The organism is Pseudobutyrivibrio ruminis AD2017, assembly GCF_000424305.1.
GTDB lineage: Bacteria > Bacillota > Clostridia > Lachnospirales > Lachnospiraceae > Pseudobutyrivibrio > Pseudobutyrivibrio ruminis_B.
Genome location: NZ_AUJQ01000005.1, coordinates 1 through 57,671 on the forward strand (window position 1 = coordinate 1; position 57,671 = coordinate 57,671).

At 39.7% G+C, this 57,671-nt stretch carries 55 protein-coding genes (1 of these 55 running past the window's edge); 48 read left to right on the forward strand and 7 right to left on the reverse strand.

Annotation, left to right across the window (positions count from 1 at the left end):
- The 4 genes from G611_RS13740 to G611_RS0103540 form a co-directional block, all read left to right on the forward strand.
- A partial coding sequence (locus tag G611_RS13740) for a transposase (protein ID WP_036948037.1) occupies positions 1-238 on the forward strand: 238 nt, incomplete at its 5' end.
- A 731-nt stretch (positions 239-969) separates the two neighbouring features.
- Positions 970-1,845 carry a helix-turn-helix domain-containing protein gene (locus G611_RS15135; protein ID WP_051195040.1) on the forward strand — a complete coding sequence of 292 codons (876 nt, stop codon included), beginning with the start codon at positions 970-972 and terminating at the stop codon, positions 1,843-1,845.
- A gap of 88 nt (positions 1,846-1,933) precedes the next feature.
- The gene (locus G611_RS0103535) at positions 1,934-2,305 is read left to right on the forward strand and encodes a desulfoferrodoxin family protein (protein ID WP_028242452.1); all 372 of its coding nucleotides are present in this window, start codon (positions 1,934-1,936) and stop codon (positions 2,303-2,305) included.
- 93 nt (positions 2,306-2,398) lie between these two features.
- Complete coding sequence (locus G611_RS0103540; protein ID WP_196801532.1) at positions 2,399-2,893, forward strand: shikimate kinase; 495 nt, start codon at positions 2,399-2,401, stop codon at positions 2,891-2,893.
- Positions 2,894-3,011: 118 nt separating this feature from the next.
- Here G611_RS0103540 and G611_RS0103545 read toward each other — a convergent pair whose 3' ends face one another.
- Positions 3,012-3,716 carry a hypothetical protein gene (locus G611_RS0103545; protein ID WP_028242454.1) on the reverse strand — a complete coding sequence of 235 codons (705 nt, stop codon included), beginning with the start codon at positions 3,714-3,716 and terminating at the stop codon, positions 3,012-3,014.
- Positions 3,717-3,894: 178 nt separating this feature from the next.
- On the opposite strand from G611_RS0103545, the gene G611_RS15825 reads away from it, so the two are divergent.
- The 4 genes from G611_RS15825 to G611_RS0103565 are packed head-to-tail and all read left to right on the forward strand — an operon-like array spanning position 3,895 to position 7,690.
- Positions 3,895-5,112: a DUF6273 domain-containing protein gene (locus G611_RS15825; RefSeq protein WP_028242455.1), complete on the forward strand. Its 1,218-nt coding sequence runs from the start codon at positions 3,895-3,897 to the stop codon at positions 5,110-5,112.
- A gap of 9 nt (positions 5,113-5,121) precedes the next feature.
- Positions 5,122-5,877: a GNAT family N-acetyltransferase gene (locus G611_RS13750; RefSeq protein WP_051195041.1), complete on the forward strand. Its 756-nt coding sequence runs from the start codon at positions 5,122-5,124 to the stop codon at positions 5,875-5,877.
- Positions 5,878-5,879: 2 nt separating this feature from the next.
- Complete coding sequence (locus G611_RS0103560; protein ID WP_028242456.1) at positions 5,880-6,713, forward strand: AraC family transcriptional regulator; 834 nt, start codon at positions 5,880-5,882, stop codon at positions 6,711-6,713.
- Positions 6,713-7,690, forward strand: coding sequence for an RNase H1/viroplasmin domain-containing protein (locus G611_RS0103565; protein WP_028242457.1), 978 nt, complete (start codon positions 6,713-6,715; stop codon positions 7,688-7,690). The genes G611_RS0103560 and G611_RS0103565 overlap by 1 nt, the downstream gene beginning before the upstream one ends.
- A 9-nt stretch (positions 7,691-7,699) precedes the next feature.
- Here G611_RS0103565 and G611_RS0103570 read toward each other — a convergent pair whose 3' ends face one another.
- Positions 7,700-8,737: an aldo/keto reductase gene (locus G611_RS0103570; RefSeq protein ID WP_028242458.1), complete on the reverse strand. Its 1,038-nt coding sequence runs from the start codon at positions 8,735-8,737 to the stop codon at positions 7,700-7,702.
- Positions 8,738-9,003: 266 nt separating this feature from the next.
- On the opposite strand from G611_RS0103570, the gene G611_RS0103575 reads away from it, so the two are divergent.
- The 9 genes from G611_RS0103575 to glgD all read left to right on the forward strand — a co-directional run bounded on the left by G611_RS0103575 (position 9,004) and on the right by glgD (position 20,985).
- On the forward strand, positions 9,004-10,488 hold the full coding sequence (locus tag G611_RS0103575) for an L-fucose/L-arabinose isomerase family protein (protein WP_028242459.1): 1,485 nt from the start codon (positions 9,004-9,006) through the stop codon (positions 10,486-10,488).
- Positions 10,489-10,627: 139 nt separating this feature from the next.
- A complete protein-coding gene (gene xylB, locus G611_RS0103580) occupies positions 10,628-12,085 on the forward strand; it encodes a xylulokinase (protein ID WP_028242460.1) in 1,458 nt (485 codons plus the stop codon).
- A 426-nt stretch (positions 12,086-12,511) separates the two neighbouring features.
- Positions 12,512-13,729, forward strand: coding sequence for an ROK family transcriptional regulator (locus tag G611_RS0103585; protein WP_051195042.1), 1,218 nt, complete (start codon positions 12,512-12,514; stop codon positions 13,727-13,729).
- Positions 13,730-13,767: 38 nt separating this feature from the next.
- The gene (gene mmsA / locus G611_RS0103590; RefSeq protein WP_028242462.1) at positions 13,768-15,306 is read left to right on the forward strand and encodes a multiple monosaccharide ABC transporter ATP-binding protein; all 1,539 of its coding nucleotides are present in this window, start codon (positions 13,768-13,770) and stop codon (positions 15,304-15,306) included.
- A gap of 51 nt (positions 15,307-15,357) precedes the next feature.
- Positions 15,358-16,560, forward strand: a complete 1,203-nt coding sequence (locus tag G611_RS13755) for a sugar ABC transporter permease (protein ID WP_036948042.1) — start codon at positions 15,358-15,360, stop codon at positions 16,558-16,560.
- A 22-nt stretch (positions 16,561-16,582) separates the two neighbouring features.
- Entirely contained in the window at positions 16,583-17,722 is a 1,140-nt protein-coding gene (locus G611_RS0103600; protein WP_028242463.1) for a sugar-binding protein, read from the forward strand.
- Positions 17,723-17,800: 78 nt separating this feature from the next.
- Positions 17,801-18,601, forward strand: a complete 801-nt coding sequence (locus G611_RS0103605; protein WP_028242464.1) for a Cof-type HAD-IIB family hydrolase — start codon at positions 17,801-17,803, stop codon at positions 18,599-18,601.
- A 122-nt stretch (positions 18,602-18,723) separates the two neighbouring features.
- A complete protein-coding gene (locus tag G611_RS0103610) occupies positions 18,724-19,863 on the forward strand; it encodes a glucose-1-phosphate adenylyltransferase (protein WP_028242465.1) in 1,140 nt (379 codons plus the stop codon).
- 3 nt (positions 19,864-19,866) lie between these two features.
- Positions 19,867-20,985, forward strand: coding sequence for a glucose-1-phosphate adenylyltransferase subunit GlgD (glgD, locus tag G611_RS0103615; protein ID WP_028242466.1), 1,119 nt, complete (start codon positions 19,867-19,869; stop codon positions 20,983-20,985).
- Positions 20,986-21,058: 73 nt separating this feature from the next.
- Here glgD and G611_RS0103620 read toward each other — a convergent pair whose 3' ends face one another.
- Entirely contained in the window at positions 21,059-21,742 is a 684-nt protein-coding gene (locus G611_RS0103620; protein ID WP_028242467.1) for an N-acetylmuramoyl-L-alanine amidase family protein, read from the reverse strand.
- Between the two features lie 226 nt (positions 21,743-21,968).
- On the opposite strand from G611_RS0103620, the gene G611_RS0103625 reads away from it, so the two are divergent.
- The 3 genes from G611_RS0103625 to G611_RS0103635 are packed head-to-tail and all read left to right on the forward strand — an operon-like array spanning position 21,969 to position 24,104.
- Positions 21,969-22,307 (forward strand): PadR family transcriptional regulator, encoded by a 339-nt coding sequence (locus G611_RS0103625; RefSeq protein WP_028242468.1) that lies wholly within the window; start codon positions 21,969-21,971, stop codon positions 22,305-22,307.
- A gap of 23 nt (positions 22,308-22,330) precedes the next feature.
- A complete protein-coding gene (locus G611_RS0103630) occupies positions 22,331-23,305 on the forward strand; it encodes a permease prefix domain 1-containing protein (RefSeq protein ID WP_028242469.1) in 975 nt (324 codons plus the stop codon).
- Between the two features lie 4 nt (positions 23,306-23,309).
- The gene (locus tag G611_RS0103635) at positions 23,310-24,104 is read left to right on the forward strand and encodes a DUF4097 family beta strand repeat-containing protein (protein WP_028242470.1); all 795 of its coding nucleotides are present in this window, start codon (positions 23,310-23,312) and stop codon (positions 24,102-24,104) included.
- Positions 24,105-24,179: 75 nt separating this feature from the next.
- Here the strand turns inward: G611_RS0103635 and G611_RS0103640 are convergent, their stop codons facing one another.
- A complete protein-coding gene (locus G611_RS0103640; RefSeq protein WP_028242471.1) occupies positions 24,180-24,824 on the reverse strand; it encodes an orotate phosphoribosyltransferase in 645 nt (214 codons plus the stop codon).
- 309 nt (positions 24,825-25,133) lie between these two features.
- On the opposite strand from G611_RS0103640, the gene G611_RS0103645 reads away from it, so the two are divergent.
- The 6 genes from G611_RS0103645 (at position 25,134) to G611_RS15895 (ending at position 33,821) form a co-directional block, all read left to right on the forward strand.
- Positions 25,134-25,355 (forward strand): hypothetical protein, encoded by a 222-nt coding sequence (locus G611_RS0103645; protein WP_028242472.1) that lies wholly within the window; start codon positions 25,134-25,136, stop codon positions 25,353-25,355.
- Positions 25,356-25,552: 197 nt separating this feature from the next.
- Entirely contained in the window at positions 25,553-26,221 is a 669-nt protein-coding gene (locus tag G611_RS0103650; RefSeq protein WP_028242473.1) for a response regulator transcription factor, read from the forward strand.
- A 243-nt stretch (positions 26,222-26,464) separates the two neighbouring features.
- A complete protein-coding gene (locus G611_RS15140; protein ID WP_051195043.1) occupies positions 26,465-30,361 on the forward strand; it encodes a starch-binding protein in 3,897 nt (1,298 codons plus the stop codon).
- 578 nt (positions 30,362-30,939) lie between these two features.
- The gene (locus G611_RS0103660; protein ID WP_051195044.1) at positions 30,940-31,599 is read left to right on the forward strand and encodes an HAD family hydrolase; all 660 of its coding nucleotides are present in this window, start codon (positions 30,940-30,942) and stop codon (positions 31,597-31,599) included.
- A gap of 150 nt (positions 31,600-31,749) precedes the next feature.
- A complete protein-coding gene (locus G611_RS0103665) occupies positions 31,750-32,844 on the forward strand; it encodes an FIST N-terminal domain-containing protein (protein WP_028242475.1) in 1,095 nt (364 codons plus the stop codon).
- Between the two features lie 17 nt (positions 32,845-32,861).
- A complete protein-coding gene (locus tag G611_RS15895) occupies positions 32,862-33,821 on the forward strand; it encodes a methyl-accepting chemotaxis protein (protein WP_028242476.1) in 960 nt (319 codons plus the stop codon).
- Between the two features lie 35 nt (positions 33,822-33,856).
- Here the strand turns inward: G611_RS15895 and G611_RS0103675 are convergent, their stop codons facing one another.
- Positions 33,857-34,939, reverse strand: a complete 1,083-nt coding sequence (locus tag G611_RS0103675) for a PTS transporter subunit IIC (protein ID WP_036948046.1) — start codon at positions 34,937-34,939, stop codon at positions 33,857-33,859.
- Positions 34,940-35,038: 99 nt separating this feature from the next.
- Here G611_RS0103675 and G611_RS0103680 point away from each other — a divergent pair, with 99 nt between their 5' ends.
- Positions 35,039-35,215, forward strand: coding sequence for a DUF4250 domain-containing protein (locus G611_RS0103680; protein WP_028242478.1), 177 nt, complete (start codon positions 35,039-35,041; stop codon positions 35,213-35,215).
- 9 nt (positions 35,216-35,224) lie between these two features.
- The gene (locus G611_RS0103685; protein ID WP_028242479.1) at positions 35,225-36,355 is read left to right on the forward strand and encodes a CapA family protein; all 1,131 of its coding nucleotides are present in this window, start codon (positions 35,225-35,227) and stop codon (positions 36,353-36,355) included.
- A 31-nt stretch (positions 36,356-36,386) separates the two neighbouring features.
- On the opposite strand, the gene fliB is transcribed toward G611_RS0103685, so the two are convergent.
- A complete protein-coding gene (gene fliB, locus G611_RS0103690) occupies positions 36,387-37,436 on the reverse strand; it encodes a flagellin lysine-N-methylase (protein WP_028242480.1) in 1,050 nt (349 codons plus the stop codon).
- 232 nt (positions 37,437-37,668) lie between these two features.
- On the opposite strand from fliB, the gene pta reads away from it, so the two are divergent.
- From pta to G611_RS0103750, 12 genes are all read left to right on the forward strand, one after another.
- Positions 37,669-38,652 carry a phosphate acetyltransferase gene (gene pta / locus G611_RS0103695; RefSeq protein WP_028242481.1) on the forward strand — a complete coding sequence of 328 codons (984 nt, stop codon included), beginning with the start codon at positions 37,669-37,671 and terminating at the stop codon, positions 38,650-38,652.
- 62 nt (positions 38,653-38,714) lie between these two features.
- Positions 38,715-40,481 carry a single-stranded-DNA-specific exonuclease RecJ gene (recJ, locus tag G611_RS0103700; protein WP_028242482.1) on the forward strand — a complete coding sequence of 589 codons (1,767 nt, stop codon included), beginning with the start codon at positions 38,715-38,717 and terminating at the stop codon, positions 40,479-40,481.
- Positions 40,482-40,559: 78 nt separating this feature from the next.
- Positions 40,560-41,504, forward strand: coding sequence for an alpha/beta fold hydrolase (locus G611_RS0103705; protein WP_028242483.1), 945 nt, complete (start codon positions 40,560-40,562; stop codon positions 41,502-41,504).
- Positions 41,505-41,514: 10 nt separating this feature from the next.
- Positions 41,515-42,558 (forward strand): DUF6709 family protein, encoded by a 1,044-nt coding sequence (locus G611_RS0103710; protein ID WP_196801533.1) that lies wholly within the window; start codon positions 41,515-41,517, stop codon positions 42,556-42,558.
- Entirely contained in the window at positions 42,559-43,302 is a 744-nt protein-coding gene (locus G611_RS0103715) for a class I SAM-dependent DNA methyltransferase (RefSeq protein WP_028242485.1), read from the forward strand.
- Complete coding sequence (hslO, locus tag G611_RS0103720; RefSeq protein WP_028242486.1) at positions 43,302-44,171, forward strand: Hsp33 family molecular chaperone HslO; 870 nt, start codon at positions 43,302-43,304, stop codon at positions 44,169-44,171. Before G611_RS0103715 ends, hslO begins: the two co-directional genes overlap by 1 nt.
- 110 nt (positions 44,172-44,281) lie before the next feature.
- Positions 44,282-45,982, forward strand: a complete 1,701-nt coding sequence (locus tag G611_RS0103725; protein ID WP_028242487.1) for a L,D-transpeptidase family protein — start codon at positions 44,282-44,284, stop codon at positions 45,980-45,982.
- A gap of 24 nt (positions 45,983-46,006) precedes the next feature.
- Positions 46,007-47,068 (forward strand): histidinol-phosphate transaminase, encoded by a 1,062-nt coding sequence (gene hisC, locus G611_RS0103730; protein WP_028242488.1) that lies wholly within the window; start codon positions 46,007-46,009, stop codon positions 47,066-47,068.
- A 5-nt stretch (positions 47,069-47,073) separates the two neighbouring features.
- Positions 47,074-47,544, forward strand: coding sequence for a COG2426 family protein (locus tag G611_RS0103735; protein ID WP_196801534.1), 471 nt, complete (start codon positions 47,074-47,076; stop codon positions 47,542-47,544).
- Positions 47,545-47,556: 12 nt separating this feature from the next.
- Positions 47,557-47,742, forward strand: a complete 186-nt coding sequence (locus G611_RS0103740) for a hypothetical protein (RefSeq protein ID WP_028242490.1) — start codon at positions 47,557-47,559, stop codon at positions 47,740-47,742.
- Complete coding sequence (locus tag G611_RS0103745) at positions 47,721-47,927, forward strand: DUF6472 family protein (protein ID WP_028242491.1); 207 nt, start codon at positions 47,721-47,723, stop codon at positions 47,925-47,927. Before G611_RS0103740 ends, G611_RS0103745 begins: the two co-directional genes overlap by 22 nt.
- A gap of 87 nt (positions 47,928-48,014) precedes the next feature.
- Positions 48,015-49,652 carry a GH25 family lysozyme gene (locus G611_RS0103750; protein ID WP_028242492.1) on the forward strand — a complete coding sequence of 546 codons (1,638 nt, stop codon included), beginning with the start codon at positions 48,015-48,017 and terminating at the stop codon, positions 49,650-49,652.
- Here G611_RS0103750 and G611_RS0103755 read toward each other — a convergent pair.
- Positions 49,599-50,195 (reverse strand): ECF transporter S component, encoded by a 597-nt coding sequence (locus G611_RS0103755; RefSeq protein ID WP_051195045.1) that lies wholly within the window; start codon positions 50,193-50,195, stop codon positions 49,599-49,601. The two genes, G611_RS0103750 and G611_RS0103755, sit on opposite strands and share 54 nt — an antisense overlap.
- Before the next feature lie 127 nt (positions 50,196-50,322).
- Here G611_RS0103755 and G611_RS0103760 point away from each other — a divergent pair, with 127 nt between their 5' ends.
- The 8 genes from G611_RS0103760 to G611_RS0103795 all read left to right on the forward strand — a co-directional run.
- Complete coding sequence (locus G611_RS0103760; RefSeq protein ID WP_036948051.1) at positions 50,323-51,606, forward strand: PLP-dependent aminotransferase family protein; 1,284 nt, start codon at positions 50,323-50,325, stop codon at positions 51,604-51,606.
- Between the two features lie 97 nt (positions 51,607-51,703).
- The gene (locus G611_RS0103765) at positions 51,704-52,483 is read left to right on the forward strand and encodes a transporter substrate-binding domain-containing protein (RefSeq protein WP_028242495.1); all 780 of its coding nucleotides are present in this window, start codon (positions 51,704-51,706) and stop codon (positions 52,481-52,483) included.
- Positions 52,484-52,504: 21 nt separating this feature from the next.
- Positions 52,505-53,161, forward strand: coding sequence for an amino acid ABC transporter permease (locus tag G611_RS0103770; RefSeq protein ID WP_028242496.1), 657 nt, complete (start codon positions 52,505-52,507; stop codon positions 53,159-53,161).
- Between the two features lie 29 nt (positions 53,162-53,190).
- Positions 53,191-53,946: an amino acid ABC transporter ATP-binding protein gene (locus G611_RS0103775; protein WP_028242497.1), complete on the forward strand. Its 756-nt coding sequence runs from the start codon at positions 53,191-53,193 to the stop codon at positions 53,944-53,946.
- Between the two features lie 20 nt (positions 53,947-53,966).
- Positions 53,967-55,478 (forward strand): sodium/proline symporter, encoded by a 1,512-nt coding sequence (locus G611_RS0103780; protein WP_036948055.1) that lies wholly within the window; start codon positions 53,967-53,969, stop codon positions 55,476-55,478.
- A 134-nt stretch (positions 55,479-55,612) separates the two neighbouring features.
- The gene (nifS, locus tag G611_RS0103785) at positions 55,613-56,818 is read left to right on the forward strand and encodes a cysteine desulfurase NifS (RefSeq protein WP_028242499.1); all 1,206 of its coding nucleotides are present in this window, start codon (positions 55,613-55,615) and stop codon (positions 56,816-56,818) included.
- Positions 56,819-56,847: 29 nt separating this feature from the next.
- Entirely contained in the window at positions 56,848-57,285 is a 438-nt protein-coding gene (gene nifU / locus G611_RS0103790) for a Fe-S cluster assembly scaffold protein NifU (RefSeq protein ID WP_028242500.1), read from the forward strand.
- Between the two features lie 65 nt (positions 57,286-57,350).
- A protein-coding gene (locus G611_RS0103795; RefSeq protein ID WP_028242501.1) for a Na+/H+ antiporter NhaC family protein crosses the window boundary here: on the forward strand, positions 57,351-57,671 show its beginning. 990 nt of this gene lie beyond the right edge of the window; 321 of the gene's 1,311 nt are visible here — the first part of the coding sequence; it begins with the start codon at positions 57,351-57,353; its stop codon lies beyond the right edge, outside the window.

The following is a 57,671-nucleotide window of genomic DNA, read 5'->3' on the forward strand; positions in this document are numbered from 1 at the left end:
AGAATACATGGAAGCATGTGAAGACATAAGACACACTGAGGGAATGAAAGAATTATATTCCCATAGAAAAGAAACCATAGAAAGAATATTTGGAACAGCTAAAGAGAATCATGGTTTCAGATATACACAGATGTATGGCAAGGCGCGCATGAGAATGAAGGTTGCGCTTACTTTTGCATGTATGAATTTAAAGAAGCTTGCAAAAATACAGCAAGAATGGGAATTGAAAATGGCCTAGAAATAGGTCTTTTGAACTAAAAACCAAAAATTAATCTTAGAAAAAAGAAAAGGATGCTGCAAAACGGTGTTTTGCAGCATCCTCTTTGTCTACAGTCTGAGCCTTCAGACTTATGTCTGAAGGCTTTTTCTTTATATATTCAAATGGCTACAATCAGTAACTAGATGAAGAGTCTTCTAAGTGGAAAAATATCTTGTGTTATTATGTTTGACTATATATAATGGGCTTTGCCTGGTTGCGTGAGTTTAGGAAGGAACTATGTTATGAATTCGTTAATTCAGGTCGCTCAGCTAGCAGTGAATATTATTCGCTTGCTTTATGAAATCTGGCACGACCATCACGAAAGTGACCGCTAGTTGATCTAGACTAAAGATGCAGCAGAAGCTCTTGGAAGTGACAGTGTAGCTTGCAAGCTCAAACCGTTCAATTGAGACTACTAGAATCTTATGCAACCGGCAAGTCAGGCACCACAGAAGAGAGTGGAGCTGCATTATTTGACAAAAAACTAAGATGTGCTATTATATCTGTAACGAATTCATAGCAAAGGATAAAACCTTTCTAGGAAAGCAGCCTGAACAACTGCGACAGTTTAGCACCCTGCGGGGTGCTTTTTGTTTTATATCTATATTGTTTAAATCGCCTTAAATTTTAAGGCTATTTTGTATCATCTCGCTAAAATAGATTGCATAAATGTCCTTAATATTGCATCCTTATCTTAGGAGGGGATATCCATGAATAAGGAAAAGACAGGATTACTTATAAAATCTGCACGTCTGCAAAAGGGATATACGCAAACAGAATTAGGGGATATTTTAGGGGTATCAAATAAAGCAATATCACGTTGGGAAAATGGGGACAGTTTTCCAGATGTTGGTATTCTTGAAGATTTATCTAATTGTCTTGATATCAGTATTGAAGAGCTTGTCAGTGGTGAGCCTGATATTGATAAAGATAAAAGTCTTACAGCACTTTTAAGAATAGTAATAATACAGGCAAAGGATTCTATCATAAGAAAACAAGAATTAATAGCTAATATTGTTATCATGCTTATATTGATAATGAGATTTTATTTTTCATTTCTTTCGAGAAGGGGGTATAACTGGGATTTTAAGCTGGATATGGCACTCTTGATAATCTGTTTCGTGGGAGTGGCATTAAGGATTGTGAAGGGCAGAATCATTTGTAGCTATTTAAGATATAAACAATTTTTTATTTTAAATATAATTATATTGCTAATATCCATAGTTAGCATAGTTGTTATGTATACAGGCTTTATTTATTGGGAGCATATAGTTACTTTTGTTAAACCAGAAAATCTAGGTCCGACACTCTCTAGGGTGTTTGGAATTATTGCATTACTTAATATAGGATTATTTGAGTATGAGTGGCTTAAGATAAAAAATACCAGGACGGTATCTTTAATAATGGCTTTCGTTAGTTTAGCTAATGTATTTCTATGCATCTCTTACAGAGAGTTGATGGGCTCAGTATTAACCATAGATTATGCAGTGCAATCAATAGGAGTTATAACTACTTCAATTATAATATCCACCATAGCAGCAATCACTGTTGAAATGTTTTTGAAGGAATATGTCAATAAACAGTGAAATGTGATGTTTTCTGCTCAGAAATATGGTATAAGGTATTTATAGGTATTTTTACCATTACTGGCGTAAAAGTAAAAGGAGGTCGGGGATGAAATTTTATGTATGTAGCGTATGTGGCAACTTTGTTAGCATGATTAAGGAATCGGGGGCTCCTATGACATGCTGTGGACAGAAGATGAAGGAATTAGTTCCTGGAACATCTGATGGAGCGGTAGAGAAGCATGTACCTGTATTCAAAGTTGAAGGCAACAAAGTTACAGTTACAGTTGGTTCTGTAGAGCATCCAATGGCACCAGAGCATTACATTGAGTGGATTGCTATTGAGACTGCACAGGGGGCTCAGCGCAAGGTGCTTAATCCTGGGGATAAGCCATGTGCAGAGTTCTTGCTTACTGATGGCGATTCAGTGGTTGGCGTATATGCATATTGCAACCTGCATGGTCTTTGGAAAGCAGAATAATTAAAATTATTTGGCCTGGCTCAAGCTAGGCCTTTCTTTTTGCAGTCTGTTATGGCATAATATTTCCAATTTATTAGGCATGAGGAGAATATTATGAAAGAAAACATTGTTTTGATTGGAATGCCAGGGGTTGGAAAAAGCACACTGGGAGTTGTACTTGCAAAGGAATTAGGATTTCAGTTTGTTGATGCTGATTTGCTTATTCAGGAACGTGAAAATCGTCTTTTAAAGGAGATAATAGCCGAAGATGGAGTAGAAGGCTTCCTTAAGATTGAAAACGACGTTAATGCCTCAATAATAGCCGAAAAGACGGTAATTGCTACTGGAGGAAGCGTCATTTACGGAAGTGATGCTATGGAGCATTTGAAGGAAATTGGAACAGTGGTTTATCTTAAGCTTGATTATGAAACTCTTGATAGCCGATTGGGGAATCTTAAGGGACGTGGCGTAGTTTTAAAGGACGGCCAGACACTTAAGGATTTATATAATGAAAGAATTCCTCTCTACGAGAAATATGCCGATGTGATTGTAGACGAGGGTGGTCTGGACCTGGAACAAACCTTGACCCAGGTTTTAAAGCAACTATAAAAGGCCATTATAAAAGCCATCTAGTAGGTAACAAGCTCAAATATTTCTTAAGCGAAGCTTTCTATGCTGAGCGAAGAAATAATTTGGCTTGTTACCGTAACTAGATGGCTTTAGTTTATTATCTTTCAGATACTTTCTTGTATCCAGTCTTTACCAGCCACTTCTGGTCAATGACTTTGATTTCATCGCCAAATGCGATGTGAAGTCTTACAGATGATGGCTGTTTTTCTATTTCTTTTACAGTGCCTTCGCCAAACTTTGGATGAGATACTGTATCTCCGATTTCGTATTTAACCTTTGCGTTTTCCATGTTCTTATAAGCACGCTGAGTACGGTATGTATCAAGCATCTGTACCTGTGCGTGATTAACGCTAGGACGCTTTAATACTGAATCATAGTCAACCTTCTTGAGGCTCTGGCCTTCTACATAATAGTCTGAAGGGATGGCGCCAATTAAACTGCAGCAATATTTCCAAGCGCTACCGTGAACACCTGGCTGCCAGGTATATTCATTAGGTATGCTGATGTGTCGTGTCATGTAGTGTGCGTATTCGTGCTTGTAGAGATTAATGCGGTCTGTTTTTGATAATTGCTCATTTAAGCAAAAGCCGATAAAGAATAATGAGAACTGGAACTGTTCTTCATCATCATAAGATGGTGGAAGATAAGAGCCTAATGCCTTTTCATCCATTCCAAAGGTGATAGGAACCTCAGCACCGTGTAAACCAAGCTTGTGGTCTAATACGGAGTAAAGTGCAGTGATTTCTGCTCTAAGCACTGGTTCCTCATCGTGTAACATTTTGAACATTTGTTGCTTAGTCATTGTGTCTCCTTAAAAATCGATATAACTTACAAAAAAATAGTATATCAACTGAATTTGATTTTTACAATTAAAGGTGATAATTTTGTTAATTTTTCTTGATAAGTTTGACTTTGAAAATGCCGAATATTAGTATAAAAATATAAAGGGGAGTGTGACATTAGTTAAGAGGAGTTAAGCTATGAAGAAAAATTTTGGTGGGATAAAAAAGCTTTTAGCTTTGGCGCTAGTTGCTGTTACAGTGATTAGTGCAGCTGTGCCAACACTTGAGGCAGAAGCAGCAAAAAAGAAATCATCAGGCTCAACTTATGCAGTTGGTGATGATATAGCTTTTGGACATCTTGATGGCTCAATTTTAAGCTGGACATTGTTATCTTATGATGACACTACTAAGACAGCTCTTGTTATATCCAAAAAGGGGCTAAGCTCAAAGTCTATCGTAGATTATAGAAAGGCAATTGAGAATGTATACAAAATAGCAGGAAAACCACCTGCTTACGTTAGATGGTCAGAAAACTATTGGAGAGGCTGGCTTAATCAAACCTTCTATAAGAATTGTTTTAATGAAAACGAAAGAGCAAAGATTGTAAAAACTACACTTACAGCAGAAGCAGCAAAGAGTAGCTTGCAGAACTTTTATCACGACAATACCTTAGATGCATATTACATCGCAAACGGTAAGAAGAATCCTATGTTTATGGATATTTATGATTCGCAGACTACAAGCGCAGATTATCTTTTCTTCTTGTCCACAGATGAATATACAACCTATAAGGATACTATAAAATATGAGCATGCTTATTGGCCTCTTAGAACTAATGCTTATGATGATCCTGGTCAGGGACTGTTTGTTAATGAGACAACTAAACTGATTGAAAGAAACTATTATTATGGTGGAGATTCAATCCGACCAGCAATGTACGTAAAGCTGGGAGAGCCTGAGCAGGATACAGAAGATTCTAGTAGTGATAAGAATTCAACAGCTTCAAAAAATGAAAACTCTAGTTCTGCTAAGATATCAGCGTCAAAGAGTAGTTCAACAACTGCTTCAAATACTGAAAAAACAACAAAAACAGCAGCAGCTACAACTACCAAAAAGTCTACAACAAAAAGCTTTGCTAACAATGGAACAAACATAGGAAACATTACTTTGCCAGATGATGCTTCATATTCATTAAAGCCAGGGGCAACAGCTCAGGTGGCTTTGGATATGGAATATTTAAATAGCACTGACAAGCAGTATAATGTTACTTACAAATCTTCCGATGCAAATGTTTTTACTGTAGATTCCAGCGGAGTAATAACAGCAGTAGCATCAGGTACAGCTAATGTTACTGTGCGCATGAAAAAATCAAATGGCAAGGTTTATACTATGTCTTGCCGAATCGACGTGACCTAGGAGTAATTTGTGACAACTGACAATTATCTACGTAAAACTATAATTATAAATAATGTAAAGGATTTACAGCCTGACTATGCAGAGGGCACTTTGGTGCTTACTGAAAGTCAGGCTGTTGTTGATGAGTGCAATTTACGAAATCTCCCTGTGGCAGGCATTGATACTGTGGATGGAACAGGCCTTAATTGCAGCCAGCTGTTGATAGATGTAGATGAAATAGAAGATGAGGATATGGAGAGAATCTACAGAAGGTGTGCTGGCATACCTTGGACTATCGCATATACGAATCGATGCCTTATAAGAGAATACTGCGAGAATGATTTGGATGATTTGTTTGAATTATATGCCATGCCTCACATGACTGATTATATGGAGCCTCTTTTTGAATATGAAGAGGAACGAACCTATGAAAAAAACTATATAGAATACATTTATAAGCTATATGGTTTCGGAATGTGGTTGATTTTCGACAGATTCACAGGTAAATTAATAGGTAGAGCAGGAATCGAAGTTCGTGACACCTGCGATAAAGAAAATCAGGCGGAGCTAGGATTTGCTATCAGTCCAGACAGATGGAGGCAGGGGCTTGCATTTGAGGTTTGTTCAAAGATAGTGGAACTAGCAAAGGAGGAATATGGCCTGAGCAGTCTTATTGCAAGATGTGATCCTGATAACGAAGCCAGCAAGGGACTTTTGGCAAAGCTGGGGTTCACACAGGTTGGCTTTGAAGCTGACGGAGATTGTAGGTTTTTTAGGGAGATTTAAGAATGGATTTAAAAGATTATCAGCATGAAGTTATAGTGACTGATGAGGGGCTGCCATTTAAGCTATTTGCCTTTGAAGGGCAGGATGGCGGCTATATTAGAGATAAGCATTGGCATCGCTCTATCGAGATTTTTGCTGTTTGGGAAGGAAAGCTGGAATTCACTTTGCATGACAAAAGATTTCCTCTTACAAATGGTGAGTTTGTTATTGTTAACAGCAACGAGGTGCACAGTATTTTGGCACCAGAACCAAATAGGACTGTAGTTTTACAGATACCTCACGAAACATTTGCAGATTATTTTACAGATGATCAGTTCATCTGGTTTTCCCATGGAGATAGGGAAACAGACCATAGAGTATTTACTTTGTTACAGGAAATGTACCTCATTTATACAAATGGGGAGGAGGCTAATAAGCTTCAGGTTCTTTCCCTTTATTACGAAATGCTTTACATCCTTGTAACTAAATATCGTAAGTTTAACGTAAACGAGGAAATCCTCAAGAACAGTAAGCAGCTAAAAAAGCTTTCAAATATTACAAGATATATGAAGGACCATTACGCTGACAGCCTTACACTTGAATCCATGGCGGCTCAGTTTAATTATTCCCCATCATATCTTTCAAGAATGTTCCAGAAGCATGCAGGAATTAATTTTAAGGATTACTTGCTGGGCATCAGACTGGAGCATGCTGTAAGAGAATTAGAGGAAACGAGTAACCAGATTGTGGATATTGCGCTTGGAAATGGATTCCCAAATTCCAAGGCTTTTTCCAATGCCTTCAGGGATAAGTATGGGGTTTTACCTAGCGAATACAGAAGGAGCAAAGAGAGTTAATGGCCAAAAAGGTTTATGCAATAAAGGCAGGCAGAAAGCCTGGAATATATAACACATGGGACGAGGCAAAGGCTCAGGTAGATGGCTTTAAAGGGGCTATCTACAAGGGCTTTACTTCTATGGAAGAAGCTAAGGCTTTTATGGAAGGCGCCACCACTTCTGCTAGTGGCGCCGCTAAATCCACAGCTGTTAAAAATGATATAGTTTCATCCAAGGTAGCCTATGAGAATCTTCAGAAGGTTACTGTTGAAGATGGGGGCAAGTTCAATATTATGGACGACACTATCAAGGAGCAGTGCCTTGATAAGGTGACTCTTGTATCAAAGGCCTTCAAGACAGCCTTCGCAAACCCAGTTGATGTGGAATTAATAAACAGTAACGAGGATGTACAGACTCTTAAGTCGCGTTATGGATATGATTTTTCAGATATAAATACAAGTGAAAATATCGTCTTCGTTGATGGAGGCGGAGATAAGGTGGGCGCTAATTTTGAAAGCACCCGTATTCTTTTTGGAGTTGTTTTTTATGACGCTAGCAAAAATCAATTATCTATGTATCGCTACGCCTTGGAACGTGGCACAGATTTTGACTGGCTGTTTAGAGCCAGCAACGTAGCTGGAGAAGAGTTGGCTGCATTGTTTGCCATCTATATCGCAAACAGATTAGGCTTAAAGCAGCTTCATATCTATCAGGACAACAATCTTCCTGCCAAATACTATTCTGGCGCATTCAAGAAAATCCACAAGCTGGATGATTACATGCTTCAGATTTTCATCAACGCCAGCATTCAGTATTTAAAGCAGGGCATGGATATTAATTTCTTGTATGTTCCTTCTGAGCATGCTGCCTACAAGGACAAAGCAAAGGCAGCAAAAGGCAGAAGCGTCTACGAATCTCAGGACATCCCTAAGGTTCCTTTTGAAATGGCAGAATTCCTAAACGGAGTATCAGACAGACTGGCGGATTACCGCCAGTAAGCCTGGTTTTTATTGTACAGTTCTATTTCCTGCCAATACCTCGTGATAATCCTCAAGGTTCTTTCTAAGAAGGGTTGGGATTTGGAGCTCGTATGGGCAGTGAGTCATGCACTTGCCACAGTCAACGCAGTCGTTGATTTTTTCCATTTCGGCCTGCCAGTAGTCGCTTAACCATGAAGCACTAGGGGCGCGGCGAAGCATTAGAGACATGCGGTTACACTGGTTGATTTGTATACCAACTGTACATGGCATGCAATATCCGCAGCCTCGACAGAATTCGCCCATAAGCTCTGAGCGTTCTTTATCGATGAATGCCTTTATTTCATCATCCATTTCTGGAGTGCTATCCATGAATTCTAACCACTCATCTAATTCAGATTCGCGCTGAATTCCCCAGATAGGAACAACTCCATCAAACTGAGAGACGAAAGCCATAGCAGCCTTTGAATTAGTAATAAGTCCTCCGGCTAAGCCCTTCATGCCGATAAATCCCATGTTGTGTTCGTTACAAAGCTTGATAAGCTCTATTTCCTTGTCAGTTGCAATGTAGCTCATAGGATATTGTAAGGTCTCGTAAAGACCTGATTCGATAATGTCTCTTGCAACACCCAGCTTATGAGCAGTGCCTGCAATGTGACGAATCTTGCCCTGGGCTTTGGCTTCAAGCATGCACTCGTACAATCCAGTGCCATCTCCAGGCTTAAAGCATTCAGGCATCATGTGGAACTGATATATGTCGATGTAATCAGTTTTTAGATTGGTAAGAGAGGTGTCTAAATCCTTCCAAAAATCCTCTGGTGTTTTTGCAGCAGTCTTTGTGGCGATGATAATATCTTCACGCTTAACATAGCCTGTGCCGAAGGCCTCTCCAAGCTTTATTTCACTGTCAGAATATGCTCTTGCAGTATCAAAAAATCGCATACCACCGTCGTATGCTTTTCTAAGAATCTTAACCGCCTCATCAACAGATACGCGCTGAATTGGAAGAGCGCCAAATCCGTTCTGAGGAACCTTTATGCCAGTACTTCCTAAAATGATTTCCTTCATATGAAATCCTCCTTTTAAAGATATTATAAGTGAAAGATTGAAATACTCAATGGAAAACTTATTATTATTCACAGTCAACAAAGGCGTTGAGTGCACTAAGGGGCAATCGGGGTGGATAAATAATAAAGACAAAAAATTGACATCACATAGTAAAGATTTAAAAGTCTCATAAATATTTTGTTTGATATTATGACATTATCAAATAAAACGTTTATGAGGCTTTATTTTTTGTAAAAGGAGCCGGTATTTTAAGGAGGGTAATTAAAATGACAAACATGCCAAATGTAAAAATTGGTGTAGTAGCAGTTTCTCGTGACTGCTTTCCAGAAAGCTTATCAGTAAATAGAAGAAAGGCACTTATCGAGGCTTATACAAAGAAGTACGGTTCAGAGCACATCTATGAGTGCCCAGTATGTATCGTAGAGAGCGAAATCCACATGGTACAGGCTCTTGAGGATATCAAGAAAGCTGGATGTAACGCACTTTGCGTATACCTTGGAAACTTTGGTCCAGAAATCTCTGAGACACTTCTTGCTAAGCACTTTGATGGACCTAAGATGTTCTGTGCAGCAGCTGAGGAGTCAGGCAACAGCTTATTAGATGGCAGAGGAGATGCTTACTGCGGTATGCTTAACGCAAGCTACAACTTACAGCTTCGTAACATCAAGGCTTACATACCAGAGTATCCAGTAGGAGATGCTGAGGATTGTGCAGATATGATTCACGATTTCGAGCCAATTGCTCGTGCCGTAATCGCACTTTCAGACCTTAAGATTATCAGCTTTGGACCACGTCCACTTAACTTCCTTGCTTGCAACGCACCAATCAAGCAGCTTTACAACCTTGGTGTTGAAATCGAGGAGAACTCAGAACTTGATCTTTTCGAAGCATTCAACAAGCATGAAGGTGATAGCCGTATTCCAGAGGTTGTTGCAGACATGGAGAAGGAGCTTGGCGCTGGTAACAAGAAGCCAGAGGTTCTTGCTAAGCTTGCTCAGTACGAGCTTACACTTAAGGATTGGGTAAGAGATCACAAGGGATATCGTAAATACGTAGCAATCGCTGGCAAGTGCTGGCCTGCATTCCAGACACAGTTTGGTTTTGTTCCTTGCTATGTAAACTCTCGTCTTACAGGTGAAGGAATCCCTGTATCTTGCGAGGTTGATATCTACGGATGTCTTTCAGAGTTCATCGGTACAGTTGTATCAGAGGATGTTGTTACACTTCTTGATATCAACAACTCAGTACCAAAGGATATGTACAACGAGGAAATCAAGGGTAAGACAAACTACACACTTGAGGATACATTCATGGGATTCCACTGCGGAAATACATGCTCTAAGAAGCTTGCATTCTGCGAGATGAGAAACCAGAAGATTATGGCTCGTTCACTTCCAGTAGAAGTTACAAACGGAACACTTGAAGGCGATATCGCTCCAGGTGAAATCACATTCTACAGACTTCAGTCTACAGCTGACAACATCCTTCGTGCTTATATTGCACAGGGCGAGGTTCTTCCAGTTGCAACTAAGTCATTCGGTTCAATCGGTGTATTCGCTATTCCTGAAATGGGACGCTTCTATCGTCACTGGTTAATCGAGAAGGGATTCCCACATCACGGAGCTGTTGCATTCGGACACTTTGGAAAGGCTCTCTTTGAGGTATTCAAGTACATTGGAGTAGAGGTTGATGAAATCGGATACAACCAGCCTGCAGGCGTACGTTACCCTACAGAGAATCCTTGGAGATAATTTATGGCTTCCCCTTGAGGGGAAGCTGTCACCGCAGGTGACTGATGAGGTGTTGTAACTATAGGCGCCCCTCATCCACCGCTAGCGCGGTCTCCCTTCCCCCTTAGGGGGAAGGCTTTTTTATAAAGGAGAAAATATTATGTATTATATTGGTGTAGATCTTGGTACATCAGCCGTAAAGCTTCTTCTTATGGAAGGCAACGGCGATATCAAGAAAATCGTTTCAAAAGAATACGCGCTAAGCTTCCCACATCCAGGTTGGTCTGAGCAGAAGCCAGAGGACTGGTGGACTCAGGTAGTAGCTGGTATTAAGGAGCTTACTTCAGAGGTTGATAAGGCACAGGTTGCCGGTATTTCATTCGGTGGACAGATGCACGGTCTTGTAACACTTGATGCTGATGATAATGTTATCCGTCCAGCTATCCTTTGGAATGACGGACGTACAGGGAAAGAGACTGAATATCTTAACAACGTAATTGGAAAGGATAAGCTTTCTCAGTACACAGCAAACATCGCATTCGCTGGTTTCACAGCTCCAAAGATTCTTTGGATGCAGGAGAACGAGCCAGAACTTTGGGCAAAGGTTGCAAAGATTATGCTTCCTAAGGATTACATTGCTTACAAACTTTCTGGAAGCTTCTGTACAGATTATTCAGATGCCAGCGGTATGCTTCTTTTAGATGTTAAGAACCGTTGCTGGAGCAAGGAAATGATGGACATCTGCCACGTTTCAGCGGCTCAGCTTCCAAAGCTTTATGAAAGCTACGAAGTAGTAGGAACAATCAAGCCAGAAGTAGCTTCAGAGCTCGGCTTTACAAATGATGTTAAGATTATCGCAGGTGCTGGCGACAATGCTGCAGCAGCTGTTGGTACTGGTACAGTAGGAGAGGGCAAGTGCAACCTTTCAATCGGTACATCTGGTACAATCTTCATCTCTAGCAAGAACTTTACAGTAGACCCTGCAAACGCACTTCACTCATTTGACCACGCTGATGGTGGCTATCACCTTATGGGATGTATGCTTTCAGCTGCATCTTGCAACAAGTGGTGGATGGATGAAATCCTTAAGACTAAGGATTACCCAGCAGAGCAGGCAGGCATCAAGAATCTTGGTGAGAACCGTGTATTCTACCTTCCATACCTTATGGGAGAGCGTAGCCCACACAACAATCCAGATGCACGTGCTATGTTCATTGGTATGTCTATGGACACAACTCGTGAGGATATGACACAGGCTGTTCTTGAAGGTGTTGCTTTCGGTCTTCGTGATTCACTTGAAGTTGCTAGAAGCCAGGGAATTAAGATTGAGCGTTCTAAGATTTGCGGCGGTGGTGCAAAGAGCCCATTATGGCAGCAGATTATCGCTTCAGTTATGAACCTTAAGCTTGATATCCTTGAAAATGAGGAAGGACCAGGACTTGGTGGTGCTATTCTTGCAGCAGTAGGATGCGGAGAGTATGCATCAGTAGAAGAGGCTTGCGAAAAGCTTGTAAAGGTTAAGACTACAGTTGAGCCTGATCCAGAATTAATTCGTAAATACGAAGAGAGATATCAGGAGTTCAAGAAGCTTTACCCTACAGTAAAGAGCTTATTCTAATTTTTAAAGTGTAAATTAAAATAGAATTCTAAAATAAAAAGGTTCTGTGACCAGAAATAATTGGCCACAGAATCTTTTTTTCTAAAGTATCTGAGTGAAAAAGTCAATAGCATATTTTTGTTATAGCAATAGCAAAAATATACTAATTGAGCATTTTGGTGATTATCCTCCCCCGAAATGCTCAAATAATCATTTACTAAAACCTTTAAACTCCCCAAATGATGATTAGGTTACATGAAAATACTCATATAATGTCGCAAAATATTGATAATTGTCTGCTTTTTACAAAATATTCGAAGGAAAATCACTAAGATTCACAAAAATCAAATAATTTTGTCAATTATATTGACCGAAGCCCACTCATGAATTAATGTGTTAACAACGTTAAGTAATTAACTCTTGAAATACAATTTCTGGAGAGAAGGTATGGACAAAATAAAAGAGGTAGCGGGGAACAATACAAACGATTTAGTGGAAATGAATCGTTCAGCTATTGTTAGAATACTCCAACAGACTGATGGTTGTTCGAGGGCAGATATAGCAAAAATGACCGGTCTTACGCAAGCATCCGTCACAAAAATTGTTGCAGTTCTCATTGAAATGGGAATTGTTTCTGAAGTGGGATTTGTCAGGGGCAATGGCAATCGTCGGTCCATTGGGCTTAGACTAAATGCAGAAGAGAATCTGGTTATTGGGGTAAAGTTTTCAAGGCACGTTTTTTCAATAGGGGTTTTTGATATTTGTGGAAAAAATTACACGAAGCAGGAAACAGAATTTGGTTTAGATGAATTTGCAGAAGATGTTTTAGCTGAAATGAAAAAACAAATTCATGAACTGCTTAATAAATACAAAAACATTGTTGCAATTGGAATGGCAGTACCTGGGCCTTATTTAAGAAAAGAAGGTCGAATAGCCATGGTTACAAGGATGCCAAGCTGGCATGATGTAAATTTTATCGATGAGTTCCAAAACGAATTTGATAAGCCATTTTTTATCGAGCAGGATGCTAATGCGGGTGCACTTGCTGAATGGTGGTTTGGAAATCATGGAAGACCATTAAATTCACTTACCTACTTCCTTGTGGGAGAGGGGGTTGGTTCAGGGATAGTTGATCACGACAGATTGTTGCTTGGAAATTTAGGCATAGCAAGTGAGATAGGACACGTCAGTATAGATGTAAAGGGACCAGCCTGTGAGTGTGGTAACAGAGGCTGTTTGGAGCTGTATTGTTCAGCCACAGCCATGCTGAAGAAAGCCAAAAAGCTTCTTCCTGAAATTTTTCAGGAGGAAATCACAAATAGATGGGAAGCATGCAATAAAGTTTTTATTGCTGCAAAGGAGGGTAATGAAAAAGCTCTCAAATTGGTAGATGAAATAGCTGAGTACATAGGCTACGGATGTGTAACTTTAATTAATAGTTATGATCCAGAAATTATTGTCATTGGTGACAGCATTTCACAGGGGGGAAGTCTTCTACTTCCAACAATAAACAGGATTGTGAAGGAGAGGATTTTACCAGAAATCAGCAGTAGGGTGCAGATAAAAATATCAGAGCTTACAATCGACCCTACACTTTACGGTGCAGCTGCAATAGCAACTGACAAAATGCTTAGGAAACCAAGCGAGTATCTAGTTAGAAAATAGAGCTTGTTTTAGGTAATAAAAGGGAGGAAGTATTAACTATGGAAGGCAATTCTTATATCCTTCAGATGCAGGGGATTACAAAAGAATTTCCAGGTGTACGAGCGTTGGATGATGTAAATCTCAATGTTCACACAGGCTCCATTCACGCGATATGCGGAGAAAACGGAGCAGGAAAATCCACGCTGATGAAGGTTCTGTCAGGTGTTTACCCATATGGTACCTACGATGGGCAAATCATATATATGGGCCAGGAAATGAAATTCAAAAACATCAAAGAATCCGAAAATGCAGGCATTGCAATCATTCATCAGGAATTGACAATGATTCCTGAGCTCTCAATTACTGAGAACATTTTTATGGGAAATGAAATTACTCATAAGGGATTGATTGACTGGGCAGAGGAGAGATCTAGAACAAGTGAAATCCTCAAAAAAGTTGGACTTACAATTAACCCGGATACATTAATCAAGCACCTTGGTGTAGGGCAACAGCAGTTGGTAGAAATTGCAAAGGCCTTATCAAAAAACGTAAAGCTTTTGATTTTGGATGAGCCAACATCAGCATTGAATGAAGCAGATTCAGCAAATCTATTAGAGTTGATGAAGGGGCTAAGAGATAAGGGAATCACATGTATTATGATTTCCCACAAATTAAACGAAATAGCAGAGGTATCTGATGCGGTAACAGTTATTCGTGACGGACACACAGTGGAAAGCTATGATGTGGAAGCCGGCAAGGTTGACGAGGATCAAATCATAAAATCCATGGTTGGTCGTTCAATCGAAAATAGATATCCAGAACACACACCAAAGATTGGTGATGTTATTTTTGAAGTAGATAACTGGTGTATCGAGGACCCTGAGGTGGCTGGCAGAATGGTTTGCAAGAATGCAAGCTTTAACGTAAGAGCTGGTGAAATCGTTGGATTTGCAGGCCTTATGGGTGCAGGCAGAACCGAGCTAATGCGTTCTATTTTTGGAAGAAATTATGGGATTTATAAAAGCGGAGATGTAAAAATAAAGGGACGTAAGGTGAAGCTTACCTCTGTTGAGCAGGCAATAAAAAACGGAATTGCATATGTTCCTGAGGATAGAAAAAATCTAGGTCTTAATCTGCTGGATTCCATCCGAAAAACTGTTGTTTCAGCTGACTTAGACAAGATTACAAGAAGTGGTCTTTTAAGCCTGGATATGGAGCAGTCAGCAGCGGAGGAATATAGACAATCACTTAAGATAAAGACTTCAAGTATTGATGTTGGAGTAACCACTCTTTCAGGTGGAAATCAGCAGAAGGTAGTCCTTTCAAAATGGATGTTTACCGAGCCTGATATTCTGATTTTGGATGAGCCTACACGAGGAATTGACGTAGGAGCAAAATACGAAATCTACAAGCTTATTCATCAGCTGGCTGATCAGGGAAAAGCGGTAATTCTAGTATCTTCAGAGCTTCCAGAGCTACTTGGAATGGCAGATAGAATTTACACACTTTTCGAGGGAGCAATCACAGGTGAGATGATGAGCTATGAAGCAAATCAGGAAAGCTTGATGAAGAAAATGACAATCACATCAAACACATAACTACGTACAAAAGACACGATAGTTTGATATTTTGAAAGGAAGGATAGATTTATGAAATATATAAAACAGGTATTAGGCGGAGATCTTCGCCAATACACAATGGTAGTTGCGTTAGGCTTATTGATACTTATTTTTAATGTAATATCAGATGGAAGAATGCTTACATCATCAAACTTCCAGAATCTTTTATCTGGTAACGCATACGTCCTTGTGCTTGCACTTGGAATGCTTATGGTAATCGTAATTGGTCAAATTGATTTGTCAGTTGGTTCTGTGGCGGGCTTCGCCGGAATGGTAATGGCACTGGTGGCAAAAAACTATAATGTACCTTGGTGGGTAGCGGTTCTTATTGCTCTTGCTATTGGTATTTTAGCTGGTGCTTGGCATGGTTTCTTCCTGTCACAGCTTGGAATACCAGGCTTCATCACAACACTTGGTGGCATGATGATTTTCCGCGGCGGAGTTATTTGGATTTCACGTTCAATCTCAGTTCCAGCTCCAGAAGAGCTTAAATGGTTCGGCGCTGGTTACTTACCAGAATGGGGACCTACATTTACAGGAATGAACAATTCTACACTCCTTCTTGGAATTATTGGCATTGTATGCTATGCAGTAGCACAGATTCGTAAATACAATAGCTCAAAGAATAGTGCCGTAGGTGCAACCCCACTTTGGGCAGTAGTCACAAGAATCGTTCTTATGACAGTACTTATCGGATATTTTACATACCTTTTTGGTTCAGGAAGAGTAGGAACATCATTCCCTGTACCAGGACTTATCCTTTTACTATTAACAATTATTTACCACATCATTACACAGCGTACAAAGTTTGGTCGACACGTATATGCGGTTGGAGGTAACAAGGCTGCAGCAGCTTTATCTGGTGTAAATGTAAAGAGAACATATTTCCTTACAATGATGAACATGTCATTCCTTGCAGCAGTTGCAGGTATCCTTTTCGTAGGACGTTCAACAGCAGCAGGCCCTGCAGATGGTACTTCATGGGAGATGGATGCTATCGCTTCTGTATTCATCGGTGGTGCAGCAGTATCAGGTGGTGTAGGTACAATTCTTGCTACTATCGTTGGTGGTATGGTAATGGCAGTACTTAACAACGGACTTATGCTTATGGGTGTTGGTGCCGATAAGACACAGGTTATTAAGGGCTTCGTACTTCTTGCAGCAGTAGCATTTGATGTATATAACAAAAAGACTGGGAAGAGTTCTATCATAGGTAGAATTCTTTCAAAATAAAAAAATTAGGAGGATGTATTTTATGAAAAGGAGAACACTTTTATCTATGGCAATGGTAGCAACAATGGCGCTTGCTACATTCACCGGATGTGGGGGAAGTAGAGAGGGGGCTGCATCAGATACAGCAACCGAGACTACAGAAACAGCTGAAACAACAGAGGCTACAGCAGAGGAGTCTTTCCCAGGCTTTGATGATGGAGCAACAATCGGTGTTTCTCTTCCATGGCTTGGTACTCAGAACTGGAAAGAGGCTGAGGAAATGTTTACAGCTCAGCTTGAGGAGGCAGGCTATAAGCCAATCGTTCAGGCGGCAGATCAGAAGGTTACTCAGCAGCAGCAGCAGATTGAGTCTATGATTGAAAACGGCGCAAAGGTTATCGTTGTAGGACCTGTTGATGGTTCACAGCTTGGTGCAGTACTTGAGCAGGCTAAGGAAGCTGGCGTATACGTAATCGGCTATGATCGTCTTCTTGAAAACACATCAGGTGTTGATGGTGTAGTACAATTTGGTTCTGTTAAGACTGGTGAGCTTCAGGCTCAGGCTCTTTTACAGGGTCTTGAGGAGAAGAAGGGTGAGCCTCCATACAACATCGAACTTTTCGGTGGTGGCCCTGCTGATCCTAACGCTCCAAACTTCTTCACAGGTGCTATGTCAGTATTACAGCCAAAGATTGATGACGGAACACTTGTAGTTGTTTCTGGTCAGACAGATTTCACACAGTGTGCAACTGTTGATTGGGACAATGCTAAGGCACAGTCAAGAATGGATTCACTTCTTGCAGGTAACTACTCAGACAAGGAAATCGATGGTGTTCTTTCACCTAACGATGGTATCGCTCGTGCAATCATCACATCTTGCGAGAACGCTGGCCAGGATATTCCTGTAGTATCTGGTCTTGATGCTGAGAACGAGTCAGTTGAGTGGGTATGGTCAGGTCGTCAGTATTCTACAGTTGCAAAGCCAACTCAGGATCTTGTAGCTAAGACAATCGAAATCATCGATTCTCTTAAGGCTGGCAATGGTATGCCTGCAACAGATGTAGAAGTAGACAACGGTGTTAAGAATGTTCGTGTATACGAATTACCACCTGTAGTTGTTACAAAAGACAACGCAAAGGAAGTATTTGCTAACGACCCTTCAAGATTAGAGCTTTTGAAATAATATATTTTAGGTTATCATTTATGGGCAGGATTTCTATAGTCCTGCCCTTTATCTTTTACGGCAGAAAATGGAGATGGCATGAATTACAAAATAGTATTTAGTGATATTGATGGAACACTTTTAAACAGCAAACACAGGATGTCGGAAAACACTGAAAATGCTATTAAGCATTTGAAGCGTCATGGCATTCCTTTTGTCATAGTGACGGCAAGAGGACCATCTGGAGTTTATCCTATTTTTCGAAGATATAATTTTGTGGCTCCTATCATTTGCTACAGTGGCGCACTGATTTTGGGTGAGGATGGGAAAATTATTTTTTCGAAAGGTATCAGCAAATCTACTGTTTCAAGCCTGATAAAGGTTATCACGGAAGAGGGCTGGGATTGCACTTGGAATGTGTATACCATGAATGATTGGATTGTAAATGACAAATCTGATGAAAGAGTCATCAATGAGGAAAATATCGTTGAGGTTCAGTCTACAAAAGGCACCGTGGATGATATTCCAAATGGTATGGAAATTGGTAAGTTCCTTTGTATGTGCAACCCGGAGGAGATTGATGAAATCGAAGCAGTGCTGAAGAAAAAGTATCCATCACTTTCCATTGTTAAATCATCAGATATTCTTCTTGAGGTGATGGAGAGGGGCGTAAATAAAGGCATGGCAGTAGAGTTATTCTGTAATCGATTAGAAATTGATAAAAAGGATGCAGTTGCCTTTGGAGACCATTATAACGATGCTGAGATGTTAAAAACTGTTGGAATACCATTTCTTATGGAAAATGCACCAGAAGATATGAAAGCGGATTTTAACATGACTTCAAGCAATGATGAAGAAGGTGTTTTTCGAGCGTTAAAAAAGATAGGGTTACTAGATTAATTCAGCACTGGTGGTAAATATACACAACAAATATATAATTTTCGTTGATACTTTTGTGCAAAACTATTAGAATAATAAGTAAGAGAAAGTAATGTTATATTCTGATGAGGGAGGAATAATATATGGCTCAGACCAGTATGCTTGCTATGATTTTGGCAGGTGGCCGTGGCAGTCGTCTACATGACTTGACCAATAAAGTGGCTAAGCCTGCAGTTTCTTACGGCGGAAAATACCGCATCATTGATTTTCCACTTAGTAATTGCGCCAATTCAGGCGTAGATATTGTAGGTGTTCTTACACAGTACGAGTCTGTTCTTTTGAACAGCTATGTTGCTGCTGGAGGTAGATGGGGACTTGATACAAAGGACAGTGGCGTATTCGTATTAACACCTCGTGAGAAGGCAGATTCAGGACTGGATGTTTATAGAGGAACAGCTGATGCTATTTCCCAAAACATCGATTTTGTAGATGCCTATGACCCAGAGTATATTTTGATTCTTTCTGGTGATCACATTTACAAAATGAATTACGACAAAATGCTGACCTATCATAAGGAGCAGGGAGCCGATGCGACAATTGCTGTTCGTGGTGTGCCTATGAAGGAGGCAAGCAGATTCGGTATTATGAATACTGATGGAAATGGCCGTATTATTGAGTTTGAAGAAAAACCTGCAAAGCCAAAGAGCAATTTGGCATCAATGGGAATTTATATATTTACATGGAAGACACTTAGAAAGCTTCTTGTAGATGATATGAAAAATCCAGATTCTGACCACGATTTTGGTAAGGATATAATTCCTACTATGCTTGATGGTGGCAAGAAGCTTTGCGCTTATGAGTTCTCTGGCTATTGGAAGGATGTAGGAACCATAGATTCCCTTTGGGAAGCTAATATGGATCTTTTGGACAGTGATAATGAGCTGGATCTTGATGACACATCATGGAAGATTTACACAGAGGATACAGGAATAACACCACAGTATATTGCAAGCACTGCAAAGATTGATGGCGCATATATTAATCAGGGTGCAGCAGTAGGTGGAACGGTACAACGTTCTGTTATATTTACCAATTGCAAAATTGCTCCGGGAGCAAAGGTTATCGATTCTGTTTTGATGCCAGGTGCAATTGTTGAAGAGGGGGCAGTTGTTACACGAGCTCTTGTGGCGGAAAATGTTCGTATCGGAAAGAATGCCAAGGTAGGAGAAAAGAAGAGTGAAGAAATCCTTCTTGTTGCAAAAAATGTAAAGGGGGAGGATTAAGCTATGGCAAATAAAGCATTTGGTGTAATCAATTCGGCACCTAATTATATTAGAGTTGAAGGCCTTCACGATTATCGTCCTATAGGCGCCTTCACATTTATTGGTAGATTTCGCGTTATCGATTTTCCACTTTCTAATATGAGTAACAGTGGTATAAATCGTATACACGTATATTTGAATAGTAGACCACGCTCACTTGTAGAGCATATTGGTTCAGGTCGTCATTACAATATCAATTCAAAACGTGGCAATCTGCAACTGCTTTTCACACAACAAAATGGAGCAAATTCCATTTATAATACTGACATTACAGCGTATATGGAAAACCTGGAGCAGATTGAACGTATGCCTCAGGATTATGTGATAGTAGCACCAAGCTATATGGTCTACAAGCAAAATTATCAGCAGCTTTTGGATGATCACGTGGCTGCAGGAAATGACATTACACTTCTTTATCACAAGGTTGATCAGGCCAAGGAATATTATAGAGGCTGCAATGTGGTGGAGCTAAACAAGCAAAAGGGTGTTGAAAGCCTTGCAAGAAATATGGGCACAGCCAAAGAAAAAAATATAAGCATGGATACCTATGTTATGAAAAAGGATTTATTCATTGCTTTGATTAAGAAGGCTAAGAGAGAATCCAGTGCCTATTCATTTGCAGATATCGTATCATTATCCTGCGATACTTTGGACATTCGTGGCTATCAGCATAAGGGATTTTTTGCAGCAATTACCAGTCTGGATGATTTCTATAGAGCAAATATGGAGCTTTTGGATTATGGTACTGCAATGGATTTCTTTAAGCAGGACTGGCCATTCTACACAAAGACTACAGATGCCTGCCCTACACATTATCATCCAGGTGGAAAGGTTACAAATTCCATGGTATGTAATGCCGCTTCAATAGAAGGTATAGTTGAAAATTCAATCATCGGCCGCCACGTTCATATAGGAAAGGGAGCGATAGTAAAGAATTCGATTATTCTTTCTTATGCAGACATCTCCGATGGAACCTATATCGAAAATGCGGTAATTGATAAGTGGGTGAAGGTGAAGAATGTGAAGAAGATTGTATCTGACTCCGTAACCCCAGCCTACATCAAGCGAAATGATGTACTGTAAATAAAAAATACCCATAGGATTATGATGAATGATATGTACTCAAAATCCTATGGGTTAATTTTATTTTTGTGATTTATTTTTGTGAGAAATAACTTTCGATTCCATCAGCGATGCCTTTTGCTAATACAGTATCGTTGTCATCATCTGCATCCTCATCGGCTATTTCAATCTTTGTTGTAGGAATTCCACACCAGTTTATTACAGCTTCATCATCAGATTCTACAACCTTGCTTTTTTCGATTTTTGCATTCTGTGTTACAGAACCAAGGATTGCATCGGAGAGAAGGCGTCCGTTTTTATAATTTCCGTAGTTGTATGGATTATCTTCTGACTGACATACAACATTTAATCCGTCCTTTTCCCTTCCTGAAATCACAACCATAATATCCGCATCAGAAGTATTGGCAATCATTGCCCTTTCGCTGTTGCTAATATCTACATTGTTTTTATCTCTTGTAAGTATAACTGTATAGCCTCGGTCTGCAAGGATTACCCCTACCTTTTGGGCTATCTGCAGGTTGGAAGCATAGTCTGTTTCCTCTGAAACCTCAGGAACCGTTTTAAATGCCCCAGGGCCGATAGGCTCTTTTCTATTGTTGGCCTTTTCCTGCCCACTTGGATCTATTACTATCACCTTTGAAGCGTTGTCGTTTTTTTCTGCTTGTTTAGCCTGAACGGTGATGTTAGGACTTATCATAGCAAACAGGAGTATTAATACAATGCTTTTACTCAGGTTCTTGATTATGTTGTTTTTCATTTGTAAATCACACTCCCTTCTATGTTATTTTGATAATTATATTATCGGATAATTGTGTGAAAAAAGAATGTAGTTTCAGATAAAATTACGATAAAAAATGATTTTTTTTAATATAAGTGTTGACTTCCTACGACAGTCGTAGTATATTTACTTCATCAGATGAAGTACTACGACAGACATAGTATGACAGACATAGTACGACAGACAATGTAAATAAGGAGGAAATATGGGTGAGATTAGTAGTGATGTAATCCGCGGCTACAACGACACCATGATTCTTAGCATTCTTCGAAAGGAACCTTCATATGGATATGAGATTTCAAAGGAAATCAAAACTATCACCGATGGGAAATATGTAATAAAGGAAACCACACTTTATTCAGCCTTTACCAGAATGGAAAAGAACGGATACATTGAATCATTCGTAGCCAGTCAGGATTTAGAGGGAAACGGTAAAAAGCGTACCTATTATCGCATTACAGATGCCGGAAGGGATTTTTACAAAGACAAATGCGCTGAATGGGAGCTAACCAAAGATGTAGTTGAAAAATTTATTACTAAATAGCTTTTAGCAAAGAGGAGAAAACTATGGAAACAATTAAGAATTATCTGGATGCAATGTTTGCAAATATGCCAAACACTCCTGAGGTTAAGAAGGCAAAGGCTGAGCTTCTTACAATGATGGAGGATAAATACAACGAACTTATTGCAGAAGGTGAGACAGAGAACAGTGCAGTAGGAACAGTCATTTCTGAGTTTGGTAATTTAGATGAGATTGCTGATGATTTAGGTCTTACAAAGGAAGTGGAAGAAACTAAAGAAAGAGTTAGCGAAAAGCCACGTCGTTTCGTAAGCATGGATGAAGTTAAAAACTATCTGAACGAAGAACGCAAAAGTGGATTACTTATAGGAATTGGCGTAATGCTTTGCATAATGTGCGTGATACCACCTATTTTAGCAAATGGAATTCCTGGAATGCTTTTAAGCCACTCGGCTGAAAGCATCAGTGTCATTGGAATGTTCTCTATGCTTGCAATAGCAATTGCCTTATTCGTTTTCACAGGTATTAACAGCAACGATTGGAAATTCCTTAAGAAGGAGCTTTGTCAGGTGGATATGGCTACAGCTCAGATGGTAAAGGATAGAAAGCGTAGCTACAAATCAACACATGCTTTGCTTATGACTATCGGCGTAGTTTTATGTGTTCTTTGCTGGTTACCATGTGCCATCATCGAAATTGATTTTGTTGCAGCCTTCATTTTCCTTTTTGTTGGAATCGGCGTATTTCTATTTATATATAGCAGCTCAGTTATGGGCAGCTTCGATACAATCCTTAAGCTTAACGATGAAAAGACCATCAGCGGCAGCTATGGCAAGGAGGATGATATCGTGTATGTAAACAAAACAGCTACAATAATAATGGAAGTTTATTGGACTACAGTTACATGCATCTACCTTATGGTAAGCTTTGTGACATTTGACTGGGGAAGAACCTGGATTATATGGATTATAGGCGCTATTATTCATCATATTCTTAAGATTGCACTTGCAAAGGAGGATTAGAGCTATGGAAAATAAAAACTGGGGAAAGAAATACATGCTGGTCCTTTGGACAATCACTCTTGTGGTTATCGTATGTGGCCTGGCATATAATCTGGGTGGATTTGGTTTTCATTATCTATCTGCAACCAATGTAGGAGAATACGAGGATTTTGATTATTCTGGTGAAGAGTTTTCATCCATCGAAGTAAATGTTGATGCGGCAGACCTGGATATTAGATATGGCGATACATATATGGTATCAACTAACATTCCTAAGAAGTATCAGCCTGTTATTAATGTAAAAGATGGTAAATTGGAAATTCAGCAGAAGAAATTGAATCATTCAATTAATTCCTTCAAATCATTAAAAGAAGAATGTAGTATAGAAATTACCATTCCAACAGGAACCAAGCTTGAAGATGTTGATATCGTAGTTGATGCTGGTGATATTGATATCGAAACAATTAAGGGCAAGAGCATTTCTATTTCTGCAGATGCAGGTGATATTGATTTGAAAAATGTTGAGTTTGAATCAACAACTGTGGATGCAGATGCAGGTGATATTGAAACTAAGGATAGCAAGCTAGGTAAGCTTAAAATCGAAGCAGATCTAGGTGATATTGATGCAGACAAAACTGATTTCGATTATGGCAAAATAACTGCTGATATGGGAGATATTTCTATTGATGGTGCTTTCAACAGATTGGAAGCATGCTGTGACCTTGGAAGTATCAATATCACAACCCCTAACCCAGATTATGACAACATGGACTTAGACGTTTCATTAGGTTCTATTTCCGTTAACGGAAAGAAATGGTAAGTAAAATCAAATACGAAAAATAAAAACTAGTCGTAGGCTTGAGAGCGTAACGGCTAGTTTTCTTGTTTATATTGGTTATCTTAATTCCGAATATCCGAAGGAATTTACAATGGCATCAATTGGTGTACCCGCTTTGCACAAAGGACATTCATGTAATGGGTATGACTGGTAGTTTGGAATGTCATCCTCGTGGAAAACTGCTGTAATTGGAATGCCATCTATTTCTCTGACAGCAGAGAAGATTGCGCAAGCTCCACTTATCTTGGCACCATAATATCTTACACATTCTGCAAGACTTTCAACAGTACGACCAGTACTTAATGAACCAAATAGAAGAAGCACATTCTTGTCTCTTACAGTAAGCTGCATGTTGTCGCGGAAAATATTCTGGCCGCTGGATGCAAGCTCTGGAGCAGTTACATAAATAGTTTTGTGCTGATTGTAATTGGCAACACCAGCTTTTGTAAGCTCCTGTGCTAAAAATGTGCCTACAACCTCCATTCCATCTGCACATACAATTGTGTCTACAGGCGTCTGAACTGAATAGTGCATTGCAAGCAACTGCGCTACGCCTTGAGCTTCATTACATCTGGTTTTCATTGTGCCGATTTCCATATAGTTTGTGATATGGGAATGATTTGTTGCAAAATGGCCAGGGATGATTTTTAAAGCGACGTCAGAATTCAGCGGTGCAGGAATTTTAGTATAGTCTTTTAACATGATAAACCCCTTTCTTGATTAGTCATCTTAAAATAGATTCCTATTTTTATATTCCTATTTTAGTAGAAAATAGTCAAAAATAATACTACAAAATAAAAATAAAACCATAATAAACAGAAAATTCACAGAATAGTCACTAAAGTCGCTTTATTTTATTGATTTACCTGTGATAAGTTTTATGATGGTAGTGGATGGTTTCCAGATTTAAATGAATATGATGCTACTACAAGAGGCTGGTATCAAAATGGTGATGGACAAACAGCGATTGTTCTTGGACCACCATCTTTAGATTTAACAACAGTTGCTGATATGATTGATAAGATTGGTAGTGTAGATGAAATTGCAACATCTATGGCTGCTATTTCTCAACAGCAATCAGCTAGCACAGAAGAGGTTAGTGCTACAGCGGCTAGCCTTGCCGAGGGCGCAGAGCAGGTTGCTGAAAACTCTCGTGGTGTTGATAACAGTGCTACAGTTGTATCTGAATCTTCTGTTAAGATTGAAGATTTGATTAATATCTTCCAAGTTTAATTACATAGATTTTACATAAGCCATGTATTCTTCCGTAAAAGGTATAGATTCTTGTTTTTCATCAGAAAAACATGAATCGTAAATACCATGAAAATAGATTTATCTATTTTCATGTCCTGCAAAGCAGGATTCTTGCTGACAATTTCATTGTTGAGTCAGCAAGAAGTTATGTTAATATTATTAAAAAGGAGGAATACATGGCTTTAATTTATGTAATTGAAGATGATGCAAGCATCAGAGAAATAGAAGAATATGCATTGAAGAATGCGGGCTTTGAAGTAAAAGCCTTCGAAAAGGCAACACCATTTTTTGATAAGCTTGAAGAAATCTTGCCTGATTTGATTATATTAGACGTGATGCTTCCTGATGAAAATGGAATTGATATAGTAAAACAGCTACGAAACAGCAGTTTTACAAGAGACATCCCTGTCATAATGGTGACTGCAAAAACAAGCGAACTTGATTTAGTTAAGGGGCTTGAAAACGGGGCAGATGATTACGTGAAAAAGCCTTTTTCAGTAATGGAGCTTATATCACGAGTTAAGGCATTACTTCGAAGAACCTTAGATGATGATGTGAAAAAGCTGGAATTAGATGGTCTTGTTATTGATAAAGAACGTCACGAGGTAAAGATTGATGATAATCTGATCGAGCTCACCTTCAAGGAATATGAGCTATTGTATTACCTGACAATCAATAAAGGTATCGTTCTTAGACGTGACCAGATAATGGAGCGAATCTGGGGCATAGATTACGAAGGTGAATCCAGAACATTGGATATGCATATCAAAACGTTGCGTCATAAGCTAGGAGAATTTGGTGGAAGAATCCGTACAGTAAGAAATGTGGGGTACGTGATTGAATAAGAAAAAAATAATATATTATTGCTTTTGATTAGAAACTGTTGCGCAGGGTTGCGCACTGGATAAATCGCGAACATTCAAAATATGACAAAATAATGCTAGAGTTTTTTATTGACTCTAGCATTATTTTTGCTTATATTTGAATTGTTGGTATGTAAAATATCAATAAATATGCTGTGCGCAACTAATTGCGCATTATTAATTTCAACCAGGCTTCTGTACCTGGGAAATGGGAGGTTAAATTAAATGAAGAAAATGGGAGAGTGGGCGAAGCGCGTAGCTTCGGTCGGACTTAGTCTCGCATTACTCTTAGGTTCAACCAACCTAGGATTGGCAGCGGCTAATGTCAAAGATTTAAACACAGTTCATGCGGCTTCTGCAGTCAGCAGAGAGTCAATCCATGATGGAACAATCTTACATGCTTTTGCATGGAACTTTAACACAATTAAAGAGAACATTCCTGATATTGCAGCAGCAGGCTACACAGCTGTTCAGACATCACCTATCAATGAGTGCTTGTCTACAGAACCAGGCCTTACATTGTTTAGCGACACAGGAAAATGGTATTACCACTATCAGCCTACAGACTGGGTAATCGGCAACTATCAGCTTGGAACCAGAGATGAATTCAAGGCTATGTGTGATGAGGCTGAAAAGTATGGCATCGGTATTATCGTTGATATCGACCCTAACCATACAACACCTGTATTTGACGAGATTAGTGATGGATTGCTTAACGCTGTTGGCGGTAAGGATAATCTTTATCACATCAACGGTGCTGATACATCAAGAGCTATGAATTATTCAGACCGTGTATCAACAACCTACGACCCAATGGGTGGTCTTCCAGATGTTGATACAGAAAGTGATGCTTTCCAGAAGTATTTCTACGAGTTCTTACAGGACTGTATAGCTTGTGGTGCTGATGGATTCAGAATCGATACTGCAAAGCATATTGCACTTCCAGATGACGGTGTTCCAGCAGAATATGCAGGACAGGAGGATAGAAATGATTTCTATCCAAACATGAAGAGCTACATAGATGAGTATGCATCTAAGGATTATGCAGATTTGTTTGTGTACGGCGAGGTACTCCAGGGTGATACAGCCCGCCTTGCAGCCTACCAAGATATGCTTGGCGGCACAACAGCCAGCGACTACGGTTCAGCTCTTAGAACTGCAATTTCAAGCGGTAACGTTGCAACAAAGAAGCTTGAAGGCTACAAGATTTCTGATGATGTAAAGGGTGATGTAACCTATACAGCAGATCCTAACAAGCTGGTTACCTGGGTAGAATCTCACGACAATTACATCAATGACAAATCTTATAATTCAGTAGATGACACAGATGTTATCCTTGCATGGTCTATCATCGCTGCAAGAAAGGATGGTACACCATTATTCTTCAGCAGACCAATGGGAAGCTCTAAGGACAACCCATGGGGCGAGAATGTTCTTGGTGCAGCAGGTAGTGACATCTACAAGGATCCACAGGTTGTTGCAGTAAACAAATTCAGAACTGCAATGGCAGGAGAATCAGAGAACCTTGTTAACCCAGCAGGGGACAACTCAGTTCTTATGATTGAAAGAGGAACAAAGGGCGTTGTTATTGTAAATGCATCAGATGCACAGTTTAACCTTGAGGAGAAAACAAATCTTGCAGATGGCAATTATCTTGATTCTGTAGAGGGTCGTGATGGATTATTTATCGTATCAGATGGAGTTATAACTGGTAAGGTGCCAGCTCAGTCAGTGGTTGTTTTGGACAAGCAGGCTGAGGGAGACTATTCCACGCTATCCTTCTTCAACTCAAGAGAATGGGACAATGTCAGCGCTATTTGCGATGGTGTTAATTATCCTTGCGATAATACTGGCGATGGTTGGTGGAAGGTTACAATCCCACAAGCAAGCTTCAAAATAACATTTACAGACGGAAATGAAACATCAAATGAATTTAGCATCACACCAGAAACAGGAAAATATGTTACTGGCGAAAACGGAAAAATCTATTCCTCTAAGAAGGAAGCAGAGGACGATTTAGGAGTAATCACAAAATCGGTTTACTTCTTCAACACAAAGGAATGGAAGACAGTATATGCCTACGCCTGGTATGAGGATGGCAAGCAGGTATATGGCGGCTGGCCAGGACTTGCAGCTAAAAACGAAGGCGGCTACTGGTACAGAGCAGACGTAAAGATGATGACAGACAAGTCATTTAGCATCATCTTCAACAACGGTAACGGCACACAGACAGAAAATATCGACATGAGCGATATGTCTAAGAACTACATCGCATTAAGCGAGGAGCAGCCAGGTGGAAACCTTAAGGTAGAAAGATTTGCATCAAAGGACGAGGCATCAGAGGCACTTGGTATTTACGGTGACAAGACTACAGTTTATTTCTACAACACACGTGGCTGGGAAAAGGTTGGTGTGTACACATGGGGTGCAGCAGACCTTGGAGAATGGCCTGGAAAAGAAGCTGAAAACATTGGTAACAACTGGTGGAAATTAACCATCGACAGTGCACCAGGTTCAGACTTCAATATCATCTTCAATGATTTTGGCGGTGGCTCTCAGACAGGAAATCTTTTAGTAGATAGCATCTCAAAGGTTTATTTCTGGGGCAACAACAAATACTCATCTAAGGCAGAGGCAGAAAAGGCTGCCTACGACTTTGAGCATTCAGAGGGTGAGACTATTGAAGAAAAAGACGGAAACACATTAGTTTATTTCTATGATGAAAATGCATGGTCTGATGTGTATGTATATGCATGGGGCGGTAACTATAACAACTGCATCGGCGATTGGCCTGGAACAAAGATGACACGCCTTGGTGGCGGCTGGTATGCAGCAAACGTACCTAACGAAGCGATTGACAACACTGATTTACATTTAATCTTTAATGATGGTAACGGCACACAGCTTCCTGACAATGTAATGGAAGGCAGAAGCAAGCTTTTCTTCACATCTGGTACAACAGCTGGTTTTGACTCAAAGAGTGCTGTAGAGGAATATCTTGGAAAGGAAAAGCCTTCGCAGCCAGAAGAACCAACAGAGCCAGAGGCGAAGCCTATTGATGAAGAGCCTGCAGTAGCTGACGGATACACAAGACTTTACACAAAGGTTGATGCAACTAATACAGATGATGTGTACATGTACGCATGGCTTAAAAAGGATGATGGCACATCAGGTGGCGAACCATTTGAGGGATGGCCAGGTAAGAAGATGATGCATATCGGAAACGGCTGGCATGCAATCGATATCGAAAACAAGTATCTTACAGGATATGTTGATGCAGAGGTTGAGGATATCGTTAAGGATAATGCTGATGTTGATGCTATCGTTGAGGACAATGCGGCTGGTTCAGAGGAAGTAGTTACAGAAGAGTTAGTTACAGACGAGTTAGTCACAGACGAAGCTGTTGAGGATGAGGCAGCCAGCGCTGAGGAAACAGATGTTATTTCAGTTATCACTAATGTAATTGATGTTCTTACAAGTGCATTCAAGCCAATAACAGCTAGTGCTAAGGAAACAGTAAGAATCCCAGTAGAGATTCAGTATATTGTTCATAATAACAATGGTCAGCAGAATGAAGCACCTGTAGTTACAACAGTTCGCCCTAGCGATGAGGAGCTTGGCAAGGCAGTTGCACCAGCTCCAGCACCAGCACCAGCTCCAGCGCCTTCAGTAACACCTTCACAGCCTAGCGCTTCCGGCTCTACACCTTCAGCTAGCCCATCACAGAGTGGGGCTCAGAATGTTGTGACTCCAAAGACAGAAGTAGCTGTAGTAGAACCACAGGTACCACTTGCAGGCGCAGTAAAATCTGCAGATGCAACTATAAAGAAGGTTGCTAAATCTACAAAGAAGGTTGCAGCAGAGGATAAAGAGGAGACTGTAGAAGATACTACTGAAGATACAGCAGAGACAACTGAGGAAGCTGCTGACGATGAGACAACAGAAGAGCAGACAACTGAGGAAACAGCTTCTGAGGATGAGGCTCCTGCAGAAATCGCAGAAGAGGAAGCACCAAAGGCTGCCGAGAATTCTGCATTCCCAGTAGCACCAGTTGCAGTAGTGGTTGTTGTAATCGTTGCAGCAGTAGGCGCAAGATTATTTATTAAGCGTAAACGTTTCTAACTATAATAGATTTAACCCGAAAAGATCACTTTCGCTATCGGTATTAGGTAGCGAAGGTGGTCTTTTTAGTTTTAAATGGCCTTGTTAAGTTTTATTTAGCGGTTTTGAAATTACACTTAACTGTAAATGGCCAGATTGTTAAGTGAATCTAGGAAAAAATGATTTTCACTTAAAATTGGATAATCGTGTTAAGTGGCATAAAGATTTTTTAGAAAAAACTTAACTTTATACTTCTAAATTTTTAATGACTTAAGTGAAATATGAATTTGCAGAAAAAAACTTATACTATCGTAAAGAGTAGTTAAGTGAATATTTGTAAAACTAAAATAAACTTAAATTAACCTAAAAATATTTAATGAAAATTAAGTTTATTTATTTTTTTCTCATATTCACTTAACAGCATCTTACGATTTTAAGTGAAAATAATAAATTCCCATTTTAAACTTAACTACCAATTCACCACATCATAAATAATGTGAATTTAGTCCTCATATTATGCTTAAAACAACCGAGTCACTTGTCTGAGACAGCTGTAAATGATAAAGTCATAACGTAAATACTAAAAGAGGATGCGAAATATGGAAAAGAAAAACATAAAAGCAGTGCTATTTGACATGGATGGCACGCTTACAGATACAGAAAAATTCTATCAGAAGGCCTGGCCTGAGACTTTGGCTCACTTCGGCTACGAAATGACTCCTGAAAAGCCCTTAGAGCTTCGCTCCCTCGGCCGCCCATTTGCTGTGGAAAAGTTTAAGGAATGGTACGGCGAAGATTTTGATTATTGGGCAGTCAGAGAGTATCGCAAGGCGATGGTAGAGGAAATCCTTAAGGAAACTGGGATTCCCCTTAAGCCAGGTGCTAAAGAAACATTGAAATGGCTTAGAGACCATGATGTTTTCATTTCTCTTGTTACAGCTAACGATAGAGAACGTGCCAACAGATATCTTAAAAAGATAGGTCTATTTGAATATTTTAATGCAGTTGTTTGTGCTGATATGGTTGAAAAGGGCAAGCCTGCACCAGACATCTACGCCTACGCCTGTGAGACTCTTGGAATAGCTCCAGATGAAACCTACGCAGTAGAAGATTCTCCAAATGGCTGTATGAGTGCCTACGGCGCCGGCTGTAATGTAATTATGATTCCTGATTTAACCGAGCCAGATGAGGAGCTCAAAAAGATATTATATGCAAGACTGGATTGCTTGATGGATATCTGCAAACTGTTTGAAGAATAGGAATTATAGTGAATTGTTAACATAAAGTATGTTGATTTCTTCTCAAAATCTGATAATTTGATGAATTATATGTGAAATATCTTCTTTTGACCTAAAAATGTGATAAATTTCAATATATATGAAACTGTTTATAGTTGGGAAGGAGTCAGCATGCAAATATCAATAGGAACTTCAATGAAAGCTGATTGCGCTCAGGCAGTAGCAGAAGCAATCGCTAAAGTAAATAACCCAAATCTATTAGTCTTATTATGCGCTTACGAACATCTAAAGGAAGCATCTGAAATTATTTCAGAAAAGTTCAAGGGCGTTCCACTTATTGGCACCAGCACAACTTCATATTACGAATCGGAATCATCAGATAGAAGAATGCTTGTAATGTGCTTTGGAAGTGATGTTGCTGCAGAGGTTGGCATCATTCGTAATCTTTCAACTGCACCAATTGCTGACATTGCTTCTATGGAAGAAAAGGTTTCCAAAATTCAGGCTGGTGACAGCAATACAATCTGCTTGGAATTTTGTACAAATGATGAGGAGCGTTTGGTAACAACCATGAACGTAGCATTAGAGCGTGCAAGAATTCCTGTTGTTGGTGGAACTATTTTTGGTTACCCAGCAGGAGCTACAGGCTATGCAATGCTTGATGGTGTTCTTTATCCAGACGCATGTTGTTATGCTCTTATCAAAAATAAATCCGGAAAGATTAGAACATATTCAGAGAATATCTTTGGACCAATGGAATGCGGTAGGACACATATTGCAACTAAGGTTAATCTTGCAAATAAGGAGCTAATTTCATTGGATGGAAGACCTGCAGCTGATGTTTATTGTGAAGATGCAGGTGTTAGCCGTTCAGAGCTTGTTGATAACGTCTTAGTCAGCCCACTTGGTCGTGTAATTGGTGATGAAATCTTCATCAGTAGCCCTTATGCCATTGGTAACAATGGTTCGCTTATCAGCTACAAGAAGATTAATGAGAATGACACTATTGAGATTCTTGAGCTTAAGGATTACGAGGCTATCGGCGATGAAACCAGACGTCAGATTCGAGACGAAAACGGAAAGATTTCTTTCATATTCTCTGTAAATTGTATTTATAGACATTTGTTATTTAACCAGAGAAACTACATGACTGACTTCCTTACAGCCATGAAGAGCGTTGGTCCTCATGTAGGAATTGTTGGTGGTGGTGAGCAGTACAAGAAACAGCATGTAAATCAGACAATGGTTTGCGCCGTTTTTGAATAGAATTGCAGGAGGTCAGTATGGGACTTTTTAGTAGAAAGAAAAAAGAGGAAGAGGTTGTTGAGGTTAAGAATACGCCTGAGAAGATGGTGGATATTAAATCTCGCATGAAAGCTATTAAGGAGGTTGGTCGATTCTCCATCGAACAGAAGGATAAGCTTCAGGAAGAGGAGGCCAATACTATTAATGGTATCGAAACTATCAGAGAATCCTTTGCAGTTGTTGAGGATAAATACGGATCAATCTCTGAGTCGGTAGCAAATTTCCAAAATGAGTTTAAGACCATCGAGGAAATTACACAGGCCTTTGATGAAATTGTTAAAAAGCTGGTTCAGACCGCTGACGATTCTCATAACGGAATGGAAAACGTTGACCGAAGCTCTAGTGCAGTTTCAGATACTATTGCAGAGGTTGAAAAGGTTTTCGAAGCCTTCCAGGCAAGCTTTGATGAAATCAGAGATAAGGTTGAACAGATTGGTGGCTTCGCAAAGCAGACTAACCTTCTTGCATTAAATGCATCTATCGAGGCTGCTCGTGCTGGTGAGGCAGGTCGAGGCTTCGCGGTTGTTGCTGACGAAGTAACAAATCTTTCAACAGAGATTCAGAGCGTTGTAACATCTATTTTTGAAAGCATGCAGGCTTTGGATGAAAACAATAATCGTCTGGTTGAATCCGTTGACCATACCAAGGAAGCTATCGAGGCTTCTCACGAAAAGGTTGTTGAGACACAGGAGGTTGTAGGCCAGATTAAGACTGTTGCTGATGAGGTTACTGATCAGAGCGTTCAGATGGGTGAGGTATTTAGAAACTGTGAGAGCTCTATCAACAGCATTTCTGATAATATTGAGGATTCCCGTGGATACTTCGATAATGTAACAAATGATATTGAGGATATTAAGGTTAAGATTACCAAGAAGGGATTCATGTTTGAGGATATGAACAACGTACTTGAACAGATTGATCCATTAACAAATCTCTAAAAAATAGGCTTCCCCCAATAAGGGGGAAGCTGTTTTTATTCTAGGCGTATATCGCCATCTTTTACCCAACCAAGCTTTACAGCCACCATATTGAATAGTGGGCATAGCACTGCTGGAAGTACGAAGCAAATAAGGATAAGTCCCAGCCAATCCATTGCAGTGATTGCTGATTTTGTGCCGGCTGCAATATCATTTACCCAGCCAGTGTAAACACCAATCTGACCAACAAGTCCGCAGGTACCCATGCCTGATGAAACAGCAGCGCCGTTCATTTCCATCTTAAATATGCAGGTGGCAATAGGACCTGTTATTGCAGAACAAAGGATAGGAGAAATCCAGATTCGAGGATTCTTGATAATGTTTGGCATTTGAAGCATTGAAGTTCCAATGCCCTGTGAAACTAGTCCGCCCCATTTATTTTCCTTAAAGCTCATCACGGCAAATCCTACCATCTGTGCGCAACAGCCTGCTACAGCAGCGCCACCGGCAAGCCCGGTAAGTGAAAGGGCTGCGCAAATTGCGGCAGAAGAAATAGGAAGAGTAAGAGCGATTCCTACGATAACTGAAACAAGGATACCCATGATAAATGGCTGCTTTGTTGTAGCCCACATGATAAGTGTTCCTACAGAGCTTGCAGCTTTTCCAAGTGCTGGAGCCCACCAAGCGGAAAGGGCAATACCAACGCCGATTGTAACAAGTGGAGTAACAAGAATATCAATCTTTGTCTCCTTAGAAACAGCTTTGCCAACTTCTGCAGAAATGATTGCTACAAAAAGAACGGCAAGAGGGCCACCTGCGCCGCCAAGTGCATTAGACGCAAAGCCTACAGTGATAAGTGAAAACAGTACAAGTGGTGGGGCCTGAAGAGCATAGCCGATGGCAACTGCCATGGCTGGGCCACTCATTGCAGTAGCAAGACCTCCAACTGTGTAATCAACACCTGCTACAGTAGCTACAGGTACTGTCAAAAATCCAATTCCAAATTGAGTTCCTATTGTATTAATGATTGTTCCAATAAGAAGTGAGCAGAATAATCCTTGCGCCATGGCGCCAAGGGCATCAATGAGATAACGCTTCACTGAAATTTCGATGTTTTTTTTCTTTAAAAATTCTTTCATACATCTTCTCCTTTTATAGTTGATAACAAATGTATTATAATTGATTTAATCGTGCCGCAAAAGATTAATTGGCCGATTTATGTAATGATAGGAGGCAATATGAATTTTCCTAAGGACCCAGTGATGCTTTTGTCTGTTGTAAATACCGCACTTCGTGATTACTACAGCAGCTTTGATGCATTGGTTGAGGATAATGAAGTAGATGGTGATGAGATAATTGCAAAGCTTGCAATGATTGATTACCACTACGATCCAGAAAAGAATAAATTTAAGTAGAGGGGGAATATGAAAAAGTTTTTTAAAGTACTGATAAATACTATGTTAATCGCAGTGCTAGTGTGCGCTGCGGGGTGGTATTTTGTAGGGGATGACATTTTTGAAAAAGCTCTTGGCAACAAGAAGCAGGTTGCAGCCCAGCCACAGGATACTATCGTAGAAAAGGAAGTGGTTGCAGAATCTGAGCCTGCAGTGGAACCAGCACCAGCCCAGACCACTACAAATATCGTATTTACAGGTGACGTTGAAATCAGTGAGTATGTCCAATCTGCTTATAATGCAAAAGGGATAGACGGCGTGGCATCTGCAGATGTTCAGTCGCTGCTTCGGGATTCTACATTTACAATGATAAATAATGAATTCTGCTATTCTGAAAGAGGGCAGAAGGCTCCTGATAAGCAGTATACATTTAGGGTGAATCCAAGCTATGTAAGTATTTTAGGGGATTTGGGTGTAGATATTGCAGGTCTTGCTAACAATCATGTGCTTGATTTTGGTCACGATGCCCTTACAGATACCTTCACCACCTTAGAGGGTGCAGGTATTGATTATACTGGTGCAGGAAACAGCTTAGAGGACGCCAGCAAGCTGATTGTTAAGACTGATGATATGGGTCGCACCTATGGTTTCCTTGCTGCCAGCCATGTTATTCCTGTTGGAAGTTGGAATGTACTTAATTCCCAGCCGGGAGAATTCTGTTTTTATGATGAAACAGATTTGTTAAATGCTATTACAGCAGCCCGTTCACAGGTGGATTATCTATTCGTTATGGTTCACTGGGGTGTGGAGCATACAACAGAGCTTACTGACTACCAGGCAAATGACGGCCACAAGATGATAGATGCTGGCGCTGATGCAGTTATCGGCATGCATAGCCACTGCCTGCAACCAGTGGAGATGTACAACGGCAAGCCTATTTTTTACAGCCTTGGCAACTTCATCTTTAATCAGTCCATCAAATCAGGTGGCGGCGGAGCAGTGCAGTTTAGTGTTGATGAAAACGGCGCCGTAACCTACCGCATCATTCCAATAACTGCAAGTAATGCATGCACTTCAGTAGACCCAAGCGGCTACAGCTATGTTGAAAGCATTTCTAGCAATGTATCAGTGGATGCAAACGGAGTTATCAGTCAAAAATAAAAATGCACTCAGGGCAACCTGAGTGCTATTTTTATAATTCATCTTCAAAATACTCTATAAGTGCATTTACATTCAAATCAGAATGCTCTACCTCTCGTGAATATAGGTAGATGGTTTTTGCAAGCTCCTGGCTACTTGCGGCATCTAACATCATCAGCCAGCGGGTGCTTTGAACTGCAATCATGGTGCGGGCGTAGATTTGACCATCGTAGACTGCACCACAGAAGTAGGTATAAAGCAGGCATTCTAGAAGCTTTTCAAATAGGAATTCTTTTTCAGCTGCTGGATACATGGTAGCCTTCCAGGTGGTGAAGCTTTCTTTACGGGCAATCCAAAAAGCTTTGGCTTCTTTAATAGAATCTCGCCATGATTCCTCTAAAACTTCCATTTCGATTAGGGCATCAAAGCCCTTGATGCAATTATCTAAAGATAGCATAGCGCTGGTGCCTGTAGTTTCAAAGGTGTCATCAGCAGTTACATCATCCATCTCAAAAATATCGCCCTCATCATAAAGCTCCTGCAATTCTAAGGCCATGCAGGCAATAATATTCATTCGCTCCTGCAGTGGAAGAGTAGTTTCCTTTGCAAGCGCAAACATTTTATCTCTTGCATATTCTAGTTTGTCATAAAGCATGAAGTCAAAATCATCGAACTCATCTGGATTATCTTCAATATCATCCTCAGTCTCTGATATCGTAAATACGAAATCAGGCTCCATAATCATTCTTGTAACCTCTGGGCATGAAAGGGAAAGTGAATATTCCCTGATATCTAGGAACTCCTCAATATGTCTAGGAAACATTTTGCATGTATTACAAAGATAATCTTCACCAATAGTAGACTGTAAATCGCATAGACCAGTTTCATTTAACATGGCGCATCGAGTGTTATTTTGCTTGAAGCATTCCTCATTGTAATCTATGGAAGCCTTCAGTCTATCCGAAAAATTCCCGGAAGTATTCGTGTATTTATTAATACTGTCCTCATCAATCACAATCTGCCAGCCAATGCAGCAGCTCTTCGGACATTTATCAGCTATGCACTTAAACTCATCGTATCCCGTTTGTTTTCTATAAAGCATAATAACCTCTTCAATCTATTTTCTAAAAGGCATTATAACACGAATTTTGGGTGTGTAATAATTGACAAATAATTAACAAAAATACAAAAAGGTACAAAATTAAAAACATTGCAGAAAACCACTATTTTTTCATAAAAAAGTAGTATCATATCAAGTGGTTTTGAAAAACTAACACCTTGGTTTTACTTGAGGTTAAAATATTACTTTTAAAGAAAGAAAAGAGGAATTAAAAATGGCAGGATTTGGAGCATTAATCGACATCCTAAAGAAGGATCCTAAGAAAATCGTATTCACAGAGGGTACAGATCACAGAATTATCGAGGCATCTAGCCGTCTTCTTGGTTCTGATTTCTTACAGCCAATTCTTATTGGTAAGGAAGAGGAAGTAAAGGCAGCAGCCGAGGATGCTGGTTTTAACATTCGTGGTGCAGTTATTATTGATCCAGATAACTACGATAGATTCGACGAGATGTGCGAGCTTTTCTGTGAGCTTAGAAAGTCAAAGGGCGTTACAATGGAGCAGGCAAAGGCTACATGTAAGCAGGCTAACTACTTCGGTACAATGCTTGTAAAGATGGGCGTTGCAGATGCACTTTTAGGTGGTGCTACATACTCAACAGCTGATACAGTTCGTCCAGCTCTTCAGGTTATTAAGACAAAGCCAGGCAACAGCATCGTATCTTCATGCTTCATCATGGTTCGTAACTCAGCTACAGGTGATAGAGAAGTACTTGCAATGGGTGACTGCGCTATTAACATTAAGCCAAACGCTGATGAGCTTGCTGAAATCGCAGGCGAGACAGCAGAGTGTGCTAAGATTTTTGGCATTGATCCTAAGATCGCTATGCTTTCTTACTCAACACTTGGTTCTGGAAAGGGCGAGGATGTTGATAAGATGCGTGAAGCTACAGCAAAGGCTAAGGAGAAGTATCCTACACTTGATATCGAAGGCGAGCTTCAGTTCGATGCAGCTGTTTCTCCACGTGTTGCAAAGACAAAGTGCCCAGATTCAACAGTAGCTGGACATGCTAACACATTCATCTTCCCAGATATCAATGCTGGTAACATCGGATATAAGATTGCACAGCGTCTTGGTGGTTTTGATGCTTATGGCCCAATCCTTCTTGGACTTAACGCACCAATCAACGACTTATCTCGTGGTTGCAATGCACAGGAAGTATACTCAATGGCTATTATTACAGCCGCTCTTGCTTAATATGCATAAATGAGAAACCTTCCCCGAAAGGGGGAGGTTATTTTAGATTTTGGAGATAATTTATGAGTAAATGGATGTTACAACGCAAAGCCGCGGATTACGCTACACTTAGCGCAAAGCTTAAGGTGGACCCAGTTATTGTGCGCCTTATGGTTAACCGCGGGCTTACAACATATGAGGAGATGGAGGAATATCTTCATCCTACATTGAATAATCTACCTGACCCACATTTGTTTGCAGATATGGACGAAGCCTGCGAGCTTTTGATGGAAGCAATTGATGAGGGGCAAAAGATTCGCGTAGTTGGAGATTATGATGTGGATGGAATTATGTCTACCTACATCCTTACAACAGCCCTAAGAGAGGTTGGGGCAGATGTGGACTACGCTGTTCCACACAGAATGATAGATGGCTACGGCATCAATCCTGACATGGTTCAGGCTGCATATGATGAGGGTGTTAATTTTATTATCACCTGCGATAATGGTATAGCTGCATCACCAGCAATTGACCTTGCGAAGGAGCTTGGCATGACCTTTGTGGTAACAGACCATCACGAGGTCCCATTTGAATTAGCAGAGGATGGTGTTACCAAAATCCAGATGCTTCCAAATGCTGATGCAGTAGTTGATCCAAAAAGAGATGATTGTAATTATCCATTCAAAGGTATCTGCGGTGCCCAGGTTGCATGGAAGCTTGTAGATGTCCTTTATGAATTCCTTGGAATAGAAAAGGAAAAGGCAGATGCATTTTTGCAGTTTGCCAGCATTGCCACTGTTTGTGATGTAATGGAGCTGAAGGGCGAAAACAGAACCACCGTTTATCACGGAATAAAGGCAATCGAAAGAACAGATAATATCGGTTTAAATGCTATCCTTGCAAGAACAGAATTAAAGGATAAGCCTTTAAGCTGTTATCACTTAGGCTTTATCATTGGACCATGTCTTAATGCCAGTGGACGACTTGATACAGCAGGAAGAGCAATCGAACTATTGATGGAAGAGGATAAGGCAAAGGCACTTGCTATGGCTAACGAGCTGGTAGAGCTTAACAGTCAGCGCAAGAATATGACTCAAACCGGCATAGATAAGGCTATGGAACAGATAGAAACAACAGATTTAATAAATGATAGAGTGCTTGTGATCTACATTCCAGAATTACACGAAAGCTTGGCTGGAATAGTTGCAGGCCGAATCAGAGAAACCTACAACAAGCCAGTTCTTGTAATCACTGACGCGGAAGAAGGTGCCAAGGGCAGCGGACGTTCCATCCCTGCATACAACATGTTCGAAGAGCTTACAGCTGTAAAGGATGTGTTTACTAAATTTGGTGGTCATCCTATGGCTGCAGGCGTTTCTCTTCCAAAGGAAAAGATAGATGAATTAAGAACCAGACTTAATCAAAACTGCACTCTTACAGAAGATGACATGCAGGAGATTATCAAAATCGACTGCGATATGCCGCTTTCTTATATAACAGATGAATTGATAGATAGTATAGATTTGCTGGCGCCTTTTGGCACAGGAAATAACAAGCCGTTGTTTGCACTGAAAAATATTCCTATTCTTAAAATGGCATACATGGGAAAGGAAGGTCAGTATCTTAGAATGACAGTGCAGACTGAAAATGGCGGCACTATGACAGCCCTGATGTTTAGAGGGGTGGAAGAGTTTGAGAAAACTGTAATAGAAAAATATGGTGAAGCAGCTTGGCAAGCCCTGTTTTCTGGAAACTCAAGAGGTGTTAAGATGGACATTGTGTACGAACCATCTATAAATGAATTTAGAGGAAATCGCAGTGTTCAAATATTTATTGAGAACTTTAAATAGTAAAGTATTTTAATTGAATATACCCGATAAATCATATAAAATAAACTAGTATATTTATGTAGAAAGAGGGGCAGAAATATGGAAAATCAAGAGGTTTACACCTTTAATTCGAAAGATGGACATTCTTTAATTCACTGCAGAAAATGGTTGCCGGAAGGAGCGCCTGTTGCAGTAGTACAGCTTGTACACGGAATGGTTGAATATATAGAAAGATATGATGAGTTTGCAAGATTCCTTACATCTAAGGGATTTGTTGTAGTTGGTCACGATCACATCGGTCATGGTCAGTCAGTCACAAGCCTTGAAGAATTAGGCGTTATGACAGGAAAGCATCCAGCAGATTTTATGGTAGAGGATATTTACACTCACTATGCACTTACTAAGAAGTCATATCCTAATTTACCATATTTCATTCTTGGTCATTCAATGGGCTCATACATGCTTCGTAAGTTCTTAGCTGATAAGACAGCTTACTTAGATGAACTCACAGGTGCTATTATTATGGGTACTGGTCAGGAATCTGCTGCCACATGTAATGCAGGTCTTGCAGTAATTGCAATCCTTTCTCTTTTCAGAGGAAAGAAGTATCGTAGCACTTTTGTACAGAGCATGTCTTACAGCAAGCCATACAAGAGATATGATTGCTATGGTAAGGATTATGGTAACTCATGGTTATCAAAAAACACTAGAAGCGTTGAAAAGTATTATCACGATCCTTACTGTACATTCTTGTTTACTTTAAATGCATATAAGGCACTTGCCGAGGGTACAAAATATGCATGCTCAAAGGTTTGCGTTGGCAAGGTAAGAAAGAGCTTACCAGTATTATTTGTATCAGGTGATGCAGATCCAGTAGGTAACCTTGGTGAAGGCACTACAGCAGCATACGATTCATTTAAGGCTGCTGGAATCAAGGATGTATCCCTTAAGCTTTACAAGGGTGACAGACACGAAATTTTAAATGAGTTAGATAGAGAACAGGTTTTCCAGGATATCTATCAGTGGATTGAAGCACATAAGTAATGGAGCAATTATGGATTCTTTGGAGCATTTAATTACAAGGTCAATAAAGACATATTATAAAAGCAAGCTATATGCTCCTATTATCTTCTTAGTGATTTTGCTTGTCCTTGGAATCATATTCCCGGTAAAGGAGCTAATCCTTCCAAAGATGTACGAGCCGGAGCAGGTAAGTCTTTACGATATGTATAATTCCAAGGAAAATTTCGCAAGATTTAATCTGCACAATCTTTATTTCACAGGCTACACCAACAAATGGCTGGATAGAACCAGGGGCTATTACTACTACACAATGATAAATTCAGAATGTGTAGTGGTTTTGCTTGATCCTGAATCATGTGAACAGGGTACACCAATCATTGATAAAATCTCCATTAAAGGAGAAATCATTTATGATTCAGCCGCTACCAGAACACTGCTTACTAATCTGGCTAACGATCTAAACTGGAATGAAAATGGAATACTTTCTACAGTATCTTCATATTCTATTTCAGAACCAGATGCAACTGGAGCAGCAGCTGAGACTTTTGAATTTTTCTATCTTTTATTGGGATTATATAGCATAGTATCAATTATCATTTATGGTTTGTATATTGCATTTCCAGTATTATCATTGCCTGTTCAAAAGACAAGGGCGTACGGAAAGCCATCAGCCATATTGGCGGAGGCAGAAGAAGAGCTTGCAACACTTCCACAGCTTGCAACAGAGGATATGTTCATCACTGAGCATTATTTCATCGAAACCAGTAGTTATGGTGTTGCTATTGTACCAATTGATGCTATAATTTGGATTTATAAGTATTCCACCATGCACACATTTCTATGGCATCATTTTTCAATTACATACACACTTTATATTACAGCAGGCAAACGTCATTACATTAAATGCCCTAAGAATATAAAGAGTGATATTGATGGTATTATGGACTACCTATCTGAAGCAAATCATGATATATTAGTAGGGTTCTCAGAGGAGAATCGTCTAAAGGTGGAAGAGATTCAGAACGATTTTGATATAGTTAGAAAGATAACAGGCTTTTTATCTAAGAGGGTTTAAATGGAAGCTTATACAGGCTTTGCTCCAGTCTATGATATGTATATGGACAACATTCCATATGACGACTGGGCAGACAACATAAAAAATATTTTTCAAAAATATAATATGCCAATGGAAATAGTCTGCGACTTAGGCTGCGGTACTGGTCAGATGACCAGACGTCTTAAGAAAATGGGCTATGATATGATTGGTATAGATATATCATATGACATGCTGATGGAGGCAATGACTATGGAGGATTCCGATGGAATCCTTTATCTATGTCAGGATATGAAGGAGTTTGAACTATACGGTACTGTAGGCGCAGTAGTTAGTGTATGTGATAGCATCAATTATCTTAAGGATACTGATGAGCTCCTTACAGTTTGTAAGCTTGTAAACAACTACCTTGACCCAAAGGGCTTGTTTGTTTTTGATGTTAAAACAGAGCATTATTATAAGAAGCTTGGAAACAGCACGATTGCAGAAAATCGTGAAGAGGGTAGCTTTATATGGGAAAATGATTACAACGAAGCTGCACGTGATAATTATTATTATCTAACCATCTATGATATGAACGAAGAAGGAACCTTCGATAGATACGAAGAGGAGCATCTTCAGCATGCATTCACAGCTGATGAAATTAAAGCTTCCATAGAAAAAAGTGGGTTACAGCTTCTAGAGGTGCTTGATGTTTCTACCATGAAACCACCAACAGAAGACAGTGATAGATTGTATTTTATAGCAAGAGAGGTAATTAAGTAATGAGTGATTATATTGTTAGAGGAACAGCCGCAAACGATTCAATCAGAGCTTTTGCAATCACTAGCCATGACATGGTAGAAGAGGCAAGACAGCGTCATAATACATCACCTATTGTTACAGCAGCACTTGGAAGAATGCTTTCAGCAGGTTCCATGATGGGCGTAATGTTAAAGGGTGACGATGACCTTGTAACTCTCCAGATCCAGGGAAGTGGCCCACTAAAGGGAATTACAGTTACAGCCAATAGCAAGGGTGAAGTTAAGGGATTTCCTAATGTAGCAGTGGTAGATTTACCACCAAAGAATGGTAAGCTTGACGTAGGCGGCGCTATAGATCTTGGTATCATGAGAGTTATCAAGGATATGGGCTTAAAGGAGCCTTATGTTGGAACAGTAGAGCTTCAGACAGGTGAAATCGCTGAGGATTTAACATATTACTATGCTGTTTCAGAGCAGATTCCATCATCAGTAGGACTGGGTGTTCTTATGAATAAGGATAACACTGTTAATTGTGCAGGTGGATTCATTATCCAGCTTATGCCATTTACTCCAGAGAAAGTAATCGAAAAGATTGAAGAAAACCTTAAGACACTTCCATCTGTTACGGAGATGCTTTCAAGCGGTAAGACACCAGAGCAGATGCTTGAGACAGTTCTTGCTGGTCTTGATTTGCAGTTCATGGAAACATATCCTGTAGGATTTAAGTGTGACTGTTCTAGAGATAGAGTTGTTAAGAGCCTTGCATCTCTTGGCAAAGAAGATATGGATGAAATCATTGCTGATGGCAAGCCAGTAGAGGTAAAATGCCAGTTCTGTAATGAGGCATACGAATTTTCCATCGAGGATTTAAAGACTTTTAGGAGGAAATAGTCAAATAAACTCCGTTTATAGCAAAAAAGTTTAGTTGTTTTTAATTTTAATTATCTTGTAAACTAGGAAACGGAGTTATTGTATATACAAATATATAGAAGGTAACCTTAATGAAAAAGCGTAAAAAGAATAAGTTTAAATCATATAGACTAAACAGGTCTACGGTTCTTAAAGGCGGCATTATCTGCGCCGCAGTTTTAATTGTATATCTTGCAGGTAGTTTGTTCTTTAGTAATCATTTTTACATGAGAAGTAAGGTAAATGGTGTTGGAGCATCATTCCTTAATGCCGAAAGTACATACAATAAAATCGTTAAAAATGCAGATAAATATACTATTTCCTTCAAGGATGCTGACGGTAAGGTAGTTAACGAAGTAAACTCCAGCGATTTAGGAGTAGCCGTTAATTACGATGCCTCACAGGTTCAGGATATTCTTGATAAGCAGACAGGTTTCAACTGGATTGGTCGTTTAATTATTCCAGCTGAATATTATACAGCTACAGGAAATGCATACGATGAAGCTAAGGTAAGAGCTGTTGCTGAGAGTCTTGACTTCAGCAATCAGAAATCTACTAAGGAATCTGAGGATGCTTATATCAAATTTGATGGTGATAAATTCGTTATAGTTGATGAAGTTTACGGTGACAGAATCGACACAGAGGGTGTAGAGGAAGCTATCGTTTATGCGGTAGAAAACCTTCAGAGAGTTATCAACATTGCTGATGGTTCTTGCTACAACAAGCCTGATGTTAAGGCTGATGATGATAACATCAAGAAAGCTGTTGCTAAGCTTAATGATTACATGGATATAGATATCCATTATGATTTAGGCGAGGGCATCACAGAAGATATTCCAAAGGAAGTAAAAGCTTCATTCTTTAACTGGGATGATAAATACAAAGTATTCTTTGAGAGAGATTCTATTGGTGAATATGTCAACGCTATGGGTGATAAGTACAACACCTATGGTAAGAAAAAGGAATTCACTACAACTGATGGAGAAGAAATCACAGTTCCTGCAGGTTCTTTTGGTTGGAGAATTGCATACGATGGTGAAATAGATGCCATTATCGCAGATTTTAAAGCCGGTAAAGATGTTACTCGTGATTTTACATATTTATATTATGGAACAAGCCACGGTGAACATGATTATGGCAATTCCTATGTAGAAGTTAATCTTTCAAAGCAGCATGTTTATGTATACAAGGACGGAGAAATGGTCTTTGATACAGACTGCGTATCAGGTAAGATCGTAGGAAATCATGGCACACATACAGGTGTGTACCCTATAGCTTACAAGCAGACAGAGGCAACCCTTAAGGGTGACAATTATGAATCTCACGTTCATTTCTGGATGCCATTTAACATGGGCGAAGGTTTACATGATGCTACATGGCGCTCAAAGTTCGGCGGAAATATTTATAGAACAAGCGGAAGCCATGGCTGTGTTAACTTACCATTATCATCAGCTGAAAAGATATATAATATTGTTGAAGCTGGATGGCCAGTTATTGTATTCTACACAGGTGATACTGAGGCAGAAAATTATAAGCTTCAGAATCCTCAGCTTAATGTAATAGATTTAATCACAAAGATTGGACCTGTAACAGCACTTGAGCAGGAGGCTTCTATTGCAGAGGCAAGAGCTCAGTACGAGGCACTTACAGAAGAACAAAAAGCGTTAGTTACAAACTATCAGGATCTTGTTAACGCAGAACTTACACTTCAGGTATTAAAGCAGCAGGCTGTTGATGCAGGAGCTGCAGCAGGTGAAGTAGCACCTGCAGATGGAACAGTTGTGACACCATAGTTTCTTTTTAAATGTGAGGCAAATATGACTAGTTGGAAAGAAAACGTTCGAGAAGTAGTACCTTACACACCAGGCGAGCAGCCTAAAACAAAAGTAATAAAGCTTAATACTAATGAAAATCCATACCCACCAAGTCCTTTGGTGGGTAAAGCTATTTCTGATGTAAAGCTTGATGCCCTTAGGAAATATCCAGATCCTAATTGCAGTAATCTTATTTCTGCAATCGCAGATTATCATGGCGTTGATAAAGAAAATGTTTTTGTAGGAGTTGGCTCAGATGATGTTTTGGCAATGAGCTTTCTTACATTTTTCAATTCTAATAAGCCAGTATTTTTTCCAGATATTACATATTCATTTTATGATGTATGGGCAGATTTATTTCGAATTCCATACGAAAAAAAGAGTTTGGATGAGACGTTTAAAATCAAACCAGAGGATTATGATGAACCTTGTGGCGGCATAGTTATTCCAAATCCTAATGCTCCTACTGGAATTGCAGAACCTGTTTCATTTTTTGAAAACATTGTAAAAAAGCATCCAGAATGCATCGTTATCATTGATGAGGCATATGTTGATTTTGGCTCAATGTCATGCATAGATTTGGTTCGTAAATACGATAATCTGTTAGTGGTTCGTACATTTTCAAAATCAAGAGCCATGGCTGGTAATCGTATAGGATATGCCATTGGTGATAAAGAGCTCATCAAATATCTGTCTGATTGCAAGTTTTCTTTTAATTCCTATACTATGGATACCATTACACTTGCGGCAGGAGTTGCATCAATCCAGGATGATAGCTATTTTAAGGAAAAACTTGAAGCAGTTATCAACACAAGAGAATGGACTAAGAAACAGCTTTCCACACTGGGCTTTACTTACCCAGATTCAAAGAGCAATTTTATTTTTGCAAAACACGAATCAGTTGAAGCTTCTTATATTTTTGAGGAGCTTAAAAAGGCGGGAATATATGTAAGATATTTTTCAAAGCCTGAACGTATTTCAAACTATCTGCGTATCAGCATTGGAACAGATGAAGAGATGCAGGTGTTTATAGATGAATTAAGTAAGATAATAAAAGGAGTTTAGTTTTAATGATTAATTATTTAATAGTATTTTTTATTTCCATGGTACCGTTGATTGAGCTTAGAGGTGCAATTCCTTATGCAGTTGCTAACAACATGCCACTTCTTCAGAGCTATATCATTGCAATTATAGGTAACATGATTCCTATGCCAATCATTTTCTTCTTCGCAAGAAGAGTTCTTGAGTGGGGAAAGGATAAGCCAGTTATCGGAGGATTCTTTACATTCTGTCTCGAAAAAGGACACAAGGGTGGTGAGAAACTTAAGGAAAAGGCTGGTAATGGACTTTACGTTGCATTATTCTTATTTGTAGGTATTCCAGTTCCTGGAACAGGTGCATGGACAGGTACACTTGCTGCATCTATCCTTGATATGGATTTCAAAAAGAGTGTTAAGGCTACAATGGCAGGTATTGTACTTGCTGGTGTTATTATGGGCGCTGGAACAAAAATCATTATGTTTATCGCTAGCTTATTTTAAAAGGTGTTGAATATGGATACAGTTAATATGATAATTAACGTAATAGCCATAATGGCTGGTCTTACTATTTATATTGGCATTAGCAATACCAAATGGGGTAAGGATCATCAACAATATCAGTATGCCATAATGCTTGGTGCGATTCTTTTGGCAGTCTTAATAGGAGGTTTTATTAGATGGCTAATAGTAGTAAGGTAAAAAAATCTAGTGGAACAGCCTGCGAGTACTGTAATAACTTCGTTTGGGATGAAGAAGACGAACAGTATTATTGCGAGATGGACATGGATGAAGACGATTACGTTAGGCTGGTAACAGGACATTATAAGGAATGTCCATACTTTGTAGATGGCGATGAATACAAGGTAGTACGCCACCAAAATTAAAAAACGAAAAAAATTCGAAATTTATAGATTATTTATAACAATTTGTGGTAGTATATTTATGTTAGAAAAAAGTAGGAGGAAAAAAGGGTGATTAAGAAAAAAGCATCAAGGGTATGCAAAACACTTGCAGCAGTATTTCTTGCTGTATGTATGACATTGTCAGTTCCAGCTACTGCAAATGCTGCGGGAGCGCAAGGAATTGATGTTTCAAAGTATCAGGGAGCTATTAATTGGGCAGCAGTTGCTCAGTCAGGTGTTTCCTATACATTTATTAAAGTAGGAAGCACAAAGAGTGGTATTGATCCATACTTCGCAGCTAACGTTCAGGGAGCACAGGCTGCAGGTATTCGTACAGGTGTCTATATTTATTCTTATGCAACAAGCGTAGAGGCAGCAGCACAGGAAGCAGCATTAGTTCTTCAGTGGATTGAGCCATATAACATTAACTTCCCAGTTGCATTTGATATTGAGGATAAAACACAGAAGGGATTGGATCCAAATACATGTACAGCAATGGCTAACACATTCTGTAGCATTATTTCACAGGCTGGTTACACTCCAATTCTTTACACATATACAAACTTTTATAAAACACATTTCACATCAGCACTTGCTTATGATAAATGGATTGCACAGTATGCAGATCATAACGACATTCCAGGCTGGGCTATCTGGCAGTATTCTTCAGGTGGAGCAGTAGCAGGTGTAAACGGAAGAGTTGATATGAACATTGCAGCTAAGGATTACACAGCTTACATTCCACAGCTTGGTTTACTTGATCTTGGCGCAGGAAACATATTCTTCTTTAACAATTTCCGTAGACAGTTTGGTTGGATAGATATTGCAGGTACTAAGTATCACACAGATCCAGCTACTGGTATTGTTACTTATGGTTGGTTCGCTGATCCTACAGGAACATATTATTTTGCTCCAAAGACAGCAAATGCTGTAGTAGGACTTAACACAATCGATAAGGGTATCTATTACTTCAATGAGGCTGCACAGCTTCAGACAGGATGGATTGAATTAGGTGGTAACACATTCTTATTTAATCCAGCAGAAAACGGCAAGCTTTATACAGGATGGTTTGCTGATCCAGCAACAGGTACACGTTACTTAGATACAACAGATGGTCACATGGTTAAGGGACTTGTTGTTATCGACAAGGATATCTACTACTTCAACGACCAGGGCTACTTACAGACAGGTTGGGTTGATGTAAATGGAATCACATACTTATTTAACCCAACAGACAATGGTAAGCTTTACAAGGGTTGGTGGACAGATGCTACTGGCACATACTACTTAGACCCTAAGGATGCTCATAAGACAACAGGACTTGCAGCAATCGACGGAAACGTTTATTACTTCAACGAAGCAGGACAGATGCAGATTGGTGCATACGTTGTTAACGGCAATACATATTTCTTCGGACCAGATGGAAAGATGCAGACAGGCTTCCAGCAGGTTGGAAATAACCCATTCTACTTTGCAGACAACGGTGCAATGGTAAAGGGTGTATTCCAGGCTAAGGACGGAAACATCTACTACGCAGATGATAAGACAGGTATCATAATCCGAAATCAGGTTATGCAGGTAGGCGCTCAGCAGTATTTATTTGGCGCAGACGGAAAGCTTGTTAAGAATCAGGTAGTACAGGTTGGAAACATGTTATATCAGACAAACGAAACCGGTGTTGTTACTGCGCAGGCACCTGCGCAGTAAGGGGTACAAAACAGAGGATATAATCACTCCGAATATACCCTGAATGATGTTTGGAATGATTCCAGCAAGGGATGCAATAACACCTGCAGAAAGGGTAACATCATTTAAAACCGAAAGCATAAATATTTCAAAAACAAAATAACCAAAAACCATGACAGCCTCACCAGCTACTCCACTAATGATTAGTGCTGGTAGGGCTGTTTTTGTATGTATATGTTTTGCAATAGGCTTGCAAATGAAATAGGCTGTAATGGCTGTAAGTGCCTTAATAATAAATGTGGCTGGAACATAAATAAAATACCCACCAATCAAATCCGAAAGAGCTGAACCAAACCCAGCAGCCAAGGCTCCCCATAATGGCCCGAGTAGTAAGCCTGATAGTAATACAAATCCATCCCCAGGATGTATGTAGCCGTTGGTAGGTGTTGGTATTTTGATAATCATTGTACCGACGCAAGTAAGTGCAGCAAACAATGCAGCTATAATTGTTTTTCGGGTGGTGTCCGTTTTTAATCTGTTTGCAGTTAAAGTAGTATCATTCATTAGCTGGTCCTCCTCGTTAAGTGGAATTTGAAAAAGCGCTATTTCTTTTTTTATATGTTGAAGCTATAATAGCACTAAGCTGTAACTAAAAAAATGCGCAAATGTTGCAATAAAAAAGGGGACAGATATGAAGGTATATGAACAGGTTTATAGTTTTTATGTAAAGCAAATAGAGGATAGTAGTCTGAAGGCAGGGGACAGGATGCCATCCATCAGGGAGTCGGAACGTACTTTAAATGTAAGCAGAACCTCCATAGAAACAGCGTATCTACAGCTGGCAGCAGATGGATACATTTATTCAGTGGAGAAGGTTGGATATTTCGTATCTGACATGGTTGCCAGATTGGAAGATAAAAAAACTCAGGTCGCAATAGGAAATGCTCGAGAATCAAAAAAAGAATACACCTATGACCTGGCAGTTATCGGCGAGGATAAAACTGTGTCTTGTCTACAGCTGTGGAGACGCTATATGAAATCTGCACTTAGGCAGGAGGAAAGACTGCTTAATTATCCTAATAATCAAGGTGAGGAGGATTTGCGCCAAGAGATAGCAGCATATGTTAGAAAAACAAGAAATATCATTTGTAGTGCAGATGATATTGTTATTGGGGCGGGCTTTCAAAGTCTATTATCACTTCTTATTTCCCTTATTCCAGGTGAGAAAACCATATCATTTCCAACAAAGAATTTTGCTGATGGCGCCACCATATTTAAGAACGCGGGTTATGAAGTAAACTACAGAAATAAAGAATGTCACGTTATTTATGTTACACCTTCTTATATGACAAAATGGGGCGAGGTCATGACCATGAAACGACGTCATGAGCTAATAGACCATGCCAGGGTTAACAATCATCTTATCATTGAGGATGATTATCAGAATGAATTTGTATTTTCAAATAAAGCGACTCCAAGTCTGTATGCCATGACAGGAGGGGAGAATATTGCCTTCTTAGGATCATTTTCAAGAGTCCTATTGCCAAGTGTTAGAATAAGCTTTTTGATTTTGCCTAAGGGTGTGCGAAAAGAATACGATGGAATAAAGCATCTATATAATCAGACTGCATCCATTGCAGAGCAGATTGCATTAGCCTCCTTCTTACGTGACGGTCATCTTAACAGGCATATTAAAAAGATGAGACGCTTATATGAAGAAAAACGTAAGCTGATGTACAACGGACTAAAAAGAGCTTTTGATAAGGATGCCAGTATTTTTATGGGTGAGAGCGGAATGGAAATCGGGGTGAAGCTTTCAGGAAAACATTTGGCAGACAAATTAAAGAAAAGTGATGTGCGTGTAAACATAGTAGATTCCGGGTCAGATACGGCCTTGTTTTTGGTTTCATGTAGTAGGATTGACATAGATGATATAAGCCTTGCAATAGATAAATTAAATTATGGTTTACAATAACGCTTTAGTATGCTAAAGTATACGTATGACAATTTAGTACATTATCACGCTAAAGTGTTTTTAGAACTGTAAACAATGATTTAAAGGAGATTCTACTATGAAAAAAAGAATATTAGCAGTAATGCTCACAGGAATTATGATGCTTTCAATGGTTGCTTGTGGTTCTGAAGAAAGCGATTTGGAATACATCAAAAATAAGGGCACACTTACAGTTGGTATTACAGATTTTGCACCAATGGATTACAAGGATGATAACGGCGATTGGATTGGCTATGATGCTGATTTAGCTAAGAAGGTAGCTGAATCTCTCGGTGTAGAGGTTGAATTTGTTGAAATCGATTGGGACAACAAAATCTTAGAACTTCAGAACAAATCAATTGATGTGGTTTGGAACGGCATGACACTTACACCTGAGGTTACAAACGCAATGGCATGCACAAATGCATATCTTAACAACGCTCAGGTTGTAGTAGTAAATAAGGATATGGCTGATTCGGTAACAGATGTTGATTCCGCTAAGGAACTTAGCTTTGCAGTTGAATCTGGTTCAGCCGGTGAGGCAGCCGCAGAAGAAAATGGTTTCAATTATGTAGCTGTAAAATCTCAGGCAGATGCAGTAATGGAGGTTTCAGCTGGCACATCAGATGCTTGCATAATCGACCTTCTTATGGCAGGTGCAATGGTAGGCGAGGGAACCAGCTACGAGAATCTTACACACACTGTTGAGCTTACAACAGAAGAATATGGAATCGGATGTAGAAAGGGTTCCGACTTAGCTGAATACATCAATAAGGAGCTTAAGGCTCTTTATGATGATGGCACAATGGAAGAAATTGCAAACACCTATGGTGTGCAGGATGCAATCGTAAAACTATAAAATAACAATTAAGGAAATATTATGTTTGCGAATGTAACATTATCACTTTTAGAGGGTTTCTTAGGAACCCTCAAATTGTTTTCATTAACTTTATTATTTTCATTACCACTTGGGCTTATTATTAGCTTTGGCTCTATGAATAAAAATCTGGTGGTTAGATTACCAATCAGATTTATCATATGGGTGGTTAGAGGGACGCCACTGATGCTACAGCTATTAATAATATTTTACGGACCTGGAATCTTTTTGGGAGTAAATCTTTGGGGTGCAGGAGATAGTGGGCGATTTACAGCAGCGCTTGTTGCTTTTGTAATTAATTATGCCTGCTATTTCAGCGAAATTTATAGGGGTGGAATTCAATCAATACCAAAGGGTCAATATGAAGCGGCTGCGGTTCTTGGATTATCAAAGAGCCAAACCTTCTTCAAAATTGTACTTTTACAGGTAGTCAAAAAAATCGTTCCTCCTATTTCAAACGAGGTAATAACACTGGTAAAGGATACTTCTCTTGCCAGAGTTATTGCCTTCTATGAAATAATTTGGGAAGGTGAAAGATTTATTAAAAGTGCAGGAATAATTTGGCCATTGTTTTATACAGGAGCTTTCTATTTATTATTTAGCGGATTGCTTACATTGTTATTTGGTTATATCGAAAAGAAACTGGAGTATTTCAGATAATCGATTAATGAATTTTGAGTGAGAACATTATGTCAATTTTAGAAGTACATGAGATTAGAAAAAAATTTGATAAAGAAGAGATACTAAAGGGCATATCATTTAGTATGGAAAGGGGACAGACTCTTTCCATAATTGGAAGTTCTGGTTCAGGTAAGACCACCTTGCTTAGATGCTTGAATTTCCTGGAGGTACCTGACGAAGGAAGTATCACAGTAAATGGTGACGTACTATTTTTTGCAAACTATTCCAGTCTGAAGGAAGAGGAGATTAGAAAGAACCGTCATCATTTTGGAATGGTTTTTCAGCAGTTTAATCTGTTTCCACAGTATACTGCTTTGGAAAATGTCATCCTTGCACCTAAGCTTGCAGCCAAATCCAAGGATGAAATAGATGAAATTACAGAAAATGGTAAAGAGCTGCTCAGAAAGATGGGACTTGAGGATAGAATGACAAACTATCCACATCAGCTATCAGGAGGCCAGCAGCAAAGAGTGGCTATTGCAAGAGCACTGGCGTTAAAGCCTGACATACTTTGCTTTGATGAGCCAACATCGGCCTTGGACCCAGAGCTTACAGGCGAAGTACTTAAGGTAATAAAGGAGTTGGCCGATCAGAAGACAACAATGATTATAGTAACTCACGAAATCAGCTTTGCCAGAGATGTTTCAGATGAAATTATATTTATGGATGGAGGAGTAATCGCAGAACAGGGGACACCATCTCAGGTGATAGATAATCCTTCAAATGAGAGGACAAAGCAGTTTTTGGCAAACTATCTTAAATAGCATAATGAAGGGAGATTGAAATGGCAACACTAGGAATCGTAATTGCAATTGTGGTTTATTTAGCAGGCTTGCTTATTATGGGTGCTACCTTTGCTAAAGAAAATCATACAGTTGGTGACTATTACTTAGGTGGAAGAAAGCTTGGACCATTTGTTACAGCAATGAGTGCAGAGGCATCAGATATGTCTTCGTGGCTTTTGATGGGGCTGCCTGGTATCGCATATGCCAGTGGAATTTGCGATGTTTTTTGGACAGCCTTAGGCCTTGGAATCGGAACCTATATGAACTGGTTGATAGTAGCAAAAAGGCTTAGAAGATATTCGGAAAAGAATAATTCAGTTACCATTCCGGATTTCTTTGAGCACAGATTTAGAGACAAAAGCCACGCACTACTTTTAATATCATCACTGATTATCGTGGTATTTTTCATACCTTATGTTGGCTCTGGTTTTGCCGCATGTGGTAAGCTGTTTTCTTCTCTTTTTGGATTAGATTACACAGTTGCAATGATTGCATCTGCAGCTGTTATCATCGGCTATACCGCTACAGGCGGATTTATGGCTGCATCAGTTACGGATTTTGTTCAGTCAATCATTATGACAATAGCACTTATTGCAGTAGTTTGCTTCGGACTTTCCAGTGTTGGTGGAATAGATGTAGTTAGCAACTTTGCCACATCCATAGACGGATATATCAGCCTGTTAGCTACCCATGATTTTGCTACAGGAAGCCGTGTATCCTACGGTGGAATAATCACCATCATTTCGACAATGGCATGGGGTCTTGGATATTTTGGTATGCCACATATCCTCCTTAGATTCATGGCTATCGAAGACCCAGAAAAGATTAAGCTTAGCCGTAGAATATCAACTGTTTGGGTATTTATCGCAATGGGCGTTGCAATCTTCATCGGTGTAATGGCTCATACCATGGTAAATGTAGGCGTTCTTGATGAGCTTGCAGATTCAGAAAGAGCAATCGTAATCATCGCTCAGACTCTTGCAGAGCACAGCTTTGCAGCGTCACTACTAGCGGGTGTAATACTTGCAGGTATTTTGGCATGTACCATGTCTACCTGTGATTCGCAGATGCTAGCAGCATCTTCATCTGTATCTGAAAATATCTTGCATGAGACACTTGGAATTGAGCTTTCAGAGCATATGCAGATGGTAATGGCAAGAATTGTCCTTATCGTTATTGCTGCAATCGGAATCATTATTGCAAGAGACCCTAACAGTTCAGTGTTTGGTATCGTATCATTTGCCTGGGCAGGCTTTGGTGCAGCTTTTGGTCCGATTATGCTGCTTGCTTTGTTTTGGAAGAGAGCTAATCGCTATGGAGCAATTGTAGGTATGCTTGGCGGAGGCATTATGATTTTTTTATGGAAGTTCATGATTAAACCACTTGGTGGAATATTTGGAATCTACGAGCTTCTTCCAGGCTTCATTGTTGGATTATTGCTATGCGTAGTGGTAAGCCTTTTGACACCTGCTCCAGAGAAGGAGATAGTAGAAGAGTTCGAATCCATCTAACAAATTGAGAATAAATATCAACAAGACAAAATATCACCTATAACCTATTGACTAAGTAGGTTATAGGTGATATTTTCTTTTACATAGTCAGTTGGTAGGTGAAACCAACGATAATGTGAAAGGAAGGAATAAGAATGTTTGTATATGCAGATAATGCGGCAACAACAGCCGTTAGTCAAAAGGTAGTGGATGCAATGCTTCCATATTTTACAGAAGTATATGGTAATCCATCTAGTTTATATTCAGTTGGCCAGAAGGCAAAAGAAGTTTTAGAAGAGGCCCGAGAAAGAGTTGCAAAGGTGTTAGGTGCAAAGCCTAGAGAAATATATTTCACATCAGGTGGTAGTGAGGCTGATAATCAGGCCATCATTTCTGCAGCAAGAGCGGGAGCTAAAAAGGGTAAAAAGCATATCATATCTTCTAAGTTCGAGCATCACGCAGTGCTTCATACACTTGAGGCTCTTGAGAAGGAAGGCTTTGAGATTACACTTGTTGATGTTCATTCTAATGGTGTGGTTGATCCTAAGGAGATTGAGGATGCCATCCGTGAGGATACAGCGCTCGTAACAATTATGTATGCAAATAACGAAATCGGAACTATCCAGCCAATCGCTGAGATAGGTAAGATTTGTCGTGAGAAGAATGTATGGTTCCACACAGATGCAGTTCAGGCAATCAGCCATGTGCACATCAATGTGGAGGAGCAGAATATAGATATGCTTTCAATATCTGCTCACAAATTCCATGGTCCTAAGGGTGTCGGTGTGCTCTATGCCAAGGGAGGTATCTCACTTACAAACATAATTAACGGTGGTGCCCAGGAAAGAGGCAAGCGTGCAGGTACAGAAAATCTTGCAGGTATCGTAGGCCTTACGGTTGCTCTTGAGGATGCGGTAGCCCACATCGATGAAAATAATGAAAAGCTTTCTAAGCTTCAGGATAGATTAATTGAAGGTCTTTCAAAGATTCCTTATTCTGAATTGAATGGAGATAGACATGCAAGAGTTACATCTAATGTAAACTTCTGCTTTGAGGGTATCGAGGGAGAATCCCTTCTTTTATTATTAGATGACAAGGGCGTGGCTGTGTCATCAGGTTCGGCCTGTACATCAGGTTCACTTGATCCTAGCCATGTGCTTCTTGCAATTGGCAGACCTCACGAGGTAGCTCACGGCTCACTCAGAATATCTCTTGGAGAGGACGCTACTGAGGAGCAGGTTGATTATATCGTAAATGCGGTAACAGAGGTTGTGGAGTATCTTCGTAGTTTTTCACCTTTCTGGGGTGATCTTGTAAGTGGAAAGCGCCCACACGTATTTGAGGAACACAGTGTAGCCTAATTAATGAGAGTAATTGGAGGAATACAAAAATGGCATTATATAGCGAAAAGGTCATGGACCATTTTAGAAACCCTAGAAATGTAGGAGTTATAGAAGACGCAGATGGAGTGGGCGAAGTAGGTAACCCAGTGTGCGGCGATATCATGAAAATCTATCTTAAGATAAATGATGAGCAGATAATTGATGATGTTAAATTTGAAACCTTTGGTTGCGGCAGTGCCATCGCATCATCTTCAATGGCAACAGAGCTTATTAAGGGTAAGCCACTAGATGAGGCACTTCAGCTTACAAATAAGGCTGTAACAGAGGCACTTGATGGACTTCCACCACACAAGCTTCATTGTTCAGTGCTTGCAGAGGAGGCAATCAAATCTGCTGTTAAAAACTATTATGACAATAACGGTATCGAATACGACCCAGCCGATTTCCCAGAGGAGCACGACTGCGAAGCCTGCCACACACATTAATTTGCCAAAAGCAGAGCCATGGTTTACAATAGTTTCTTTAGAGGAAATTGAAGGGAAACTATTTAATGAGTAACACAAACCAGCAACCAAAACCAAATGCTAAGGCACTTCTTCCTATAGCATTGTTTTTAATATTGTATTTAGGTAATGGAATTTATTTCCAGTACATATCACCGATTGAGGGGCAGATGGGATTTTACGTAGTCTCAGTAGTTCTGTCCTTCACTTTTGCCCTTATTCTGGCGTTCATGCAAAACAGGGGTAAGAGCTTTGAGGAAAAGATTCATATATGTGCGGAGGGCATAGGAGATGACAATATTGTCACTATGCTCTTCATATTTATTTTAGCAGGTGCCTTTAGCGGTGTAGCAGGAGAAGCAGGCGGT

Coding starts and splice junctions, on each gene's coding strand:
- G611_RS0103765 (WP_028242495.1), top strand. CDS start 51,704: ATGAAAAAAAGAATATTAGCAGTAATGCTCACAGGAATTATGATGCTT.
- G611_RS0103665 (WP_028242475.1), top strand. CDS start 31,750: ATGCAAATATCAATAGGAACTTCAATGAAAGCTGATTGCGCTCAGGCA.
- G611_RS0103565 (WP_028242457.1), top strand. CDS start 6,713: ATGGCCAAAAAGGTTTATGCAATAAAGGCAGGCAGAAAGCCTGGAATA.
- G611_RS15140 (WP_051195043.1), top strand. CDS start 26,465: ATGAAGAAAATGGGAGAGTGGGCGAAGCGCGTAGCTTCGGTCGGACTT.
- G611_RS0103635 (WP_028242470.1), top strand. CDS start 23,310: ATGGAAAATAAAAACTGGGGAAAGAAATACATGCTGGTCCTTTGGACA.
- G611_RS0103600 (WP_028242463.1), top strand. CDS start 16,583: ATGAAAAGGAGAACACTTTTATCTATGGCAATGGTAGCAACAATGGCG.
- G611_RS0103610 (WP_028242465.1), top strand. CDS start 18,724: ATGGCTCAGACCAGTATGCTTGCTATGATTTTGGCAGGTGGCCGTGGC.
- xylB (WP_028242460.1), top strand. CDS start 10,628: ATGTATTATATTGGTGTAGATCTTGGTACATCAGCCGTAAAGCTTCTT.
- glgD (WP_028242466.1), top strand. CDS start 19,867: ATGGCAAATAAAGCATTTGGTGTAATCAATTCGGCACCTAATTATATT.
- G611_RS0103715 (WP_028242485.1), top strand. CDS start 42,559: ATGGAAGCTTATACAGGCTTTGCTCCAGTCTATGATATGTATATGGAC.
- G611_RS0103570 (WP_028242458.1), bottom strand. CDS start 8,737: ATGAAGGAAATCATTTTAGGAAGTACTGGCATAAAGGTTCCTCAGAAC.
- G611_RS15135 (WP_051195040.1), top strand. CDS start 970: ATGAATAAGGAAAAGACAGGATTACTTATAAAATCTGCACGTCTGCAA.
- G611_RS0103650 (WP_028242473.1), top strand. CDS start 25,553: ATGGCTTTAATTTATGTAATTGAAGATGATGCAAGCATCAGAGAAATA.
- G611_RS0103745 (WP_028242491.1), top strand. CDS start 47,721: ATGGCTAATAGTAGTAAGGTAAAAAAATCTAGTGGAACAGCCTGCGAG.
- G611_RS0103540 (WP_196801532.1), top strand. CDS start 2,399: ATGAAAGAAAACATTGTTTTGATTGGAATGCCAGGGGTTGGAAAAAGC.
- G611_RS0103780 (WP_036948055.1), top strand. CDS start 53,967: ATGGCAACACTAGGAATCGTAATTGCAATTGTGGTTTATTTAGCAGGC.
- G611_RS0103545 (WP_028242454.1), bottom strand. CDS start 3,716: ATGACTAAGCAACAAATGTTCAAAATGTTACACGATGAGGAACCAGTG.
- G611_RS15825 (WP_028242455.1), top strand. CDS start 3,895: ATGAAGAAAAATTTTGGTGGGATAAAAAAGCTTTTAGCTTTGGCGCTA.
- pta (WP_028242481.1), top strand. CDS start 37,669: ATGGCAGGATTTGGAGCATTAATCGACATCCTAAAGAAGGATCCTAAG.
- G611_RS0103755 (WP_051195045.1), bottom strand. CDS start 50,195: ATGAATGATACTACTTTAACTGCAAACAGATTAAAAACGGACACCACC.
- G611_RS0103735 (WP_196801534.1), top strand. CDS start 47,074: ATGATTAATTATTTAATAGTATTTTTTATTTCCATGGTACCGTTGATT.
- G611_RS0103740 (WP_028242490.1), top strand. CDS start 47,557: ATGGATACAGTTAATATGATAATTAACGTAATAGCCATAATGGCTGGT.
- G611_RS0103560 (WP_028242456.1), top strand. CDS start 5,880: ATGGATTTAAAAGATTATCAGCATGAAGTTATAGTGACTGATGAGGGG.
- recJ (WP_028242482.1), top strand. CDS start 38,715: ATGAGTAAATGGATGTTACAACGCAAAGCCGCGGATTACGCTACACTT.
- G611_RS0103770 (WP_028242496.1), top strand. CDS start 52,505: ATGTTTGCGAATGTAACATTATCACTTTTAGAGGGTTTCTTAGGAACC.
- G611_RS0103630 (WP_028242469.1), top strand. CDS start 22,331: ATGGAAACAATTAAGAATTATCTGGATGCAATGTTTGCAAATATGCCA.
- G611_RS0103620 (WP_028242467.1), bottom strand. CDS start 21,742: ATGAAAAACAACATAATCAAGAACCTGAGTAAAAGCATTGTATTAATA.
- G611_RS0103625 (WP_028242468.1), top strand. CDS start 21,969: ATGGGTGAGATTAGTAGTGATGTAATCCGCGGCTACAACGACACCATG.
- G611_RS0103675 (WP_036948046.1), bottom strand. CDS start 34,939: ATGAAAGAATTTTTAAAGAAAAAAAACATCGAAATTTCAGTGAAGCGT.
- G611_RS0103680 (WP_028242478.1), top strand. CDS start 35,039: ATGAATTTTCCTAAGGACCCAGTGATGCTTTTGTCTGTTGTAAATACC.
- G611_RS0103710 (WP_196801533.1), top strand. CDS start 41,515: ATGGATTCTTTGGAGCATTTAATTACAAGGTCAATAAAGACATATTAT.
- G611_RS0103775 (WP_028242497.1), top strand. CDS start 53,191: ATGTCAATTTTAGAAGTACATGAGATTAGAAAAAAATTTGATAAAGAA.
- G611_RS0103660 (WP_051195044.1), top strand. CDS start 30,940: ATGGAAAAGAAAAACATAAAAGCAGTGCTATTTGACATGGATGGCACG.
- G611_RS0103535 (WP_028242452.1), top strand. CDS start 1,934: ATGAAATTTTATGTATGTAGCGTATGTGGCAACTTTGTTAGCATGATT.
- G611_RS0103645 (WP_028242472.1), top strand. CDS start 25,134: ATGATTGATAAGATTGGTAGTGTAGATGAAATTGCAACATCTATGGCT.
- hslO (WP_028242486.1), top strand. CDS start 43,302: ATGAGTGATTATATTGTTAGAGGAACAGCCGCAAACGATTCAATCAGA.
- hisC (WP_028242488.1), top strand. CDS start 46,007: ATGACTAGTTGGAAAGAAAACGTTCGAGAAGTAGTACCTTACACACCA.
- G611_RS15895 (WP_028242476.1), top strand. CDS start 32,862: ATGGGACTTTTTAGTAGAAAGAAAAAAGAGGAAGAGGTTGTTGAGGTT.
- nifS (WP_028242499.1), top strand. CDS start 55,613: ATGTTTGTATATGCAGATAATGCGGCAACAACAGCCGTTAGTCAAAAG.
- G611_RS0103605 (WP_028242464.1), top strand. CDS start 17,801: ATGAATTACAAAATAGTATTTAGTGATATTGATGGAACACTTTTAAAC.
- G611_RS0103685 (WP_028242479.1), top strand. CDS start 35,225: ATGAAAAAGTTTTTTAAAGTACTGATAAATACTATGTTAATCGCAGTG.
- G611_RS0103575 (WP_028242459.1), top strand. CDS start 9,004: ATGACAAACATGCCAAATGTAAAAATTGGTGTAGTAGCAGTTTCTCGT.
- fliB (WP_028242480.1), bottom strand. CDS start 37,436: ATGCTTTATAGAAAACAAACGGGATACGATGAGTTTAAGTGCATAGCT.
- G611_RS0103725 (WP_028242487.1), top strand. CDS start 44,282: ATGAAAAAGCGTAAAAAGAATAAGTTTAAATCATATAGACTAAACAGG.
- G611_RS0103640 (WP_028242471.1), bottom strand. CDS start 24,824: ATGTTAAAAGACTATACTAAAATTCCTGCACCGCTGAATTCTGACGTC.
- G611_RS0103585 (WP_051195042.1), top strand. CDS start 12,512: ATGGACAAAATAAAAGAGGTAGCGGGGAACAATACAAACGATTTAGTG.
- G611_RS0103760 (WP_036948051.1), top strand. CDS start 50,323: ATGAAGGTATATGAACAGGTTTATAGTTTTTATGTAAAGCAAATAGAG.
- G611_RS0103705 (WP_028242483.1), top strand. CDS start 40,560: ATGGAAAATCAAGAGGTTTACACCTTTAATTCGAAAGATGGACATTCT.
- nifU (WP_028242500.1), top strand. CDS start 56,848: ATGGCATTATATAGCGAAAAGGTCATGGACCATTTTAGAAACCCTAGA.
- G611_RS13755 (WP_036948042.1), top strand. CDS start 15,358: ATGAAATATATAAAACAGGTATTAGGCGGAGATCTTCGCCAATACACA.
- mmsA (WP_028242462.1), top strand. CDS start 13,768: ATGGAAGGCAATTCTTATATCCTTCAGATGCAGGGGATTACAAAAGAA.